This is a genomic window from Roseibium sp., assembly GCF_965232425.1.
Classification (GTDB): Bacteria; Pseudomonadota; Alphaproteobacteria; order Rhizobiales; family Stappiaceae; genus Roseibium.
On sequence record NZ_OZ246971.1, the window covers coordinates 2,066,670 to 2,122,833 of the forward strand.

A 56,164-nucleotide genomic window follows, 5' to 3' on the forward strand; every position below is an offset into this window, starting at 1 on the left:
GTCCCCGCCGTCGAAGAAAACACGGCCCGCACTCGGCCGGATCGCCCCCGCGATGACATTGAATGCCGTCGTCTTGCCCGCACCATTGGGTCCGATCAGACCTGTGATGCGGCCTGCGCCGATTTCGAAGCTTGCATGGTCAACCGCCCGCAAACCGCCGAAATCGACGCAGATCTCGTCCAGCCGGATCACGTCTGACGCGGCTTATTCGACGATTGCAATCTGCTTGTACCCGTCGCCATCGACGACGAACTTGCCGATGAATCCGCCGACATCGCCGTTCTCGTCGAATTCGGCGGAGCCACTGGCGCCATCATAGTCGATGTCCTTGCCTTCCTTGATCAGCGCAACGGCTTTTGCCCACTCGCCCGGTCCGACCTTTTCACCCGGTGCCATGGCGACTTCGCGCAGGGCTTCCGCCATCTTGGCGCGGTCCGTGGATCCGGCCTTCTCGACGGCAAGCAGGGCCAGGAAGGTCGCATCGTAGGTCTGGTCAACGAAGGCCTTGTCAGCGCCTTCGCCATATTCAGCGTTGAACGCATCATGCAGGGTTTTCTGCGCCGGGTTTTCCGCAGGCGATGTCGGCGATGAGAAGAAGGAGGTCTTGAGCGCATCGGCGCCGACATTCTGGATCAGGAGTTCGTCCCGCAAACCGTCGGTGCCGACGAACTTGTCGAAGAGACCGCCTTCGATCGACTGACGCACGATCTTGCCGCCGCTGTCCCCTGCATAGGCGATGACGACGAGCGCGTCCGCATCACCCTTGGCAAGGCTTGCCAGTTCGGAGCGGTAGGAATCCTTTTTTTCCTCGTGCTTGTTTTCCGCGACGATCTCGCCGCCGGCTGCCTTGTAGGCGTCCATGAAAGTCTGGCCGATGCCGACGCCGTAGTCGTTGTTCACGTAGGTGACCGCGACCTTGTTGAGGCCTTCGTCGAGAACCATCTTGGCCAGGATTTCGCCCTGGTAGTTGTCGGAAGGCACGATCCGGAAGACGAGACCGTCATCCTGAAGGTCCGTCATGGCCGGCGAGGTTGCCGTCGGCGAGATCTGTGCGACCCCTGCCGGAATGATGGCAGCTTCGGCTGCCGCGATGGTGGTCCCGGACATCAGGGAGCCCATCACGATCGGAACGTTCTCGATGTTGACCAGCTTCTGGGCGGCATCGACGGCACCCTGCGCGGTTCCGGTCGTGTCACCATAGACCGCGACCACTTCACCGCCGAGCAGACCGCCCTGGTCGTTGACATGCTTGACGGCCAGGTTCGCCGCGTTCTGCAGCGGTGGAATGAAGTTCGCGATCGGACCGGTGATATCCATCAGAATGCCGATCTTGGTTTCGGCATAAGCCAGCGAACTGGTGCCCAGCATCAACGCGGCGGCTGCAAGTGTCGTCAGTTTTTTCATGCTACTTCCCCTCATCGCTTTTTCATTGTGTCCGATACGCCCGTCCCTACCTCCCGGGCGCTTCCAGAACTTCGGTTTTGAACCGTCCCGGCAGGCTGACTTCGAGCAGCTCCAGGTCGGTTGTCGCGCCCGTGTATCGTGTCGCCATCTGAGGCGGGATCACAAAGGCGTCTCCGGCGGACAGGCGGTAAGGGTCTTTTCCTTCGCCCTCGAGTGTCATTTCACCTGCCAGCACAAAGTTGAACAGAATGTCGCAATCGTGCCGCGTCCAGGGAGAGGTCTCTCCGGTCGCACGAGCCACCATAACAGATGCCACTCCCTTGGTGTTGTCGGAGATGGTGGTGTCGCGGGCCTCGAAGCCCGGGATCCTGAACGGGTCGAAAACTCCGTCCTTCGCAAGATTGTGCACGAATTTCTGGCCCTGCCATTCCCGGTCCGGGCGCTCGGTTTCCGTCGGGAGCGTCATTGCGTGATCGATCTCGGTGACATGTTCGGCGGGAACGCCAATCTCGATCACCTCTATGCCATCGGCAGCGTGCATGACCCTGTGCCGGATCTCGGGCGGCTGGATGAAACAGTCGCCTGCAGTCAGCCGGCGCATGCCGCCCTGGTCCTCATAGAGAACGTCGACCCAGCCCCTGACGCAATAGATCAGCTGGAAACCTACCTTGTGGAAATGAACCATGTCGGGCACCGGGCCGTCCGGTACGCGGATGTGGGACGCGATCATGGCCCCGCCAAGGCGTGTCGGCACCAGATCGCGGTACTCCATCCCGGCACGGCCGATCACCCAGGGAGCCTGGTCGGCAAGCCTGCGGACAACAAAGGCATGTTCCGTCTGCGGCAGGACCAGGGGCGGGTTCAGTTCATCGATCTCCACCCGCGTTCCGTTGGGTGCAAGAAGAACACGTTCGCCGTCGGCAAAATCGTCGGGCGCATCCGTCAGGATGCGCAGCGTTCCCGGACCCTCCGGCGCGCCCTTCTCGATCCGCACCCGCATGCCATGGCCCGAAAAGACCGCGATTTCCGGATTGTCCGCTGGATAGATCATGTCCAGACGCATCTTCAGCGTTCCGGTGAAGAACGGCAGATCCTTCGCAAGATCGTCCGTGGGCAATCGCATTTCAGCGCGCGTTTCCATTATCGCGGTCCCGTCAGCGTGGAGTCGTGCCGGGCACCGGCGGTGACCCGTGTTTCGGATTGGTCGTTCTTTTCCGCTGCCTCATGCGCGGCGAGATAGGCGCTTTCGCCGTCAAAGACGAAGCGCAATATGCGGTCAGCAGCCGCCACGGCATCCCGGCGGCGAAAGGCTTCCAAGAGACCCTTGTTGCCGTCCACGATGACCGGATGGTTCGCGGGATCGGCGAATGTCATCATGCGCACGGCCTGGACCTGGGTCATGTAGCGCTGCACCGCCTTGCGGAGCGACACGTTCGGGACGGCGTTAATCCAGCCATTTCGGAAAATCTCGCAGGACCGGAACAGCTTTTCCCGGTCACGCTCTTTCATCGCCCGACGCGCGTTTTGCAGTGCCGTCTCAAGGTGGCGGACCGCGTCTTCGGAAAGGGATTGCGCGGCCAGGGCCGCCGCGCGCGGCTCAAGCAGCCGCCGGAGGTCAAAGATTTCCAGGATTTCCCGATGGTCAATTCGCGGCAGCACAAAGCCCTTGGTGGTCTGCTCCAGATATCCTTCATGGGCGAGCCGCATCAGTGCGTCGCGCGCCGGCATGCGCGACACGCCGAACTCGGTCGCTATTGCCGTATCCACGAGCCGTGTCTGCGGGTCGACTTCGCCATTGTGGATGCGGGCCATGAGAACGTCGTGGATCTGGACGCTGGTGCCCGGCGGTGCGCTGGAGGCCTGGGAGGATTTCAAGATCGCGATGTTTCCCTCCCGTTTCAGCTGCAAAACCGTATACAGAAAAAGGAGCATGATGCTCCCATCCTTGCTTCAAGCCGTCCGATCTGGTGATTTTCAGGTCTTTTAAGCTTGAACTAACTTCAAAACTGTATACGAATATTCCGTGCCCGGTCAATAAGGGCAGACGTTCCAAGAACCGGTTTTCGGGAGACAGGCATGACAGAGAGGAAGGCGGGTTACTTCCTGTACCACTCCATTGGCCAGTATCCCGGAAAAGAGGCGGATCTCAGCGATGCGATGGCGGAGCTCGCGTCCGTCTGGAGCGCTCCCGACGACCAGCAATGGTCTTACATGCTGGGCAAGCGCGCGGAGTTCATCGATCTGTGGCGTCAGCTGATCGAGGCATCGGAAGGCTCGGTCACCACCTGCGAGAATGTCACGCAGGGCGTTCACATGCTGACCACCTCGCTGCCTGCCGATCTTCTGCGTGGCCGGAAGGTTCTGGTCGCCGCCGATTGCTTTCCCTCGAACCACTTTCTGCTTTCAAGGCTGCAGGAACGCTTCGGTTTCGAGCTGAAAACCGTTCATCCGCGACAGGGCGCCGACTGGGTTGCCGACGAGGATATGATCGCGGAATGGGACCGAGATATTGCCCTTGCCCTGATTACCTGGGTGAGTTCGACCACCTCGCACAAGACCGACCTTGAGGCGCTGGTATCGCATGGCCGCACCATGGGCAGCCTCATTGGCGTGGACATCACACAGGCGGCCGGGCTTCTGCCGTTTTCCGTTCTTGAGCCCCAGATCGACTTCGCCGTTTCAACAAGCCTGAAATGGATGTGCGGCGCGCCGGGCGCAGGCATGCTCTATGTCCGGCCCGACCTGATCGGAGATTGCCGGCCCGAATTGCGCGGCTGGTTCAGCCAGGACAACCCGTTCAACTGGGACATCGGTGCGTTCGAGTACGCACCCGACATCCGTCGGTTCGACAATGGCACCCCGGCGATCCTGCCAGCCGCGGCCACCGTACCGGCGCTGAAGTGGCACGCGCAAACGGATCGTGTTGCGCTTCTCCACCACAACAGACTGCTGTGCGACATCCTGATCGACGGCTTGGATGATCTCGGTGTCGGGCTGTTGTCGCCGCGCGACCGCGCCAAGCGCGGCGGCAGCCTGATGCTGGACCTGACAACGACGGAGGCCGCCGCGAAGATGCTCGCCGATCTGAACCGGGCCGGGTACTCCGCAGACACGCGCGGCGCCACCCTCCGTCTTTCCCCCGGCGTTCAGACCACCGAAGAGGCAACGCGCGCGCTTCTTGACGTGTTTGCAGGGGCACACGCCCTGAGCTGACGCTCAGCCGGCGAAACTCTCGACCGTTTTCAACGCGCCGTCGAGATCCGTGCCCTTCTCATCCTTGAGTGCCGCCTCGCGCAACCGGGCGACCCACGCGGCGCCATCCTCGCGGTTTTCCACGAGGCGGGCGCCGGACAGCACCTTGTCGAACTTGGACAGGCCGCGCGCATGGGTGTCGGAATAGCCCTTGATCAGCCGCCGGCAACGCAGGACCTCCACGGCCATGTCGTAGCGGTCAGGGAGATAGCCGGAAACCATTTTTAGCCACGCATCAAGGTGATCCTGTTCCATCCTGTGCCGCAGCGTCTTCAGCCGCCATCTACGCAGGCCTCCGAGGACATAGAGCATTGCAAAGCCGCGCAGGCTATCGGTCCGTATCCGGCGCCCGCGATTGAACCAGCGGTCGATGCGTTTCATCCAGGCCGGATCGTTTTCCAGTTTCCGGCCGAGTTTTTCCGGCATGAGGCCGACGATCTCCTCCGCGCGCGGATGCAGATAGTCGGTCAGGTGCATCAGGTTCTCCGGCTTGACGCGCATCTCATCCTCGATGCGGCGCAAGCGCTGTGCGCGGGTCTTGAGGTCCGCGACCCGGATGACATCGTCATAGGTCATCGCATTGGCGATGTACTTGGCCGCCTCCAGCGAAAGCTCGTATTTCGTCCCGGCGCTGTCCGCATTCACAAGTGTCTGCAGCCGGTCGAGATATTCGGAGCCGTAGTCGCAGTCCTGGAAGTCGACCACCTTCGCGAGGCCGGCCCTTGTCATGTTCTGAATGTCTTCCGGCAGCGCGGCAACGCGCGCCTGAAGCGCGGCCCAGGCCGTCTGGCTGGCCGCCGGCCCCCGGGGTTCGACGATCTTCTGTACGACAGGTTCCGGCTCGGGCGCTTTCGGCGCTTCGCCGTTCTGCGCCAGATCATAGCCTGCAGCAAAGGCCCTGAGGCTCGCCTCTACCCCCTTGCCGCCCGTGCGGATGGCCTCCTCGAAGGCTTCGCGTTTGAAGGGTAGCGCTTCGGAGCCCGCCAGGGCCCCGAACAGGGACGCCGAGATCACCGAACCGACAGCAACGGCGGCCGTATCCATATCCGCGAGGATCAGCTTCTGTGCGGCGACTTCCGCCGCGGCCTTGACCTCTTCGGAAGACGCCATGCCGTCGCCGGGCACGGTCTTCTCCGAAACCGCCAGCATCCGATGGGTCGACGCGATCAGCGTGGTCCGGTCGGGGGTCACGAACCCGCGCATGATGGCGCGCCCGGCTTCCATCATCTCGGCTGCAATGGTGATGTCGACGTCACCGGCGGAAGGAGCAAGCGAGAAGACCGGCGAGGCGACGTCGCCCGGTGCCATCTCGATATAGTAGATGGTCGCGCCGGTTCTCTGGGCGACACCGGCGACGCTGGTCGCCTGGCAGTGATAGCCCTCGGACCGTGCGAGCGTCTCTATCCAGTTGGTCAGGACACCGCCGCCCTGGCCACCAACGGCCATGACCGCGAGCTTGATAATGCCTTCCAGGGCCGGATCCGTCGGCTGGGCGTCGAGAGGCAGGGCGAGCGACATCAGGCATTCTCCCCCGAAAAGACCAGCCGTTTGGCAGACCGCCGGTTCTGCAGCCACGTGATGACCTTCCTGCGGACGCCCGCGTACCAGGTCTCGAAGCCGGACGGATTGTGCACCACCTTGGCTTCATAGAAGGACGGGCAGAGGATCGCTGCGTCGGCAACCTCACCGCAATTGCCGCAGCCGACACACGACTGGTCGATATGGGCGACCGGATCGTCCCGGAGCGGATCGTCGAGTTTCTTCAGGGAGAGCGACGGACAGCCGGACAGGCGAATGCAGGCGTGGTCGCCGGTGCAGACATCCTGGTCAACACCGAAACGTGGCAGTTCGACACGTTTGCCGTCGGCGATCGCCTTGTTGCGCAGCGGCTTTTCGCGCCGCTGCCGGTTCAGCATGCATTCCGAAGAGGCAACGATCACCTTCGGCCCCTTGTAATCCGTCGTCAGCGCTTCGCGGATCGTGTCCCGCATTTTGGTGACGTCATAGGTGCGGTCGATCTGACGGATCCATTCCACGCCGACACCGGCGAGGGCCTTGGAGATCGGATTGTTGGTCGATTTCGTGTCGTTGTCAGCGCGGCTGGACAAGACATCCTGTCCGCCGGTTGCCGCCGAATAATAGTTGTCGACAATGATTGCGACGCTGTCGGACTTGTTGAAGACCATGTTGCCGATGGAGGAACTGAGCCCGTTGTGCCAGAAACCGCCGTCACCGAGAATGGAAATCGCGCGTTTTTCACCGCCGCCATCGAATGCGGCGTTCGATGCCGGTCCGAGGCCGTAGCCCATTGTCGAGCCACCGATCTCGAACGGTGGCAGGCACGCAAAAAGATGGCAGCCGATATCGCCCGTGATCTGCCGGGATCCCAGTTCCTGTTCCGCCAGTTTCAGGGATGCAAAGATCGGCCGCTCTGGACAGCCGGTACAAAAACCCGGGGGCCGGATCGGCACGGTTTTGCTGAGATCGGGAAGTTCCGTCTTGGGCGTGTTCGGCGCCAGCACCTTGCCCGGCAGCAGTTCGGGTGCGTATTGACGGACAAAGGCCTCCAGACCGTCGAACATGATCTGTCCGGTATATTCCCCGGCCTTTGGAAAGACGCCCTTGCCTTCAAGCTTCGTGGTCGCGCCTTCCTTGTAGAGCATTGCGCCAAGCTGCTGCTCTATGAACTCGGGCTGCCCTTCTTCCACCAGCAGAACGGCGTCCTTGCCATTGCAGAATTCCAGAACGTCCGATTTGACGATCGGATAGGTGACGTTCAGGACGTAGAGCGGCACGGAGGTGTTGCCGCTGATATCAGCCAGACCGAGGCGCTGGAGGGAGCGGATGACGCTGTTGTACATGCCGCCGAGACACATGATCCCGATCTTGCCGTCCTCGGGACCGAACCGTTCGTTGAGCCTGTTTTCCAGGATGTATTTTTCGGCTGCCGGCCAGCGATTGTCGATCTTGTCATGCTCGTGGGCATAGGACATGGGCGGCAGCACCACCCTCTTGAAATCGCGCTGCGGGTTGGACAGCGCGTCCCGGACCGAAAGCGGCGGCGGCACGTTGTCGGACGTATCGAAACTGCCGGTGACATGGCATGAGCGAATGCGGACCATCAGCATCACGGGCGTGTTGCTGGCCTCGGACAACGCGAAGCCGTCGCCGACGGCCTTGACGATGGAGGGCAGGTTCGGGCGCGGGTCGAGCAGCCAGAACTGCGATTTCATGGCGAAACCGTAGGAGCGCTCCTGCATGATCGAGGAGCCTTCTCCGTAGTCTTCGCCGACGATGACAAGCGCGCCGCCATTCACGCCGGAGGAGGACAAGTTGGCAAGGGCGTCGGAGGCCACGTTGACGCCGACCGAACCCTTGAAGGTGACGGCACCGCGGATCGGATAATGCACCGAGGCGGCCAGCATGGCCGCGGCGGCAGCCTCCGATGCATTGGCTTCGAAGCGAATGCCGAGCTCGCTCATGAGGTCCTCGGCATCGGCAAGCACATCCATCAGGTGGGAGATGGGTGCACCCTGATAGCCGCCGACATACCCGACGCCGTTTTCCAGAAGCGCCTTTGTAATCGCAAGGATACCCTCGCCCGTGAAGACGTCTCCCGTTCCCTTGCGAAGATGCTCTACCTCAGCCTTGAACGACCTTTCGGCCATCGGCCCCTCCCTGCACAGTTTCCAAGTGCTAAATCGGATGTTTGCGGATGTTTTTCAAAATGGCCTGCAGCGTTGCCGTAAAGGCCCGCTGCTCGGCGTCGCTGATGCCGCGGAACATCTGCTGATACGCGGTCGCCAGGTGCGGCCAGAGCATGTCGTGCGTCTGGCGGCCCTTAGTCGTCAGGTGGATGCGCACCGCCCGGCTGTCTTCACTGTCGGTAACCCGCTTGACCAGCCCGTCGCGTTCCAGCGCATCCAGCGCACGGCTGAGCGTGGACGTTTCGACGACGGCGTAGACCGACAGGTCGCGGATCAGCAGACCGTCGAGGACAGACAAAACGGCGAGCGTCCGCATCTTGGGCGTCGTCAGGCCGAGCTTTGCCATCTCGTCCCGCAAGGCGCCGTTGTAACGTCCCATAATGCGGTTCATCAGGTAGGGCGGAAAGTTCTCGAGGCCGATTTCACCCAGGCGCGGCACCGGGGTCTTCTGTTCCGCCAGCTCCAGCCCGTTTTCGTTCTTCATGCCCCCATCCCTTTCGCCAGATTGTAGCCGGACCCGCCCCCCAGACCCGGACCCGGATGGGTCGACGCACCGATCATGTGGAGGTTGCCGATCGTGGTGGCGCTGTTAACGGAACGGGTGAACGGACGCCAGACGAAAAACTGATCGATGTTGCAGGACCCGCCATAGGGGTCTCCGCCGACGAGATTGATGTTGAGCTGGTTCAGGTCCGCCGGAGAATAGGCGCGCCTTGCCAGCTTGATCCGGTCGAAGTTGCCGATGTGCCTTTGAAGAATGGCTTCGATGCGATCGGCAAAGGCCTCCCGGATGGTCTCCGTCCAGTCAGGACCGGTTTCAAGCTGCCCTGCCGCGTCTCCCTTGATCACGCGCGGCGCATCCGGGATCTGGATCCACAAGATGGCCTTGCCGTCCGGCGCGCGCGAAGGGTCAAGCCTGTGCGGCTGGCCGACGCAAAGGGTCGGTGTTTCCGGCAGCAGACCGCGCTCGGCCTCGTTCGAGGATTTGGAAACGGCGTCGATCCCGTCCGTGAGGTGGATCAGGGCAACGTCTTCCAGCCCGCCGGCAATCCACTCCGGCTCGGCGTCAAGAGCATAGTGAAGCTGGAAATTTCCGCGGCCATACCTGTAGCGTTCGGCGTGGGCCGGTGGCGGTTCGTCGCCCAGAAGGCGCTGGTGAAGCTGTGTCGGCGTGACCGACGCGATGACCGAGCGCGCGTCTATCTTGTCTCCGGCCGCTGTCTCGACGCCAACTGCCTTGCCGCCTTGCACGAGAATGCGCGTGACGTCGACGCCGGTGCGGATCTCCCCGCCCTTTTCCTCGATCAGTTTGCGGAAGGCATCCGGCACGGCCCCTGCGCCGCCCTTGGCCACCGGCGCGCCGGCAGCCTCAAGGGCAAAGGCGATCACACGGCCCATCTGGCCGGAATAGGTGCTTTCCGGCGTCAGGCCCGTGTGCAGCACCCAGGGTGCCCAGAGCGCCTGTACCGTTTCGCTGCCATAGCCGTGTTCCAGCCAGGCCCGCGCCGGCTGCAGCGCATCTCCAAACCAGGTCTTCAGGCCGTTAAGACCGCGCTTCCAGGCCTGCTTCGCCATCAGGCGCGCCATCTTGCCCGACCACAACGGACTGCCCAGCAGGGCGAAGAGAAACTCGGCGTCCGCCTCGACACCGCCGACATCGGAGCCGTGCTGCTTGCCGTCACCGGCTGAAAGCGCGTCAAAGGCCGCGATGTTCGCAGCCCGGTCCATATTGAGCACCGCAGACTGGCCATCAGGACGCAGCACGGCGGTCGGACTTTGCGTATGGCAGAAGTCCAGCCCGTGCCGGCCGAGTTCCTCGGCGAGTTCCGCGTAGGCGGGAGAGGTCAGGAACAGAACGAAGGTCGCGGCCAGGACATCATGCCGGAAGCCGGGCAAGGTGATTTCCTCGGTGCGCATGCATCCGCCAAGATGCTCCGAACGCTCGAGCATGAGCACCTTCTCACCCTTGCGCGACAGCAGCGCCGCCGCGACAAGGGCGTTGATCCCGGACCCGATAATGACATGCGGCACGGTCACGGGATCGGCCTCAGCTCCTGGGCACCAGCGCCAGGGCGCGGATCGGGCTGCCTGTTCCGCGCTCGATCTTCAGCGGTGCGGCGATCAGGATGGCACCCTTGGCCGGCAGTTTGCTCAGATTGGCGAGCGAGGCCAGTCCGAAGCAGTTGTCCCGGTGAAGGAGATTGTGCGCAGGATAGGGCGGCTCCATGCCACCGGCCTGGCCGGCATCGGTCCCGATGCACTGCGTACCCCAACCGACAATCTTTTTCGACAGCAGATACTCGATCGCATCCGGTGTCGGACCGGGGCTGTGCGGACCGGTTTCATCCGTGTTCAGGAACAGATCCTCGTCGTGGGCGCGGTTGTCCCAATCGGTGCGCATGAGCACCCATTCCCCGGCGCCGATCTCGCCATGCTCTGCTTCCCAAGCCTTGATCAGGTCGGCGGTCAAGAGGAAATCGGCGTTTTCCGCGCTTTCCTTCGAGCAGTCGATCACGTTGACCGGTGCGACCAGGCGCTGGACATCGAGCGTGTCGGTGAAGCCGTCCTCGTAATCCTTGCCGGTGATCCAGTGATGCGGCGCATCGAAATGGGTTCCGGAGTGCTCGCCCAGCACCATCCAGTTCCAGGCGAAAAACGGCCCGTCCGAATCGTATTCGCTGATCTTGTGAATTTCGACCTTCGGCGTGTTCTTGGCGAAGTCCGGCGGCAACTGAATAATCGGCGTGTTGGGGCCCAGGACGCCGGTGCAGTCCACCACCTCGACTTCGCCGGACAAAATCTTTGATCCCAGTCCGCTGAGTGCATTCTCTGCTGACATCTGATGCTCCCTCTCTACGTCTTGGCCGCTTGGCTCCTTATCGCAACTTTGATGCTAGACAGATTTATTTGTATTTGCAATTATCTATTTCGAGGGAGGCAAGGCTTGAACCATGGATGACACTCTGGACGGCGTGATAATCGGCAGCGGACACAACAGTCTCGCCTGCGCCGTTCATCTGGCAGCGCAGGGCTGGAACGTCGGTGTGTTCGAACGCGCACCGGTTGCAGGCGGTGCGGTCAAGACCGGTGAATACACGCTCCCCGGATACAGTCACGACTGGGCCGCCATGAACCTGTCGCTCTTCGCCGGCTCCGCCTTTTTCAAGGAATACGGCGATGAGCTGAGCCGGAACGGACTGGAATTTGCACCTGCATCCGATTGTTTTTCTTCCGTTTTTCCAGACGGCTCCTGGCTTGGCGTCAGCAATGATCTTGAAAAAACGGCAAAGCGGATCGAAGCCATCGACGCTGATGACGGCAAGACCTGGCGGCAACTCACCGCCGATTTTCCGGCCATGGCCGAACCGCTTGTCGGCCTGCTTGGCAGCCCGGCCAAGAAACGTGCATTTGCATATATTCTCTACAAACACTGGCGAAAGACCGGCACGGACGGCGTGCTCGACCTCAGCCGCTTCCTGCTGTCGTCGCCGCGTGACTGGCTGAACGAGACATTCCGTTCCGCCAAGGTGCGCGCCCTGCTCGGCGCCTGGGGCATGCATCTGGATTTCGCGCCGGACATCTCCGGCGGAGCGCTGTTTCCGTATCTGGAAGGCATGGCCAACCAGGCATTCGGCATGGTTCTCGGCAAAGGCGGGGCGGGCGCCGCGATCGATGCAATGGTGTCCGCGCTCGAAGCACGCGGCGGAAGCGTCACGCTGAACGCCGAAGTCACGCGCATTCTTGTCGAGAACGGCGAAGCGAAAGGCATCGAACTTGCCGACGGGCGCAAGGTCATGGCGCGCAATGCTGTGATCGCCAATGTCGCGCCGCAAGCCCTTTTGAAGCTCGCCGGGCAGACCGGGGATCAACGCTACGATAAAGGGCTAAAAACCTTCTCCCACGCGCCCGGCACCATGATGATCCACCTGGCGGTCGATGCATTGCCGGACTGGAGTGCCGGCGAGGAGCTGAAGAAATTCGCCTATGTTCATCTGGCGCCGAGCGTCGACCAGATGGCACGCACCTATGCCCAGGCCCAGGCGGGCCTGCTGCCCGACGAGCCGGTGATCGTCTGCGGACAACCCACCGTGATCGATCCGAGCCGCGCACCGGCCGGCAAGCACGTGCTCTGGCTTCAGGTGCGCATGGTTCCGGCCGAGATCAAGGGAGATGCGGCGGGACAGATCGAGGAGACCGACTGGGAGACGGTTGCGGACACATATGCCGAACGGGTGCTCGACATCCTGGAACGCTATGCGCCGGGCACGCGCTCGAAGATCCTCGGACGGCACGTCGTCACACCGCTGATGCTGGAGGCGGACAATCACAATCTGGTCGGCGGCGACCAGATCTGTGGCAGCCATCACCTCACGCAGCATTTCACGTTCAGGCCCGTACGCGGCTTTGCCGACGGCAGCACACCGGTGGGGAACCTGTTCCACACCGGGGCGGCCGTCTGGCCGGGTGCGGGCACCGGAGCCGGGCCCGGATATCTGCTCGCGCAGAAGCTCGCCGGATAGCGATAACGAAAACACATCCGGCCAACGTAAACATGGGGAACAGGACAATGAAGGTATCAAGACGCACGCTTTTGAAAAGTGCCGCTGCCAGCGGAGTGCTGACAGCCGTTGGAACGCCCGCTTTTGCAAACGAGATCGATGAACTGGTGATTGCCTACAACGTTAATCTGCCCAGTTGGGACCCGACGGTCGGCCCCTCCGCGGTCAACCCGACCATCCAGGGCATCTACCAGTCTGTCTTCGACATGTTCATCCCCCAGAACCCCGACCTCAGCTTCGGCTCGGGCATCGTCAGCGAGTGGGGATGGACCGAGGACAAATCCAAGATCTGGCTGGAAATCCGGGAAGGGGTCACCTGGCACAACGGCGATCCGCTCACGCCGGAGGACGTTGTCTGGTCGCTGGAAAGGGCGGGCAATCCCGATACGGGCAACCCCATCCAGTTCATCTGGGGCAAGATCGGCAATTTCCAGATCGACGGCAACCGGGTTACGGCGGACGTCAAGGAATACGAACCGACAATCTTCAAGTGGATGAGTTTCCTGACCGGCTATGTCCTGCCGAAGAAATACTACGAGGAAGTCGGCGCGGAGGGCTTCGAGGCCAAACCGATCGGAACCGGTCCCTACATGGTCGACAATTTCGAACGCAATGCGTTCGTGCGCCTGAAAGCCAACGAGAACTACTGGGGCGGTGCGCCCGATTCAAGACCGTGACCATCAAGTTCGTTACCGACGCCTCCAGCCGTACCTTCGAGGTCAGCTCGGGCAATTCGCATGTGACACTGGAAATGCCTTACGAGGAATTCGACCGCCTCAAGGAACAGGACGGCATCGTCGGTACGGCGGCGCCGATTTCCGATATCGGCATGATCTTCATCAACGATGTCGAGCCGATGAACGATCCGAACGTGCGCATGGCCATGGCACATGCCATCGACAAGGAAACCATCATCGAGCGGCTGCTGTCCGGATACGGGGTCGCCATCGACACGCTCCAGACACCGGACTACACCGCCTATGATCCGTCCATCACCGTTCCCTACGATCCGGAGAAGGCCAAGGAACTGCTGGCCGCGTCCGGCTACGGTCCGGAAAATCCGGTCACATTCAAGATCCAGACCACCCGCGGCTTCAAACCGAAGGACTACGAGATCATCCAGGTGATCGTCGGCCTGTGGCGCAAGGTCGGTATCGAGGCCGAGATCGAGGTCTACGAAATCGCCAAGCATTTCGAGTTGCGGGCAGCGGATCAACTGGCCCCGGCGGCGTTCTACAACTGGGGCAACGCGATCGGTGACCCGACCACGTCCACCGGTTTCGCCATGTTCGGCCCATCCCCGCACTCCGTCTGGGACGGTGAAGACCTGATGCAGATGATCCTGCCACTCTGGGGCGAGGCGGACGAGGAAAAACGCATCGCAGGCTGGAAAGCCGTCGACAAGCACATCGCCGAAAACGCGCTCGTGCTGCCGCTGATCCAGTACGTGCAGCCAATCCTGCACAGTGACCAGGTCAAGGTTACACCGCATGCATCGGGTGCTCTGCTGCCGCATCTGATGACACGTTCTTAAGTCAGGAAAACGTTACCTCACCTTCGCCGCAGTGCCCTTCCTGCTTGCTCCTTAGGGCGCTGCGGCGGCTCTTTTTCCTGAATAAAGGGCTACGAAGCTTTTCATGCAAATCGTGCGTACCCTGCTGACGCGCCTGGCGACGACACTCATCACCCTGCTGGGGGCCGCCATCATCGTTTTCGTCGTGATCCGGGTCGTGCCCGGAAATCCGATCGCGATGATGCTGCCGCCTGGCGCAACCGATGCCGACATTGCGCGGCTGGAGGCGCTGTACGGGCTGGACAAGAGCATCCTCGAACAGTTCCTGATCTGGATCGGAAACGTCCTGCAGGGTGATTTCGGAACATCGATCACGAGCCGGCAGCCCGTTTTCGATCTTGTGATCGGACGCCTTCCGGCAACGCTGGAGCTGTCCGTGATGGCGCTGCTGATCGCGATTGTCGTCGGTGGCTCGGCCGCGCTGACCGCCACGCTCTACCGCGGCACGAAGGTCGAGGGCGGTATTGACGTCGCCGGAGGCGTTGCCCTTTCGCTGCCGGATTTTCTCTGGGGTCTCGCGCTCATCCTCGTGCTTGGTGTCGTTTGGCCGCTGTTTCACATTTCCGGACGCGTATCGCCTTCCCTCGGTTTCGATTTCAACACCAACTTCTACCTGATCGAGGCGCTGCTGCGGCTTCGCTTCGACGTGGTGCTCGATCTGCTCGGTCACATGTTCCTGCCCGCTCTTGCGCTGGCAATTCCGCTTGCGGCCATCATTCTTCAGCTGCTGAAACAATCACTCAAGGAATGCATGCACGACGACTACATTACGCTGGCACGGACCAAGGGCTATTCGGAAACATCGATCATTGCGCGGGACGCGCTGCCGAACGCCATCCTGCCGACGCTGACACTCGTCGGCGTCCAGTTCACCTTCCTCATCGGCGGGACCGTCATCATCGAGCGCCTGTTTTCCTATGAAGGTCTCGGGAACATGGCGATCGATGCCGTGATCAACCGCGACCTGCCGCTCATCCAGGGCATCGTTCTGGTGTTCGCGCTTCTGTTCACGCTCGTCAATCTGCTCGTCGACATGACCTACGCGGCGCTCAACCCGAGGCTGCGCCATGCGTGACGCCCGTGGACAGATCCGCCGCCTGCCCGGCCTTCGTCTCTGGCTCAGCGGTGGCTGGCTGCTCATTCTCATTCTCGCCGCCATCTTGGCGCCGATGATCAGTCCGCACGATCCACTGGAACAGGATCTCTTCGCAGCGCGGCTGCCACCCTTCTGGCAGCAGGGTGCCGATCCCGCCTATCTGCTCGGAACCGATTCCCTTGGCCGCGATCTCCTGAGCCGGATGCTCTACGGGGCGAGGCTGGCGCTGACCGTTGCGCTGGTTGCCGGGACACTCACCTGCCTTGTCGGCGCGACGCTCGGCCTGATCGCAGGTTACTACCGGGGCTGGGCCGATCTGGTGATTTCCCGGCTTGTCGACATCTGGATGGCATTTCCGCCCGTGCTCTTTGCAATCCTGCTGATCGCCGTTCTGGGAACCGGGCTCACCTCGATCATCATTGCCATCGTCGTGATCGACTGGACGCGGTTTTCGCGCGTCGTGCGCGCCGAGGCGATGAGCCAGGGCGCGATGGACTACGTCGCCTCCGCGCAGGTCGCCGGACGCAGCAGGCTCGGCATTGCGCTCGCCGAAATCCTGCCCAACGTGCTGCCGACGATCGTTGCACTCTTGACGCTTGAAATGGGCATCGCCGTGATCGTCGAGGCGATCCTGAGTTTCGTCAACCTGTCCATCTCGACCGACCAGCCGACCTGGGGCGGCATGATCGCCGAGGGACGTACATCGATCTATCAGGCCTGGTGGGTTCTGGTGTTCCCGCTTGCCGCGCTGTTCCTGACGGTGCTCAGCTTCTCGCAGCTGGGTGAAGGCCTGAAGGACTACTTCGACCCGGTGCTGCGATGAGTTACCTGACAATCAAGGACCTGACGGTCCGGCTGAAGAACGGCGCGCCGCTGCTGCGCAAGGTTTCGCTGAACGTCAATTCGGGTGAAGTCCGCGCCCTGGTCGGTGAGAGCGGTGCCGGCAAAAGCATGATCGGCAAGGCCGTGCTCGGCATCCTGCCGCGTGCCGCGAAGCTCACCGGCGGCGAAATCCTGCTCGACGGTGAAGACCTTCTGAAGCTGCCGCCACGGGTGCGGCGGACAAAGATCGGAGCAAAGGTCGCGCTGATCCCGCAGGACCCGCTCACGGCACTCAATCCGTCGCGCAGGGTCGGCCCGCAGATCACGGACCGTCTCGTCGACATTCTCGGATGGCAGCGCAAAAGAGCAGAGGACCGAGCGGTCGAACTCCTCAATGAAGTGCATATCCAGGCGCCGGAGCGGGTGATGAGATCCTATCCGCACGAGCTGTCCGGCGGCATGCGCCAACGCATCCTGATCGCCTCGGCCTTTGCGGCCGAACCCAAACTGATCATCGCCGACGAACCGACGACAGCGCTCGATGTCACGGTCCAGAAACAGATCCTCAAGCTGATCCGCGAGATGCAGGAACGGCATGACACGGCGCTTCTGTTCGTGACACACGATCTCGGTGTCGTCTCGAAGATCAGTCAGTCCCTGACGGCCCTCTACGCCGGCAAGGTCATTGAAGATACGGATGTCAGGTCGTTCTTCGCCGCGCCGAAACATGCCTACTCGAAGGCCCTCCTTGCAGCGACGCCGAAATACACCGACCCCGACGGCTCGCTCATGCCGGTTCCGGACAGCATCATTTCCGCGGTGGAGCAGGAAGTCGCCGCCTTCGACGCACATTTGATGGAGTGAGCGGCACCATGAGCGATCCCGTCTATCAAGTCCGCGACCTGAAGGTGTCCTTCCCCGACCTGGCGCACAAACCGCTGTTCGGTTCCGCACCGCGCACGCAGGTGCTCAAGGGCCTGAGCTTCGATGTCGCCAAGGGCGATGTGCTCGGCATTGTCGGCGGCTCCGGGTCAGGCAAATCGACCCTCGGACGCGCCATGATCCGTTTGCTCCGGCCCGATTCCGGCTCGATCCTGTTCGAAGGAACCGAAATCGCGCACCTGGACGAGGACGCCCTGCGGCCACTGCGCAAGCGGTTCCAGATGATCTTTCAGGACCCGATGTCGTCGCTCAATCCGCGCCGGCGTGTCGGCGGCATCATCGCCGGGCCGCTGCGTCTGCAGGGCTTCGACACCATTCCGGCGCGGGTCGATGAGGCCCTCGACATGGTCGGCCTGCCGAAGAGCTTTTCCGAACGGTACCCGCATGAGCTGTCGGGCGGCCAGCGGCAGAGGGTCGGCATTGCACGCGCCATCGCCCTCAAGCCGGATTTCATTCTGGCCGATGAAATCGTGTCGGGCCTTGACGTCTCCTCGCAGGCTCAGGTTCTGAATCTGCTGGAGCAACTGGTGCGCGACCTCGGCCTGACGCTCGCCTTCGTCAGTCACGATCTGTCGGTGATCCGCAGACTGTGCTCGCGCATTCTTGTGATGCACCACGGCGAGATCGTCGAGAATTCGGCAACCGCCGACCTTTTCGCAAATCCGCAGGCGGACTATACGCGCACGCTGCTGGATGCGATACCGCTGCCGGACCCGGACCAGGTCTGGGCCTGACCCGTTCAGAGATCCAGTTCGAAGCGCCGGATGAAATCCATGTCCGGGGTCGCGCCGTGCCCGGGACCCGGGGGAATGGAGACATATCCGCCGGATGATTTCACCTGCCCCTGGATATCCAGCGGTTCCTGCAGAAGTTCGTCCCGGAACCTGTTGTCCGTCGTGTCGAATTCCAGCATCGGCTCCCAGGGATGTAGACCGCCCGGAAGGGCGGGCATCGCCGCCAGGAGCTGGATATTTGTGGCAACCGCGATGGCCGATCCCCAGACGTGATTGATCACCGGGGTGAAATGGGCATGGCACAGGGCGAGCACGCGCAGATACTCGCTGACACCACCAAGCGCGCAGACCTCGGGCTGGGCGATATCGAGGCCGCGGTTCTCCAGGATCTGGCGCCAGCCCCAGCGATTGAACTCCGCTTCGCCGCCGGAAATGTTGACGCGCAGACCGCTGCGCAGCTCCCGGTATCCGTCAAGATCTTCCGGCGCGACGGGTTCTTCGAACCAGTAGGCACCCAGTTCCTCCAGTGCCCGGCCGACATAAAAGGCGTCGGACGTGGTGTAGCAATGGTTGGCGTCGACCATGAACTTGCCGCGGCCTTCCACGCCTTCGGCAACTGCCTGGCAGAGCCTGATATCGCTTTCGGGACCAAGCCCGGTTTTCATCTTGGCCGCGGCAAATCCCATGTCCATGATCCCGGCCGCTTCGTCGCGGAAGCGCGCGACGTGGTCGTCGACGCTTTCACGCTTGAGCATCATGCCGTAGCCATAGGCCTGAATACGATCGCGGTGCGCCCCGCCGATCAGCTTGTGGAGCGGCAGTCCGGCGACCTTGCCGGCGATGTCCCAGAGCGCGATATCCACCCCGGAGAGTGCCTGCAAAGGCATGCCCTTCTGGCCGTGATCGCGCATCAGATTGTAGACCCGGTGCCAGAGCACGTCGCGATCCATCGGGTCGCTGCCGCGTATGATCGGCTGGATGACCTTCTCGACGATCCCCTTGTTTGCGACCGCAACATTGCCCGGACCGAAACACTCCCCCCAGCCGGTGATGCCCTCGTCGGTCTGAACCTCGACCAGGTGGGCCGTGCGCTTTTCGTAATATTGCTGGGAGTAGCCCAGTTCACCGGGCAGGTCGTATTGCAGCACGTGGCTTTTGACGCCTGTTATCTTCATGCGTTCAACCCTTCGAAGTCCGTGTCGTCGCGTGCACGGGTTATTCTCTTTTCGATCAGGTAGTCCCGGAGCGCCAGCGCCGAACAGTCATGACCAATCCCGGATTGGCCGATTCCGCCATGCGGCAGGTCTATGTCGTACTTCACGCCGTTGATCTGGATTTCCCCGTAACGCAGCTTTGCCGCATAGGCCTCCGCCCTGGCAAGATCGCGCGTGAAGATGTATGCCGTCAGCCCGCCTTCTTCACAATCATTTGCCATGGTTGCCAGGTTCGTCTCGCCGTCAAACGGGATCAGGCTGACAATCGGTCCGAATGTCTCCTGGCGATAGACCGCCATCGTTTCGGTGACCCGGTCCAGGACGGTTGGTGCCAGATAGTGCCCCTTGTTCAGATCTGCAGGACGGTCCCCGCCGGCAAGCAGCTCCGCACCTTCGGCAACGGCGGTGTCGATCAGCCCCTTGATGCGTGTCCAGGCACGGCCGTCGATCACCGGCCCGGTGGTGATGTCGGCCGTCTTGTCGAAACCGGTTTTCGCGGCCCTAGCACGGGCCGTCACCTTTTCGGCGAAGGCCGCGTGAACCGCGCTTGCGACAAAGACCCGGTTCGGGGACACGCAGATCTGCCCGGCGTTGGAAAACTTGACGCCGCAGACGATGTCGGCGGCGAGATCAAGATCCGCATCCTCGAACACCAGCACCGGTGCGTTTCCGCCCAGTTCCATGGAATAGCGTTTGATCGACGTTGCGCCGGTCCGCATGATGTGCTGTCCGGTCCCAGTGGAACCGATCAGCGTGATCACCTGCGGGATCGTCGATGCGGTCATCGCATCGGCAACGTCATAGCCGTCGGTACACAGGATCTGAACGACACCGCGCGGAAGGCCGATCCTTTCGCACAGCGCGCCCACCGCATAGGCGGATACCGGTGTCTGCTCGGAAGGCCTTATGATGATCGGACAGCCAGCCGCCATTGCGGGTCCTATCTTGAAGGCCAGGTTCAGGAGCGGAAAGTTCCAGGCCAGATAGGCCAGTGCAACACCTGCTGCCTCGTGCACCATCCTGTGCGTGTGGGTTCCGGCGCGGTCCGCAAGTCCGACATCGTGGATGCGCGCGATCTCCTCGGCGTAGAAGTCGAGCGATACGACCAGCCGGTCCCAGTCCTCCAGGGTCTGCGCCCAGGGCTTTCCCATTTCGTGGTGAATGCAATCCCGCAGAAAGTCCTCATGCGCGACCACCTCCTCGCGCAGTCTGCGCATCCAGGACTGACGCTCGGCGATCGGCGTTGCCGACCAGCGCGGAAAGGCGTTGCGGGCCGCTTCCAGCGCGCGCTGCGCGTCCTCAAATCCTGCGGTGTGCACCGTTGCGATCCGTTCTTCGGTCGCCGGGTTGAAGACGTCCTGCCGGGCGCTTCCCTCGGACAAGGCACCATCGATATACATTCTCGTCGGGAAATCCATGACACGCCTCAGTCAAACAGGTTGGCAATGTTGGTCTTGATGCTGTCACCCACGTAGAGCGCCAGCGCCTGGATCGTCGATGTCGGATTGACCGCCCCGGATGTCACGAAAATCGATCCGTCGACGATGAACAGGTTCTTCACATCGTGGCAGCGGCCCCAGGCATTCACAACGGATTTTTCCGGGTCGTCGCCCATGCGGCATGTGCCCATCTGATGCCAGCCGGCGCGCCACCAGACCTCATCGCTGCCTTTGGCGATGATCTTTTCTGCGCCTGCCGCCAGAAGGAGCTCCGTTGCCTTTTCCTGACCGTGACGAAGCATTTTGCGGGTGTTGTCACCGAGCCTGTAGGTGATGCTGGGCGCGGGAATGCCATCGCTGTCGGTCAGGACCGGGTCAAGCGTGACCCGGTTGGTCTCCTCCGGCAGATCTTCCGTCACGACCGTCAGGCCGGCAAGATAGGGATAGACATTGTCCATGATTTCCCTGTGCTCTGCGCCCCAGGGAATGGGGCTGTCGATGCCGTAGCCGCCAAGTGCAAATGTCATCGGCGTGGTCGAGCGGCCGGAATGCAGACCGTACCCGCGCACGAAGTCCCGTTCCGGATCGGTCTCGTAGAATTCCTGCGACAGGATCGAACAGGCCATCGGCCCCTCGTGACCGAGCATGGGTTCCTTGAAGACACCGGCAACCCCGGTCAGGGGATGGAACATCAGGTTCTTCCCGACCAGACCGGACCGGTTTGCTAATCCGTCGGGAAAGAGACTTGACGTCGAGTTCAGCAGCAGGCGCGGTGTGCCGATGCCGTTGCACGCCACGATGACCAGTTCCGCCCTTTGCTCGTGAAGCCGGCCCTCAGCATCATGATAGAGCACTCCCGTGGCGAACCCGGTTTCAGGATCGATCGTGATTTCACGAACCCTGGACCGCGTTCTCAGTTCAACGCCGGCATTTTGCAGGATCGGCCAGTAGGTGAAATTGGTGCCGCCTTTTGCGCCCGCTGCGCATCCGAGATCGCAGGTGCCCGCGTTGACGCATTTCTGACGCCCGTCCCTGTCCTGGCTCAGGATCGCGACATCGGACGGCCACCAGTGCCAGCCGAGTTCGTTGAACCCCTTCGCCAGCGTCCGGCCCAGCCTGCCGATCGGGATGGGTGGAAGGGGCGGCGAATAGTCCGGATATCCCGGATTTCCGGCCAGACCGGAAACGCCGGTGTTCTCGTCGTTCAGATCGTAAAAGGGCGCCAGGGTTTCATATTCGACCGGCCAGTCCTCGGCCACCCCGTCCAGCGACCTGGTTCTGAAATCGGAAGGTTTCATGCGCGGCCAGTGGCCGAGAAAGTTGACCGTGGAACCACCGACACCGTTCCAGTTCACCGGCGTGATGCAACTGTCTTCCGAGTTGACCGGATAGTCCTGCTCCAGCTTCCTGACATTCGGGTCGCAGGAAAACTCGCCGTAACGGGAGAGTTCGTAGTCGCGCTGGCGGCTCGGATAGTCCTTGTCATGCAGATGGTCACCCTGTTCGAGGCACAGGATGCGCATTCTCGTTTCAAGAAGAGACCAGGCAATGGCGGCACCGGACGCGCCGGCACCGATGATGAGAACGTCGACGGGATCGTGTGACATGTGCATCTTCCTGTTTCTCAAACCCGCCTGTAGGCCGTGCCGCGTGCGCGCACGGGTGCCGTCAGTTCTTCCATCAACGCATCGCTTTCGCGCTCCACACCGTATCCGTCCGGATGGACGGGATGGGCGCCGACGCCCAGCATCGGGCGGATCTCGGGACGGCTGTAGTAGGCCATGTAGGTGAGGCGGACGAGTTCGTTGAATTCAGCCGGATGCCGCGCCTCGACCGCCTTCAGCGCGGCGACGCGGTCTTGCGGGGACAGCGTGTCGAAACCGGTGACGCCTGCCCTGAGCGTTTCAAGCAGAAGCGTCACCGTTTTCATCGGGTGTTCGGAGTAGGCAGTTGCCGAGAGGACACCTTCGGCAACTGCCTTCACACCGGCAGATGGCATGCGCCGTACACCGCCCGCCGGGATGATTTCATCGAGGACCGCCAAAAACAGCGTGTTGTCTTCCTGGGTGAGCATGGCAGCCTCCTATCGCGCCGTGTTGCCCGGCGGCCGCGACAAGGCATCGATCGCGACGGCAAGGAGCAGAATGGCGCCTGAGAACATGAGCTTGTCGGCAGCGCTTGCGCCGGTGAGATCTAGGCCGTTGCCCAGGGATCCAATAACGAGCGCGCCCAGGATCGCATTCCAGACCGAACCGCGCCCCCCGAAGAGAGACGTGCCGCCGATGACCGCAGCGCCGATGCTTTCAAGCAGAAGCGATCCGCCGGCAAATGCGGTGTAGGACACCGAGCCGTATCGCGATGCACCGAAAATGCCGCCGATCGCGGCCAGCAGACCGACGATACCGAAGGCCACCATGCGGATGCGTTTGACGTCCATGCCGACGCGCCTGGCACTTTCCGCGTTGCCGCCGACGGCGAAGATGGACCGGCCGAACGGCGTCGATGTCGTCACCCAGCCGACGATCGCCGTGACACCGGTCAGGAGAATGATCAAGAGCGGCACGGACCGGTACGCATTCATCGTGAGAACGGCCGCAAAGACGACAACCGCGAAGAAGGCGACCTGACCCCAGAGCACCGCGCCGGCCTCCAGTTCGAGACCCCGGGCCCTGCGTGCCGCCTGCTTGCGCAACGACAGCGCCGTCACAGCCACGACCAGCAGCCCGGCCAGAACGAGACCCCAGACATCGGGTATCAGCACGCGCGAGATCGCTCGCACGAACGGATCGCCGATATTCAGGTTTCCAGTCGGCAGGATCTTCTGCATCAGGCCCTGGTAGCCAAGCAGCCCGGCCAGGGTCACGACGAAGGAGGGAATGCCGACATAGGCAATGAGCAATCCCTGCGCCGCGCCCATGACGACCCCGACCACCATCACGATGAGGCAGGCCGCCCAGCCCGGCACGCCGGCAAGCACCAGCACACCGAGCAAGGCGGCACAGACACCGGCGGTGGCCGCGGCCGACAGGTCGATTTCGCCGAGCAGAAGAACAACCGTGATGCCGACGGCAAGCGTCGCGATCACCGCGGACTGCATGAACAGATTGTAGATGTTGCGCGGCGACAGGAAAATGAAGCGCGGCGCGGCCGCATCCGGATCCGACCAGTAGTCCCATACGGGCAGCGCAAGCCCGAAATAGATCCAGATCGCGGCCAGCGCGAGCAGGACCGGCACGAATGACCCGAGGCTGGTTTCCCGGAGTTGCCGCAACCGCTCGATCGGTGACAATGAAATATCAGGCTGCATTGTTCGCCCCGTTGTCCAGACCGGCCGTCATGGCGACGACGATCTCGTCCGGCGTTGTCCGTGATGTGTTCCAGGTCGCGACATTCGCGCCGTGGCGCAGTACGCAGATCCTGTCGGACACCTCGAAGATGTCGCGCATGTTGTGCGAGATGTAGACGACCGCGTGATCGGTATCGCGCAGGCGCTTGACGACATCGAGAACCTGCCGGGTCTGCGCAACGCCAAGCGCGGCGGTCGGTTCGTCGAGCATCACGACGCTGCAATCCGCGCCGACGGCTCTGGCAATGGCGATCGCCTGCCGCTGCCCTCCGGACAGGCCGCCGACCTTGGCACGTACGGATTTCAGGGTCCGCACGCGGAGCCGGTCGATGGCGGCCTTGGCCCTGACCTCCATTTCCAGGTCGTCAAGCGGCCGCAACTGGCGCGGCAGGAAACCCCAGCCGGACTTGACCGGCTCTGCGCCCAGAGACAGGTTGGCGGAAACGTCAAGATTTTCGCAAAGCGCAAGGTCCTGATAGACGATCTGGATACCAAGAGCGCCGGCATCGTGCGGGCTGGCGATCACGACGGGTTCCTCGTCAATGAAAAAATCACCACTGTCGGAGAGGAGTGCCCCGGCGAGGATTTTCATGAGTGTCGACTTGCCGGCACCATTGTCGCCGACAAGTGCCATGACCTCGCCGCGCGCGACTTCGAAATCCACACCCTTGAGCGCATGAACACCGCCAAAGCTCTTGTGAATGCCGGAGACGCGCAAGCGAGGGGGCGGGGCCGGCGGCCCCACCTGCTGATCATCGGAGAAAGACATGACTTGCCCGGTTACTTGCAGAAATCGGTTGCCGCGGCTTCGCCCTGGCAGACCATATCCCTGGTTATCGACGGATCGTTTTCGATGACATAGGCCACCCCTTCCGCACCGACGGCGGAATAGCTGTCCACGGGGACGAAGGCGACATCGGCCCCAACACCGTTCTGAACCGTTTCGGTTGCAAGATCCGCGTAGTCTTCGCCCTTCAACAGACGAACGGTCACTTCGGCGGCAGCCGCCGCCATTTCATGCAGCGGGCGCCAGCCGCATTGGGTCTGTTTGCCGAGCAGCATCAGTTGCTGCGCCTGCACCGTGCAGTCGAGGCCCGACACGGGAACGGTCCCGGCCATGCCCTGTTCTTCCATCGCCGCGATGGCGGCGCCTGCATTGCCGTCGTTGGACGACACGACGCCCTGGACATTGTTGCTCAACTGGGTCAGCGCCTGATCCATCGAGCGGCGCGCGATGGCCGGATCCCAGCCGGGCGTCCAGTTCGCGTAGCCCATGACCCTTTCACCTGAATCGAACAACGGCTGGAGAACCGACATCTGTCCGTCGGCAATGACGCCGGCATTCGGGTCGGTCGGCGATCCGCGAAGCAGGACGAGCGTGTCGCCTGCGCCGGTGTTGTCGACGACGTGCTGAGCCTGTGCAGCGCCCGTTGCAAACATGTCCGCCTGAATCCAGAACGAGGTGTTGGCGGAGTTGATCATGCGGTCATAGGCAAGCGTCGGGACGCCCTCCTCGGCCGCGGTATCCGCGATGATCGCGGAGCTTTCCCCATCGATCGGGATCACCACAAGCACCTTGGCGCCCTGGGTCAACGCCTGTTCCGCCTGCCGCTGCTGCGCGGACGTGTCGTTGTTGGCGTTGAAAACCTCCACCTTCACGCCGGGGGCGATCTCCTTCATCGTGGAGACGAACGCCGCCGCGTCCTGTTGTTCCCAACGCGGGTTCACGTTTTCCGGCAGCAGAAGCGCCACCATTTCTTCCGAATTTGCCGCACCTGCACCACAAAGTGTGGCCAGTGCCGTCCCTGCTATCAATAAGCCTTTCTTATTGCTGGGAAACATCCTATCCTCCTGTCCGATGTTAAGGCGCTTTCCGACGCCTGACTTCAACCGGTTTCCTGCAGGTTGCAGAAAGCCAGGCGTTGCGAGTCTGCTTGAACCCAACTCGCAACGCCGTCATCGACCCGACACCATGCCGGAGCCGTTTCGTGCAACGGCCGGGATCCTCCATCCGGCCGTCAAATCCATGATCTTTCCGCTTCAGGCGGACACGGCAAAGCCCTTGATGGCGCCCGACAAGCGGTCGGTCGTGTCGCTCAGCAAGCGGCGCATCCGGTCCTCCGCGAGATCCGCATCGCGCTCCAGAATCGCCTCCATGACTTCCCGGTGAAACGGGATGGATTCCTCGTTTTCGCGCGGATCGGCGTTGGTGAGCCGGATGGAGCTCAGGAGCGCAGAGAAGATGACGCCCTCCATCGCTCTCAGGAATTCGTTGTTGGCCGCGCGCAGTATGGAGCGGTGAAACAGGGCATCGGCGACGACGAATTCCTGAACGGAGCTCGTCTCGTCCTCCATCCTGAGCTGTGCCGACATGATTTCGGCGTGCTCCGCTTCGGTTCCGAAGATTGCCGCCCATGCTGCCGCTTTCGGCTCCATCAGCTGGCGAATGTCCATCAGCTGACGCAGGAAACCCGGCTTGGGTTCGACCGAGAGATGCCAGGCAAGAACATCGTCGTCCAGAAGGGCCCAGCTGGCGCGCCGGCGAACCCGCGTGCCGCTGCCGCGGCGCACTTCCAGAAGGCCCTTTCCGACGAGGAGTTTCACCGCTTCGCGTATGACCGACTTGCTCACGCCGAACCGGCTGGAGAGTTTGGTCTCGTCTTCGATCAGTTCGTCTTCGCGATAGTGACCGCCAACGATCCTGCGCCCCAGTTCGCGCGATACCTGAGTCGCAAGACCGGGCGTGATGCCGCTTGCGTCCTTGAGGTCGTAGTAGAGTAGCTCATTCATATGAAAATACTAAACATCAGATGTTTAGATTGTCCATATCAATGATCATCTGGCGTAGAACGCCCTTAACTTGATGATATATATGAGATTACCAGGGCTGAAGGCTTTAAGCACCCGGACCACTATGTGAAAAATGGAACGTCTATTAGTTGTATTTCTTTGAAGACTCTATCTAAAGTATACTATCGGAAGGCCTGCCGATGCCGTGGTACTTGTGCCCGGAAGGAGACAGGAAACGCAGATCCGGCGACACACCCCTCCACCGCCGCTCAGGACAGTGAACGCTGCCGCGATTGCAGGTGGGGCCGGTCCAGGCATGTCATGGCGAGAGGGTCAGCCAGACTGGAGTATGAACTCCGCACAGCGCGAGCCCAGCATCATGGCTGGCGCATTGGTGTTGCCCGCGTTGATGTCCGGTACGGCGGACATGTCACAGACCCGCAAGTTGTCGACACCCCGGACCCGAAGCCTGCCGTCAAGCACGGCCATTTCATCGCCATCTGCCCCCATGCGCGCCGTTCCGGCCGGATGATAGTTGGTCTTGACGAACCGCTTGCAGTGGCTCCTGAGATCTTCGTCGGTACACTTGCCGGGGTCGGGGATCGCGACTTTCTTCAGCTTCGAGGCGATCGGGTTCGACTGGAGCGCTTCAAGGAAGAAGCGCTGGCCCGCCATCATCTCCTGCATGTCGTCTTCCTCCTTCAGAAGGTTCGGACACACGATCGGCATGTCGGCCGGCGATCCGGAGGCCAACCTGACTTCACCGCGCGATTTGGGTTTGACGACGACCGTCGTGACCGTGACCCCGTAGCCGTCTTTCAGCTCCGACTGCGCATCCCGGTCCAGGTAGACGATGGGAACGCAGAAGGCCTGGATCGTCGGTTCGCCGTCGCGGTTGCGCGGGTTGACGAAAGCCCCGGCCTCGACGCCGGCGGAGGTGATGCGGCCGCTTCCGAAAAGCTTGAACTGAAGACCGTTCAGGAGCATGCGCCAGCCTTCGCCCTGACGGTAATAGCCGTGCGGCCCGCTGGCATAGGCCGTGATCGGGACTTCGGGATGATCGATCAGGTTCTGGCCGACGCCGGGCATGTCGGCGTGAACCTGGATACCGAACGCGCCGAGATGATCCGCCGGACCGATCCCCGAGAGCATGAGGATCTTCGGCGACACCAGCGCCCCCGCTGCCAGGATGATTTCCGCCGACGCATTGACGGTGTGTGTCCCCGAGGGATCGGTGTAGGACACGCCGACCGCCCGTCCGTTCTCCACGATGATCCTGTCCACCGCCGCCTGCAGCTTGATGGTCAGCTTCGAATTGCCGCGCAGCGGTTCGAGAAACGCGTAGGCCGTTGAACTCCTGCGGCCATTCCTGTTGGTGAACTGGTAGAAACCGACACCGCGTTGCGACGGGCCGTTGAAGTCCGTGTTGTAGGGCTCGCCAAGGGTCTGAACCGACTGCACGAACCAGCGGGACATGGTGTCGACATAACCCGGGTCGGACACCATGACGTCGCCGTCCGTGCCGTGAAGATCGCCGGCAAGCCGGTTGTTCGCTTCCATTCCCTTAAAGTGGGGGAGGACGTCCGCCCAGCCCCAGCCGGGGTTGTCGTTGTTGGCGCGGAGCACATCGTTCCAGGCATCGTAGTCGCCGGGGCGGCCGCGCATGTAGACCTGTGCGTTGACGGAAGATCCGCCGCCCAGGACATTGCCCTGCGGGATGTCGTGGACCCTGCCATCCAGATGCGCTTGCGGCGTCGTCTTGTGATACCGCATGTACTTGGAACCGTTGATCATCTTGAAAATGCCGGGGGGCATATCAAGCAGCGGGTGCCGATGGGAATAGCCCGCTTCCAGCAGGAGCACACGCGCGCCGCCCTCGCTCACGAGCCGCGCTGCCGCGACAGCACCACCGGAACCGCCGCCAATGACGATGTAGTCGTAGTCCGAGGTCATTCGTCCCCCCAGTCAAATGTGACGCGAACGAATTCCCAGGCCGCCTTCAGGTGGTTGTTCAGCGCTTCTTCGGCCGCGACCGGATCGCGCTCCACAATGGCATCGAGGATGGATTTGTGCGCCAGGTAGTTGACCTCGTTGCGTTCAGGAGAGCGCAGCATGCGGTCCCACTGGGGCGCCAGCCAGGACGTATAGCCTTCGTGCATAGCGGGGAAAATCGGGTTCCTGGGAATGCGGTAGAGAACACCGTGGAAGGCGACATCCGTTCGGTAGAATTCCTTCGAGTCCGGGATGGCTTTCCGGTTTTCCTCGAGCGCTTCCCGCAGGCCGGCGATGTCCTCCTTGCGTGCCGATAACGCAGCTTCGCGCACCAGGGCGCGTTCGATGAAGACCCGGCTGTCGTAAAGGTTCTTGATGCCCGTCTTGTCCGTCAGGAGATGCTGGACGACATTGCCGCAGGCGTGGAGGACGGTCGCGTAATCCGGCTTGCGCACGATCGGGCGAAAACGGGGCCGCGTTTCGATCAGACCGCGGCTGGACAGCTGGGAAATCGCCTCGCGGATCACGGTCCTGCTTGCGCCGAACTGTTCCATCAACTCCCGCTCGGCGGGCAAGGGCGTCCTGTCTTCCAGCTCACCGGAAACGATTTTCGCTTCCAGCATTGCGACTACATTGTCCGCTGCCCGACCCGTTTCGTTGCCGATGTCCATTGGGCGTCAACTCTCCCTTGTCATCAATTTCACGCATTTTTGGTACGACATAAACTTGATGCTCGTAAAGCAATTTTTTCTGAGCTTCAGAAATTTTTGCCAGTTTTCTGTTATTTTTCATGTGTTTATTATTTTTACGTACTAAATTTCTCAATTTAGGATTGACTTTGGTCTCTTTTCTTAACTTACTTTGATTAGTTTGGTCATACCAAAGGGCAATTTGTTCGTGTTTGATTTTACCCTCTCCTCGGAAAGTCCGATCGCTGGCGGGATGTACATCAACGGCCAGTGGCTTACGCGCACGCCGGCATCGGCGGCTCTGGAAGTGGAGAACCCGGCAAACGAGGACATCATCGCGACGATCGCAGACGGGTCGGAGACAGACGCGCTCGAAGCGCTTGACGCCGCGCGCCGTGCCTTTAGTGCCTGGGCGGGCCGTCCCGCGATCGAGCGCGGAAGACTGATCGCAGCCCTTGCGGACGAAGTCCAGGCGCACAAGGCAGAGCTGGCACGCCTTGTCACCCTCGAACAGGGCAAGCCGCTCGCTCATGCGAACCAGGAGATCGACGCCGGCATAACCTTCCTGAGATACGCGGCGGAGAATGCGCGCCGGATCGAAGGCGATATCGTTGCGTCCGACAACCGGGACGAGGAAATTCACATCCGGCGGCATCCTTACGGCGTCGTGGTCGGGCTGACCGCCTGGAACTACCCGTTCGCGCTGGCGGCAAGAAAGCTCGGGCCGGCGCTGGTGGCCGGGAACACTTTCGTGCTGCTGTCCCACGAGGCGACGCCGCTTTCCGGGCTCGCCCTTGCACGTCTGAGTGAGAGGGCCGGTCTTCCCGCCGGGATCTTCAACGTGGTGACCGGCCGCGGGCCCGTCGTCGGTGCCGCCCTCGTGCAAAGCCCGATGTCCGATCTCGTCACCATGACCGGCAGCACCCGCGCGGGGCGCGAGATTTACCGGGCCGGCGCCGACAACATCAAGGTCGTGCGCCTGGAACTGGGCGGCAAGGCCCCGTTCCTGGTCATGGAAGACGCCGACATCGACAGCGCCGTCCAGGCGGCGGTGGCCGCGCGCTACACGAATTGCGGCCAGATCTGCACCTGCAACGAACGCATGTATCTGCACCGTGCCGTTGCGGACGAGTTCCTGGAAAAATTCGTTGCCGCCTCGAAAGCGCTGACCCTCGGAGACCCGCTCGGCAGCGTCGACATGGGTCCCAAGGTGAGCCGTATCGAGCGGGACAAGGTTGCCGATATCGTTGCGCAGGCCGTGCGTGCGGGCGCGGACATCCATCTTGAAGGCGGCATCCGCGAGGATGGCCCGTTCAGAAAGGGCCACTGGTTCGCACCGACGGTCCTGGAAGCGTCGAAGAACGACAATCCGGCCGTCCAGAACGAGGTATTCGGCCCGGTTGCAACGGCCGTCAGGGTCGATGATTTCGACACGGCGGTCCGGTTTGCCAACGACACGTCTTTCGGGCTGTCCGCCTATCTCTTCACCCGGGACCACAAGCGTCTCGCACAAGCTCCTTATCGCCTGAAGTTCGGAGAACTCTACCTGAACCGCTCCAACGGAGAGGCCGTGCAAGGCTTCCACACCGGGTGGGGATTGTCCGGGCTGGGGGGAGAAGACGGCCGTTACGGCTTCGATGGCTATCTGCGCAAGCAGACGGCCTACCTGAATTGGGGTTAGCGCCTCAAGCTCTTGCGGCCGGGGGGATTCTGGTCGCACCATAGTGGAGGAAATGATGAAACGTACTCTCTTGCTGGCTACTGCGATTGCTTTTGGCGCAGTGACTTCAATCGCTTCGGCTGCCGGGCTGCCGCCGCTTGAGCAGAAGGACCGCTACAAGGTCGGTTTTGCGCAGATGGAGTCCAACAACCCCTGGCGGATCGCCGAAACCAAGTCCTTCCATGACACGGCCGAAAGCTGCGGCTGGGATCTGATCGCGACCGATGCTGCCGGCTCCGCGGCAAAGCAGGTCGCCGATGTCGACAGCATGATTGCCCAGGGCATCGACGTGCTGTTCCTGCCGCCGCGCGAAGAAAAGCCGCTCATTCCTGCCGTGAAGAAGGCCAAGGCCGCTGGCATTCCGACCTTCCTTGTCGACCGCTCCGTTGACCCGAATGCAGCGAAGCCGGGTGAGGACTTCGTTGCCTTCCTCGGCTCCGACTTCATCGACCAGGGCAAGCGCGTTGCGGAATGGACCATCGAGAATTTCAAGGGCGACAAGGGCATCATCGTCCAGCTGGAAGGCACCACGGGTTCCTCGCCGGCCAATGACCGCAAGAAGGGTTTCGACGACCGCATCGTCCAGGACGAGCGTTTTGAAATCGTCGCATCCCAGTCCGGCGACTTCGCCCGCGATCTCGGCCGTCAGGTCATGGAGACGCTGTTGCAGGCCCACCCGGACGTCAACATCGTCTACGCCCACAATGACGAAATGGCGATCGGTGCCATCCAGGCCCTCGAGCTTGCCGGACGCAAGCCGGGCGAAGACGTTCTGGTCGTCTCCATCGACGGAACGCGCGATGCACTTCAGGCCATCATCGACGGCAAGATGGGTGTCACGGTGGAGAGTTCCCCGTTCTTCGGACCGCTCGCCTGTGAAACCATGAAACGCTATGCCGCCGGCGAAACCATCGAGCCCTGGGTGCAGGTAAAAGACCGGATCTTCACGGCTGCCAATGCCCCGGAGCACATCGACGAAGCCTACTGAGGCCATCTGCCGGGAGGGGAAACCCTTCCGGCTTCTTTCTCCCAGATCAGCGGATGTTCAGGCGGACCTGCCTGAACATCCCGCGGCTGATCGGTTCTGATGTGATCGGGCATCCAGGCGCGCTTCCGCGATCACGCGATGCTCTCATGCTGACAGGAGCCACCATGGCACCTCTGCTCACCATGGCCGGGATCAAGAAACACTTCGGCGGCGTTCCGGCTCTTCGAAGTGCGTCTCTTGAGGTCGAACCCGGCGAAGTCCATGCACTCATCGGTCAAAACGGTGCAGGAAAATCAACGCTCATCAAGATTCTGACGGGCCTTTACCGCCGCGACGAAGGCACGGTCGATTTCGCCGGCGAACCAAGCCACGTCGCCTCGCCGCGCGAAGCCCAGAATGCCGGGATCGCCACCATCTACCAGGAACTGAACCTGGTCCCGCTCCGGTCCGTCAGCGAAAATGTCGTGATGGGACAGGAGCCGCGGTCCTTCGGCTTCATGATCAACTGGCCCGAGGCACACCGGCGCACACGCGAAATCCTTGCCAGGTTCGGCATCGAGATTGACGTGACGGCCCCGCTCGGAAGCTATTCAACGGCGATCCAGCAACTCGTCGCGATTGCCCGTGCCGTCTCCATGGACGCGAAGCTCGTCATCATGGACGAACCGACCTCGTCGCTGGACAGCTCCGAAGTGGAAATCCTGTTCGGTGTCGTCCGGGAGCTGAAGTCCTCCGGCGTCTCGGTCCTGTACGTTTCCCACTTTCTGGACGAACTTTTCCAGATCTGCGACCGGGTCACCATCATGCGTGACGGCCAGACGGTCGGCTGCCAGCCCATCCCGGAGACGACCAAGCTCGATCTGATCGCCGGCATGCTCGGACGCAACGCGGAAGAGATCGCCGCCGAAGGACTGACGGAACTGGCCGGCGGCCGCGCCGCCTTTGACGAGGTTGTTCTCGAAGTCGACAAGGTCGCGACGGGACCGCGCCTCAGCGATTTCTCCATGACGCTTCACCGCGGCGAGATCGTCGGCCTCGGCGGCTTGCTCGGGTCCGGACGCACCGAGGCGGCCAGAAGCATTTTCGGGCTGGATCACCTGACCGCCGGGTCCATACATCTGCAGGGCCGGGAATTCGAACCGTCGGAACCCTCCGAAGCCATCCGGTCGCGGATCGGGTTCCTGACCGAAGACCGCAAGGCGGAGGGGATCGTGCCGGACATGTCGGTCCGTGAAAACCTCACGCTCGCCCTGTTGCCGAACCTGCGCAAGAACGGTCAGATCGACCGGGACCGCGAAAAGGAACTGGTCGGCGAGTTCATCCAGAAGCTCGGGATCAAGACATCGCACATGGATCAGCCGATCCGCGAGCTCTCGGGCGGCAACCAGCAGAAGGTTCTCCTGGCGCGCTGGCTGGCGACAAGGCCGGATATCCTGATCCTCGACGAGCCCACACGCGGGGTCGATGTCGGCGCGAAGCGCGAGATCCAGTCCATCATCCGGAAATTCGTCGACGACGGGCATGCCGTCATCCTGATCAGCTCCGAATTCGAGGAACTGGTGGAAGGTGCCAACCGCATCGTCGTCATGCATGAAGGCAAGGCGGTGTCCGAACTGACCAATCCCGGGATCACCGAAAACGCCCTGGTCAAGGCGCTTGCCCACCATGAGGAGGGCACCGCATGACCAGCCTGACATCAGAAGACACGATGCGAACCGACGTCACCGCCAGGCTGAAGAACCACGGGGGTCTGATCGCGCTCGGCCTGATCCTCATCTTCAACATCATCGTCACGCCCAATTTCCTGCAAACGCAGACGCTGGCCGTCAACATTTCGCAGGTCGCGACGATTGCCATCGTCGCCATGGGCATGACCCTGGTGATTGCAACGGGCGGGATCGATCTTTCGGTCGGCGCGGTCATGGCGCTTTCCGGAGCGCTGGCTCCACTGATCTTCCTGTCGGATTTCGGCCAGGCCTACCCTGTGCTGGGGCTGATCGGTGCGCTCTTCCTGCCACTGGTCGCAGCCCTCGTCTGCGGGCTCTTCAACGGGGTGATCGTCGCCGTGCTGCGGGTTCAGCCGATCATCGCGACGTTGATCCTGTTCATCTCGGGACGCGGCATCGCGCAGGTGCTGACGAACGGCAACCTGCAGACCTTCTCCTATCCCGAGTTCAGCTATCTCGGCACCGGAAAGATTCTCGGCTTCCCGTTTCAGGGATGGCTGGCGCTTGCCATTGCCTGCCTTCTCTTCTGGGTCGTGAACCGCACCGTCTTCGGACGCTACCTGCTCGCAATCGGCGGCAACGAGCGCGCCGCGAAACTTGCCGGCGGTCCGGTGCGCCAGGTCAAGATCGGCGCCTATGTGATCTGCTCGATCCTGTCAGGCCTTGCCGGGCTCATCGTCGTCGCGATCAATTCGGCCTCCGACGCGGCCCGTAACGGCAACCTGATGGAACTCGACGCCATCGCGGCGGCCGTTGTCGGCGGGGCGCTGCTCCAGGGCGGCAAGGCTCCGATCTTCGGCGCCATCCTCGGAGCCGTCATCATCCAGCTGGTGAAATACACGCTTCTGGCCAACGGCGTTGAAGACGAAGTCGCGCTGATTGCCAAGGCCGCGATCATCCTGGCTGCGGTCTACATTCAGCAAGCGCGAAAGGAATAGAAGCCGTGCTTGATCAAAATGCCTTCGACATGCGGAAATACATCTCCCGCAACCCGCAATCGGTCGCGGTCTGGATCGCCCTGTTCGTGCTGATCGTGTTCGGATTGCTGCGCTACGACAATTTCGGCAGCGCCTACAACATCACCTCGTTCCTGAACTACAACGCGATGTTCATCGCGATTTCGGTCGGCATGTGTTTCGTCATCCTGACCGGCGGGATCGATCTCTCGGTCGGGTCCGTGGCGGCCTTCACCTCCGTCATTGCGGCCTATCTCAGCCCCTACGGGATCGAAGTGGCGCTTCCGCTCGCGGTGCTTTCGGGTGTCGGCTTCGGCCTCTTCAATGCGGTCTGCATCGTCTTCGGGCGCATCCCGCCCTTCATCGCGACGCTTGCCACGATGCTTGGCGCCAAGGGCGGCTCGCTGGTGATCTCGGGCGCCCAGACGATCGCCGTCGACTGGGGCTCGAACTTCACCCAACTCGGCATGGAAAAGGCCATGGGCATCGTTCCCTGGACGATCGTTCTCGTCGGCATTCTCGTGGTCTGTCTCTGGGTGGTCCTGGAAATGACCAGCCTCGGCCGGACAATCCTTGCCGTCGGCGGCGGCGAGGACGCCTCCGTGATGATGGGACTTAAGGTCAACCGGGCGAAGATCTTCGCCTACGGGCTGTCCGGCGGTTGCGCCGGGCTGGCGGGTGTCTTCCTTGCCTCCGGTTTTGGGGCCGGTCAGCCGCTTGAAGGTGTCGGCTGGGAGCTTTCGGCGATTGCCTCGGTGGTCGTCGGCGGAACCCTCCTGACCGGAGGTCTCGGGTCGATCCCGGCGACGGTCGCAGGCGCGCTTCTGCTCGGCCTGGTCTTCAACATCCTGAATTTTGAAAACGGCAAGGGCTGGATCAGCTTCAGCGCCTACTGGCAGATGGTCATCCGCGGGGCATTCCTGTTCGCGGTCATCCTGTTCCAGACGCGGGTCATGAACCGGCAGTCGGGCGTGGAGTTCGCCAAATGACCGCGATCAAGCAGATCCGCACGCAGCTGTTCCATGTGCCGCTGGCCGAGGTCCTGGTGGACGCCAAACATGGCGACCACACCCTGTTCGAGCTGGTGACGGCGACTGTCGTCCTGGCCGACGGTACGGAAGGGACCGGCTACACCTATACGGGCGGAAAGGGCGGGTCGGCGATCGCGGCCATGATCCATCACGATCTGGCGCCCTTCCTGATCGGTCAGGATGCCGCCGCGGTGGAAAATCTCTACGAAGGCATGCAATGGCACATCCACTATGTGGGACGCGGCGGGATCGCCTCGTTCGCCATCTCGGCCGTCGACATCGCCCTATGGGACATTCGCGGCAAGACACGTGGCTGGCCGCTGTGGAAGCTGGCAGGCGGTGCCGACAACAGGTGCAAGGCCTATTGCGGCGGCATCGATCTGAATTTCCCGCTGCCGAAACTGCTTGAGAGTGTGCGGGGCTATCTTGAACGGGGCTTCAACGGGGTCAAGATCAAGATCGGCCAGCCAACACTCGAAGAAGACGTTGCGCGGATCGCGGCCGTCAGGGAACTCATCGGTCCCGATGTCGCGTTCATGGTCGATGCCAACTACTCCATGTCCGTGGACGAAGCGATCGCCGCGGCGCGGGCCTTCGCCCCCTACGACATTCTCTGGTTCGAGGAGCCGACGATCCCCGACAATTACAAGGGATACGCCGAGATCACGGATGCAACCGGATGTGCCCTTGCCATGGGCGAAAATCTTCATACTATCCATGAATTCGAATATGCATTCGACCAGTCCAAACTCAGCTTCATCCAGCCGGATGCGTCCAACTGCGGCGGCGTGACCGGCTTCCTTCAGGTTGCTGATCTGTCACGTCAACACAAGATCCCGGTATGCAGTCACGGAATGCAGGAGTTACACGTCAGTCTTGTTTCCGCGCAGGTGAATGCCGGCTGGATCGAAGTTCATTCGTTTCCGATCGACCAATACACGCGGCGCCCGCTGCAGGTGGAAAATCACCTTGCCGTTGCGCCGGAAACCCCGGGGACGGGCGTCGAATTCGACTGGACGCTCCTTGACCCCCACAAAGTCCTGACACTCTAGAGGTCCTCATGCTCAGCCATGCTGCCGTTTATCGCGGCGACAAGACGTTTTCCCTTGAACAGAAGCAGGTGTCCGATCCCGGTCCCGGCGAGGTGCAGATCAAGGTCGCCTATTGCGGCATCTGCGGAACCGACCTGCACATCTTCCTCGGCCACATGGACCAGCGCGTCGGGTTCGAGCGCACGATCGGTCACGAAATGTCCGGAACCATTTCCGCGGTCGGTGCCGGCGTCGATGGCCTGAAGCCGGGCGACCGGATTGTCGTCAGGCCATTGGACCATTGCGGCGAATGTCCCGCGTGCCGCGCCGGTCACGAGCATATCTGTCACAATCTGAAATTCATCGGCATCGATACCGAAGGTGCGTTCCAGGAATACTGGAACGTCCCCGCTCACACCATCCACGTCCTTCCCGAGGGCCTCGATCTTGCGCATGCAGCGCTGATCGAACCCCTGGCGGTCGCGTGTCACGACGTTAACCGCGCACAGGTGAAACCCGGGGAAGACGTTCTCGTGATCGGCGGCGGCCCGATCGGTCTCCTGGTCGCGCTGGTCGCGCGGCACGCAGGCGGCAATGTCACGATCAGCGAGATCAGCGAGAGCCGTCTTGCCTACGCGGAAAAGCTCGGCTTCACCACGATCAACCCGAAACTGTCAGACGCGGCCGAGCAGGTGAACGCGCTGACCGGCAACAAGGGGGCAGATGTCGTCTTCGAAGTCTCCGGCAGCCAGCCCGGTGTCGACCTGATGACCGATGCTGCCGCCGCGCGTGGCCGTATCGTCATGGTGGCCATTCACGCCAAGAAGCCGGACGTCGACATGTTCCGGTTCTTCTGGCGGGAACTGGAACTCTTCGGCGCCCGTGTCTACCGGCCCGAGGACTACGACCAGGCCATGCAGCTTCTGGCAGAAGGTGTCGTGGACTGTTCCTCCTTCATCACGGATATCCAGCCGCTCAAGGACATTCAGGGCGCGTTCGAAGCGCTGACCCAGAACCCGAGCGCCATAAAATCCATGATCCAGATCAGCGGGAATGCAGAATGAGTGTGTTGGACAGTTTCAGCCTTGCGGGAAAAACGGCGCTTGTCACGGGTGCCAAGCGCGGGATCGGCAAGGCGATGGCCGTCGCCCTCGCCGATGCCGGCGCGGATATCATCGGCGTCAGCGCCAGTCTCGAAAGCACGGGCAGCGATGTCGAGAAAGAGGTCCGTGCCCTCGGACGGAACTTCACCGGCTACAGCTGCGATTTCGGCGACCGCGAGGCCCTGAAAACCTTCGCGGCCACGGTCAACGAAGCGCACCCGGTGATCGATATCCTCATCAACAATGCCGGCACGATCAAACGCGCGCCGCTTACCGAACATGGTGACGACATCTGGGACGAGGTGATCGAGGTCAATCTGTCCTCCCAGTTCGTGCTGACGCGCGAAATCGGCGCGCGCATGGTGGAACGGGGCTCGGGCAAGATCATCTTCACGGCGTCGCTCCTGACCTTTCAGGGCGGCATCACGGTGCCGGGCTACGCGGCCTCCAAGGGCGCAATCGGCCAGCTGACCAAGGCCTTCGCGAACGAATGGGCCGCCAGGGGGATCAATGTCAACGCGATTGCGCCGGGTTACATCGCGACGGACAACACCGAAGCACTGCGCAACGATCCCGTGCGGTCGAAGTCCATCCTGGAACGTATCCCGGCGGGGCGATGGGGCAATGCGGAGGACTTTGCCGGTCCGGCCGTCTTCCTGGCTTCCGCCGCCTCGGACTACATGCACGGCACTGTCATGACCGTCGACGGTGGCTGGATGGGACGGTAGCGACGCGCGGTGGTTGCAAGACCCGTCTCAGAGCCTGTTTCAGGGCGAGAAGACGATCCGGAACTCCGCCGGAAGACTGCCGCCGGCGACCTTGCGGGCGTTGGGAAGATCGTTTTCTTCCAGCTTCGCCTTGCGGTCTGCTTCGGGCAGATCCTGCCAGCGTTCGGCCAATCGCCGCTCCAGCTCGGCAAGCGGCACGCTCAGAAAGACGGTGGTGTCGAAAAGCGGACCCAGGTCTCGCCAGGGCGCTTCGTCTAGAAGCAGATAGTTGCCCTCGACGATCAGGTGGCGGACCGTCTTCGGAATGACGCGAGCACTGTTGCGCGCGATCTCGATGCTGCGGTCAAAGACGGGGACGGCGATTTCGTCTTCCTCGTTTTGCTTGAGCCGCATCAGCATGTGCCTGAAGCCGCCGACATCGAATGTGTGCGGCGCGCCTTTCCGGGGGCGCCATCCACGGGCGTTGAGGATCAGATCGTCATAGTGATAGCCGTCCATCGGGAAAACGGCGGCACTGCCCGGATCTTTCTCGTTCAACCATGCAGCCAGTTCGTCGGAGAGGGTCGACTTGCCTGCTCCGGGCGGGCCGCAGACGGCGGTTATGCTGCGGTTCGTTTGCCCGCGGTCCACGATCCGGGCTGCGAGATCCTCGACCGAAATGTCCTGCGAAGCGGTCACGACAGGCTCAACCCCGCGGCTTCGGCCTGTTCGGTGAGGAAGGGCAGGCCGACTTCCACAATATCCTCCGCGCGGTCAGCCACCGGACGCCAGACCGCAAGTCCGGATGCGATCTCCGGCGCCAGATAGACAAAGCTTTCCAATGTCATCGTTCCCTGAAAATCGACGTCGGTCAGTCCCTTGAACGTCGCCGCCCAGTCGAGCGTGCCCCTGCCCGGAACACCGCGATTGGATTCCGACAGATGAACATAGCCCAGATGCTCGCCCGCATCGGCAAACCCCTCGGCCATGCCGGCTTCCTCGATATTCATATGATAGGTGTCGAGATGGATAAAGACGTTGGGCGCGCCGACACGCTCGATGATCTCGGCCGTTTGCCGGGCCGTGTTCAACAAGTGGGTTTCGTAGCGATTGCAGGGTTCAAGCCCGAGACGCATGTTGAGATCCCGTGCCTTCTGGGCGACGCGGTCGACCAGCCGGCAGATGGCATCGCTTTCCGCTGCGGTGACCGGCGCACCGCTGGTCTTGCCGATGGTCCCGTAGGTCACGCCGGAAAGCGCCGCAGCGCCGGCGTCCCGGGCCACCTGAAGGGCAAAGCCCAGATAGTCCACCGCATCGCCCGGATTGCGCAGGATATCGATCTCGGCCGGAAGACCGAGCGAACAGACGATTTCCACGCCATTGCGCTCGGCCGCGCGCCGGGTGCCGACGCTGTCGTAGTTTTTCGGGTCGAGCAGAGGCGTCTCGATGACCGTCACGCCATGCGCCGTGATCGGCGGAAGCAGGCGGTCCGCCTCTGCGGGGTTCCAGAGCGGTGTGAAGGCGAGGCCATGCAGTCCTAACCGGGGCATATCGCAATCCTATCCGTGTGCGCCGACAATGTATGAAACGACTTCCGCCATGTCGGTTTCGTCCCGTTTCAGATCGGCAATGACATTTCCGCGTCGAAGTACCACGATACGGCCGCAGGCTTCAAAGACATCGTTGAGACGGTGGCTGATCAGGATTGTCGCGATGCCTTCATCGCGCATCTGCCGGATCAGGTTCAGCACGCTTTCCACCTCGCGCACGGCCAGGGCCGCCGTCGGTTCGTCCATGATCACCAGCTTGGGCTTGAAGGTGAGCGCACGTGCGATCGCGATGGTCTGCTGCTGACCGCCAGACAGCATGCCGACCGGCAGGTGGATCGAGGGAACGTGCACACCCAGCCGGTCGATCATGTGCTGGGCCTCGGCATCGATCTTCGACTTGTCGACAAAGCCCGGCAGCAGTCCGAGAAAGCGCTTGGTCGGCTCACGTCCGAGGAAGATGTTGTTGGCAACGTCCTGTTGCGGCGCGAGTGCGAGGTCCTGGTAGATCATCTCGATGCCGCTTTCGCGACGCTCTCCGGGGTTCCGTCCGGTGACATCGGTGCCGTTGAAACTGATACGTCCCTTGTCCGTCGTGTAGACGCCGGTGATCGTCTTCATGAGCGTCGACTTGCCGGCACCGTTGTCGCCGACAAGGCCGATCACCTCGCCCGCATCCACCGTCAGGTTGACGCCGTGCAGCACCTGCACGGGACCGAAACTCTTCTCCACGCCCGAAAGCTCCAGAAGGCTCATTGCAGCGACCTCCCCCGTGTCCGGATCTGGTCGAGCCAGACGGCGGCAATCAGGACGGCGCCGATCGCCATCTGCTGGTAGTAAGCCTGAACGGCCATCAGATTGAGACCGTTCTGCAGCACACCCATGATGAGCGCACCGATCATCGTGCCGAGGATCGAACCCCGGCCGCCGAAGAGGTTGGTCCCGCCGATGATCGCGGCGGTGATCGCAAGGAGCTCGTAGTTGAGACCGGCGGTCGGATCGCCGGTGTTCACGCGCGCGGTGAAGATCAATCCGGCAATACCGGCCATCAGGCCGGAGATCGTGTAGAGCAGCATCCGCTGACGCCGGATGTTGATGCCCGTCGCCCGCGCCGAGTTTTCGTTGTCGCCGAGCGCCAGCGTGTGATGCCCGAACGGGGTATGCGCCAGCAGGTAGTGGGAGGCCAGTGCGACGAACAGAAGAATGAAGACGGGGGTCGGCACCCCGAACGGGCGCGCCTGGCCGAGAAACAGGATCTCTTCCGGCAGACCGTAGATACCGCGTCCGCTGGAGATGATCAGCGCCAGACCCCGGGCGATGCCGAGCATGCCAAGGGTCACGATGAAGGCGGGCACGTGACCTCTTGTGATGATGAAGCCGTTGACCGCACCGGCGGCAGCGCCGGCGCCAAGCGCGCCGATGATGGCGAAGTACCAGGGCAGTTCGAGCGTGACGACAAGCGCAGCGCCGGTGACCGACGCGAGGCCCAGAACGGAGCCGAGCGAGAGATCGATCCCCGCCGCGCTAATGACGAAGGTCGCGCCGATGGCCAGGATGCCGAAGGTGGCACTGGCGAGGATGATATTGAAGAAGTTGTTCGCGGTCAGAAAGACCCGCACCCCGGAGCCGGTTACCGGCGACAGGATCGCCATGACGACGACCAGCACAAGCAGAACGGCCAGCGACTCCGCCCGAACGTGTGTTCTTTCAAGAATTTTCAGCATATGCCCACCCGGAAAATGCGGGCCCGGAGGGTCTTCGGCGTTCTGGCGAACGCTCCAGGCTCCAGGCCCGCATGGCCGCTGTTACTTGACGTATTCGAGCATCGGGTCGGAGCCGCCTTCCAGCACCTCCTTGGTCAGCACCATGGTCGGAACATAGACCCAGTCCGGCTGGTCGCCGCCGGCCTTGACCATTTCAACGGCCTGCTTGCCGACGAGGTAGGGCAACTGCGCGACCGAGGCGTTCAGACGGCCGGACTTGATCGACTTGACCGCATCCGAGTTGCCGTCGACGCCAATGACGGTGACCTGATCGCCCTTGCCGGCCGCGTAAACCGTTTCGACCGCACCAAGCGCCATGCCGTCATTTGCCGCAAAGATGGCAACGAGCTCCGGATTGGAGGTCAGGATATCGTTGGTGATGTTGGCCGCCTTGCCCCGGTCCCAGTCACCCGGCAGAGAGGCAACGATTTCGAGCCCCGGCGCCAGTTCGGCGAGCTTTTCAGAGAACCCGTTGGCCCGCTTTTGACCGGTCACGTTTCCGGACAGGCCCTCGATGACCAGAACCGGTCCCTTGGCATCCGCGCCGACCTGGCTGACGAGCCACTCGGCGCCCTGCGCACCGGCCGCTACGTTGTCGGACCCGATGGAAAAGGCGATGTCGACGCCGGCATCGGTTGCGATCTTGTGATCGAGATTGCCGTCGAGGTCGACGACCGGAATGCCCATCTCCGTTGCCCGTTTCAGGCAGGGCAGCAGAATGGTCGAGTTGATGGCTGCGGTGATCATCGCGTCCGGCTGGCGCTCCAGCATCGTGTTGCAGACATTGAGCTGCGGCTCAGCCGCCTGATCGCTCTCGACAGCCTGCAGATAATATTCCACGCCTGCCTCGCTGGCTCCGTCGCGGACGCCGAGTTCCATGGCACCCCAGAACGGATTGGACAGGGTTTTCATCAGAACACCGTAAGTTTCGGCCTGTGCTGGTACCGCCAGCAGCGCCACGAGGGCAGTTACGGTCAATTGCTTGAACATTTGCTTTCCTCCACTTTTCGTCTCTGCTGTACCGGCGCTTCTTCGTCACCTTCTGTTTTGTGACCGGCGCTCACGCACCGGTGCTGTTGCTTGCGCCCGCTTACCTCTGGAGCAGACCGAGCGACTGCCTTGCCTCGAGCCGGCAATTGATGCGGATCGTCTCCGGGGAAGCGTTGCCGCCCTCGATCCTTGCCAGGAGACGCTCCCACGCGACCCGGGCGATTTCCTCCGTCGGCTGGACAATGGCTGCGACGGGCGGGTGCACATGGGCCATCCAGGCGCTGTCATCGAAACCGGCCAGGGCGGTGTCCGTTCCGATGACATGGCCGCGCTCCTGCAACAGGCCATAGGCGGCCAGTGTTGCCGTGTTGAACAGGCAGAACACGGCATCGGGAGCCGGGTTCCTGTCGAGATAGGCGGCGAGCGCGGTGCGCGCGCCCTCGATGCTGTCCCCGGTCGGAACGTAATCGACAGTGACGTCCTGCGCATGGCTGTCGACGGCGGCACGCACCCCGTCCAGCCGCTCGGCGACATTGGCGATGCCGTCTCCGAGATACGCCACGACAATGCGGCGATGCCCGGCATCGAACAGCTTCTGCATGAGGGCCGCACTGGCGGCGGCGTTGTCGACGCCGACGCCGTCGGTTGCCGCGTTCTGCTGGATGCGGTCCAGAAAGACGAACGGTGTTTCGTTGGCTTGAACAAGCTCCGCGGCGCGGGAATACAGCGAGGGGATCACGAAGACGCCCGCCACGCGCCAGCCCACCAGTTCGTCGATCTCCCGCGCCTCGATGTCCGCGTCTTCGCGGCTGGATGTGGCAACGATGCGGTAGTTGGTGGCCTCGGCGCGATGCTCAAGCTTTGCAACCAGTTCAGCGAAAAACGGGTTTTCGAAATCGGGAATGACGAGGCCGATGATGCGGCTTTGGCTTCTGCGCAGATTGGAGGCCATGGTGTTGCGGCGGTATCCGAGATCGCGCACCGCCTGGAGCACGGCGCGGCCGATGGGATCGTCCAGCTTGCGGCGGCCGTTGATCACATTGGAAACGCAACCGGGTGAAACGCCCGCCCGCCGCGCGACATCGCGGATGGACGGCCTCGACCCCCGCTGCTTTTGCGCAGCCTTGTCGGGCATCGACAAACTCCTCCTTGCGTCAATGCTAGAAAAAACGTTTTATGTTGTAAATCGTTTTTTGGGAGAAACGAAACATGCGCGTTCTCTACGATCCCGCTCCGCGCCAGACTGACGAGATCTTCAGCGCTGCCGACCGCAGCAGGTTCTTTTCCGAATTTGACGTGATCGAGATAGACCCAGCCGAGCGAGACGCGGCGTTCAACCGATATCTGCCGGAGGCCGACATCGTCATCAGCCAGGACGCCATGGAGGCCGACCGGCTTGCGCAGGCGGTGAAGCTCAAGGCCCTGATCAATGTCGAGACGAATTTTCTCCCGAATGTGGACTATGACGCCTGCCTGCGGCGCGGCGTGCATGTTCTGACGCCGGCGTCCGTGTTCGCGCTGCCCGTCGCCGAGATGGGGCTGTGCATGGCGCTGTCACTGGCACGCGGCGTTCACACCAGCCATGGCGACTTTCTGTCGGGAGCCGAACAATACGGTCTTGAGGGCAACACGCAGGCCGAACTGCTGACCGGAAGCAGGATCGGCTTCGTGGGCTTCGGCGACCTCGGGCGCGCCCTTCACAAGCTGCTTGCCCCGTTCCAGGCAAAGGTCTCAGCGTACGACCCCTGGCTGCCCGACAATCACCTGCGCCGTCTGGGTGTCGAACCGGTTTCGCTGGAGGACCTGTTGCGGCAGAACCGGGTGGTTTTCGTGGTGGCTTCGATTACCACCGAGAATGCCCTCCTACTGGACGCCGAAAAGCTGTCAATGATGCAGGATCAGGCGATGCTCGTTCTCCTGAGCCGGGCGGCGATTGCCGATTTCGAGGCGCTCGCGAAAGAAGCCTCCAGCGGCCGCCTGCGCATCGCGACGGACGTGTTTCCGGAAGAACCCGTCGCTGCCGACGACCCGATCCGCAAGGTTCCGGGCATCCTGTTTTCCGCCCATCGCGCGGGTGCCCTGACCTCAGCCCTTCAGCAGATCGGCGCGCTTGTCCTGGAAGACATGACGCAGATCGCAAAAGGCCTGCCCCCCGTTGCCTGTCGGCGTGCGGAGCCGGAAACCGTCGGACGGCTCAGAAGCAAACCGATCGAAACAACCTGACTTGAGTTTGCCGCGAGCCGGGATAAGTTTCCCCGAGCAACCCCTTTCAATTTCGCGAGGCACATCTTGCACATAGGCTTGATCGGCGGCATCGGCCCGGCCGCCACCGACTTCTACTACCGCCGACTGATAAGACTGGCCGCGGAGAAGGGCCGCGACCTGGAGCTGACCATCGTTCACGCTGACGCTCCAACCCTGCTCGCCAATCTGACGGCGGGCGACGGCGCTGCACAATGCGACATCTATTTGCGCCTCGCCAGAAGACTCATGGCCGCCGGCGCCGACAACGTCGTCGTCACCTCGATCGCCGGTCATTTCTGTATCGATGCGTTCGCGGAGATTTCCCCCTTGCCAATCCTCGATCTCACCAAAAGCCTTGCTCGTTGGTTGCGTGCAAAGGACATGGCGCGTGTCGGCATCCTCGGCACGGAACCGGTGATGCGCTCCGGCATGTACGGCAAGCTCGCACCCGTCGATGTCCTGGCACCGGCAGGGAGTGACCTGAAACATGTCCACGAGGCCTATGTGACGCTGGTACAGGCGGGAGTGCCGAGCCAGGAACTGAGATACGAACTGAAAGACGTCTTTCTTCGCGCAGGCCGCGCGCTTGTCGACCGGGGGGCCGAAGCCGTGCTGCTGGGAGGCACGGATCTGAACGCTGTATTCACAGCCGATGAGATGGCGTTTCCGGTTGTCGACTGTGCCGGCATCCATGCCGACGACATCGCGCAACACATTTGAGGGGCGACCGAGCGGGCTGCGACGGCGCTGTCACTTCACGTTCTCCTGTGACGATTTTGATGCCCGATGACGGGTGAAAGACGTTGCATCGATCCATCGGATGCGCGATTCTTAAAAAATATCGTTGGGGCAGGCACCTGTCAGAGGAGACACAGATGATAAGGTCCAATTATCCTGTCGACATGGCGGTCGTTCCGGACGTGAAGGCCTTTTTCGATCCGGCGACGAACACGATCAGCTACGTCGTCAAGGATCCGGCCTCAAAGGCCTGCGCCGTTGTCGACAGTGTCATGGATATCGATATCGCCGCAGGGCGGATCACGTATGACAATGCGGACGAGATCATCGCCTTTATCGAGGAACACGGGCTTGAACTCGAATGGCTGATCGAAACCCACGTCCATGCGGATCACCTGTCGGGTGCCCCCTATATCCAGCAGAAGCTCGGCGGCAAGCTTGGCATCGGCGACCAGATCACGGTCATCCAGGAAACCTTCGGCAAGGTCTTCAACGAAGGCACGGAGTTCCAGCGCGACGGCAGCCAGTTTGATCGCCTGTTTCAGGATGGCGACACCTACCAGATCGGCGAGATGACGGCGTTCGCCATGGCAACTCCAGGCCACACGCCGGCCTGCATGGTGCACGTGATGGGCAATGCGGCCTTTGCCGGAGACACGCTGTTCATGCCGGACGGCGGGTCGGCCCGCGCGGATTTCCCCGGAGGCGACGCGGCGATCCTCTACGATTCGATCCAGAAGGTGCTCTCACTTCCGGAGGACATGCGCCTCTTCATGTGCCACGACTATGGCCCGAACGGGCGGGACATCCAGTGGGAAACGACCGTCGGCGACGAGAAGGAACACAACATCCATGTCGGCGGCGGCAAATCGAAGGAAGAGTTCGTGAAGTTCCGCACCGAACGGGATGCGCAGCTCTCCATGCCCAAGCTCATCATTCCGTCCATCCAGGTCAACATGCGCGCAGGCAAGCTGCCGCCTGCCGATGACAGCGGCAAGACATTCCTGAAGGTGCCCGTGAACGAGCTCTGAGGCCCTGTCCGATACCCGCCGGTAGCAACGGCGGGTATCGAGAGGTTTTTCGCTTACTTCTTCAACGACGCGATGAAGTCATCGACCTGGGTGAGGGAGAGATACTCCACTTCCTCCGTGCCGCTATCGGTGAATTTCCAGACAACCGCCGGCGCGGAAACGTCGCCGTTTGCATCGAAGCGTACGTCGCCGGTTGCGCCCTGATACTTGACCGTGCCACCTCCGGCGAGCGTCTCCTTGGCGGCGGTGAAGCCGGCGACATCCGCCGTGACCGGGGTGCCGTTCGGGTCCGTCACCTTGGCGACCGCGGCGGCGATATCGGCGCCGGATGCGTCCTTGCCGGCCGCTTCCATCGCCAGGAGGGCCAGCATTGCAGCATCGAAGCTGTTGGCAAGACCGGGACCGTTCGGCTCGGAACCGAATTTCTCCACGTAGGCGGCCTTGAACGCATCGGCACTGGCAACACGCGGCGACGCCGTGTCGGTGCCAAGCGCATTGCCGAGATATTGCAGGCCGACATTGTCCCTGAACTCGTCGGACTTGAGCGAGTTCGCCAGGATCATGTCCTGGGTCCCGCCGAGAGACAGCCATTCGCGGACCGCGGATGTGCCTTCATTCGGGTAAAGCGCGAGGTAGAGCGCCTCGGGCTGGCCGCCGATCGCCTCGGTCACTTCTGCGCGGTAGGACGGCTGGGCATCGTTGATGGCGACGGACGATGTGATTTCGATCCCCGCCGCTGCAAAGTCGGCTGCGATCAGGCGGGCCATGTCCTGGCCCCAGTCGTCGTTCTTGTAGAGGACGGCGATCTTCTTGTAGCCCTTGTCGGACGCCACTTTCGCGGCCATCGCGGACTGAACGGCCGTCGTTGCGAATGTGCGGAACCAGAGGCCGTTGGTCTTGCCTTCCTCGGAGAGCTTGGTGAAGGCCGTCGAGGACGAGCAGCAGGACATCTGCATGACGCCGCCGGGGACCGTGACGGAGGTCAGAATGGGCATCGAAACGCCCGACGAGACCGCGCCGAGAAGAACATTGACGCCTTCCAGATCAACCAGTGCCTTGGCCGCATCGACGCCGACCTTGGGATCGACCTGGGTGTCGCGCAGAACCATTTCGATCTGGCATCCCGCGGCACCGCCGGCCTCGTTCACCTGGTCGACGGCAAACTGCGCAACCTCGGCAATCGGCCGGCCCCAGTCGACCGAGGTCGGCAGCGTCGCACCGATCTTCGTGGTGCAGTCCTGTGCGTGCGCTCCCGTTCCAAGAGCCGACACGCCGGCCGCGAAGGCCGCAATCGTAAGTAACGTTCTCATGTGAACCCCTCTGCTTGTGTTTTCTCCCGGCTCCGGCCGGGTTGGGAAACGATCAGCCGCTCGGGGAACAGGCCCTGAGGCCTCCAGAGCAGCATGCCGACAATCACCAGACCGATCAGCACGAACTGGATCGAGCCGGTGTAGAGTTGTGCTTCGACAGGTGCGAAGCGGGACAGGGCCCAGCCGGAAAAGGTCCAGGCGCCCCAGATCAGAAAGGCGCCGGCAAGTGCACCCCTGGCATTTCCGGCGCCGCCCACGATCAGCATGGCCCAGATCTGGAACGTCAGGATGGGCAGAACATCCTGCGGACTGACGAAGGCGTAGAACGTGCCGTAGAGACTACCGGCAAGACCGATGATAACCGAACCGGTCACGAAGGAAATCAGGCGGATCCTGTCCGGTGACTTGCCCAGCGATCTGGCCGCGGTTTCGTCTTCCCGGATCGCGCGCAGCAACCGGCCGAAAGGCGAGACGGTGAGGCGCTCAAGGAAAATGTAGACCGCGAAGAGAATGAGAAGGACGACGATCAGGAACGCCACGTTGTAGGTGAAGCCGTCGCCGAGCATCTGCCTGAACGGACGTTCGAAACCGCGTATGCCCTGCGCGCCGCCGGTTATGCTGGTCGCATTGCGCATGACGTTTTCGAAGGCGACCGCCACACCGAATGTGGCAATCGCCAGATAGTCGTGCCGCAGCCGCAAGGTGAGCCGACCCACCGCCCAGGCCAGAATGCCGGCCGCAACCATGCCCCCCAGAAGCGCGAGCGGATAGAACAGCTCGAACCCGCCCAGCTGACTGTCCTGCGGCGCGCCGCCCAGGATAAGCGTGCCGTAGGCGCCGGCCCCGAACGAAGCGACGACACCGCCATTGAAAAGGCCGGTGTTGCCCCATTGCAGGTTCAGGCCGAGCACCGCGATGCCGAGAATGGCGGCAACCGTGGTGAAGAACACGAGATAGGAGACAACGCCGATCATGCCCGCGCCTCCCCGAAGAGTCCGTTCGGCCGGATGAGGAGCACGAGAAGAATCATCAGGAAGGGAACCGAGGGGCTGTAACCGGACGGCAGAACCACCAGGGCGATGTTGGACGCAACCCCGACGATGAAACCGCCAAGCACCGCGCCGTAGACGCTGCCGATCCCGCCGACGATCGTGGCGGCGAATATCGGCAGTACGAGGTCCCGCCCCATTACGGGCGTGATCTGGTAGCTGAGGCCGTAAAAGACGCCTGCTATCGCGCCCAGCGCTCCACCCATGATCCAGACCAGCGCGATCATCTTCTTCAGATTGACGCCGTGCACCTGGGCAAGGCTCGGGTTCTCGGCGATCGCCCTGAGCGCAAAGCCGATCGTGGTGCGCGAGAAGAGAAGGTAGAGCGCGAACATGATCACCAGTGCGGCGACCAAGACGAACACCTGGTCTGGTTTCACCAGCAGCAGCGGGTCGCGGGACAGGACCATGGCAAACGCGATGTCGCGGGAATAGAGCTCGCTGGACAGACCGAAGACAAGCCCGATGACATTGCGGATGACGAGCGACATGCCAAAAGAGGCGAACACCATCGAAAGTTCGCCGCCTTTCTGCCGGACACGGCGGAACACCAGCTTGTCGATCAGGACTGCGGACAGGCCCGTCACCCCCATCGAGATGAGGATCGAGAGCAGGAGCGCACCCGTCATGGACAAGGGGCCGATCTTGGCCGCCAGCACCGGCAGCAGGCTCTCGAACAGCCTGTCGAAGACCAGCGCGCAATAGGCGCCGATCGACAGAAGTTCGGCATGCGAGAAATTGGCGAACCGCAGGATGTGCATCACCATCGTCAGTCCGATCGCACCGAGCGACAGGAAAGAACCGACCAGGATGCCGTCGACAAGATGCTGGATCATGCCGCCCCCTTCCGTTCGCCGCCGAGATAGATCCGGCCCAGCGCCGGATCCGCCAGCAGGTCCTGCGCCGGGCCGTCGATCTGGTTCCGGCCTTCCGCCAAAACGTAACAATGGTCGGCGCGCTTGAGGGCCTGCTTCACATTCTGTTCGACCAACAGCACGGAAACGCCCTGACGGGTCAGCTGCTTCACGTGATCGAGCACCTCTTCGGCGGCCTTGGGCGACAGACCCGCGGAGGGTTCGTCCATGAGGATCAGCCGCGGTTCGACCGCAAGCGCAAGCGCGACGGCCAGAAACTGACGCTGCCCGCCGGAGAGCGACCCGGCCCTGTCGCGCCTTTTTTCGCCAAGTACGGGGAACCGCTCGAACAGCGCGCGGACCCGGTCCGCCGGATTGCGATGAGACTTCAGGACCAGATCGAGATTCTGCTGGATCGTGAGGGTGCGAAAGACGTTGTCGGTCTGGGGAACGTAGGCGATCCCGGCCTGCGACAGGCGGTCCGGCGCCAGGCCGGTGATCTCCCTGTCTTCCAGCAGGACGCGGCCCTCGGTGATCGACAAGAGACCGGCAACGGCCTTGATCAGGGTGGACTTGCCGGCCCCGTTCGGGCCGATGATCGCCGTCAGTTTCCCGGCTTGCGCTTCCAGCGACACACCGCGCAGGATCGGAAGGTCCGGCCGGTATCCCGCCGTCAGTGTCTCGATCCGCAGCAACGCGTCAGGCATCGACCGGCGCCCCCAGATACGCTTCCAGCAGAACCGGATTGGACTGGGCTTCAGCGGACGTGCCCTGGAACACCACATTGCCCTCGGCCAGCGCGATCACCGGATCGCAATGGCGCATCACGAAATCCATGTCGTGTTCGATGATGAGGAAGGTCTTGCCGCCCCGGTTCAGTTCCTCGATCTTTTCGATGAGCACTTCGGTCAGAGCCGGATTGACGCCGGCTGCGGGTTCGTCCAGCAGGATCAGTCTCGGGTCGCCCATGAGGACGCGCGCGAGCTCCAGGAGCTTCATCTGGCCGCCCGAAATCTTGCCGGCGGGCTGATCCGAGACGGGTCGTAGCGTCAAGAAATCAAGGACTTCAAGAGCGCGGTTGCGGATGGCTTTTTCCTGTTCGCGAATGCGCGCCTTGCCGAACACGGCACCCAGCAGCGTTTCTCCCGTCTGCGCAAGCGGGGCCAGCATGACGTTCTCCAGAACGCTCATGCGGGCGAATGGACGCGGGATCTGGAAGGTCCGGCCAAGTCCGAGCGCAAACCGCTGATCCGGCGGAAGTCTGGACACGTCCGTTCCGGACAGGCTTACCGAACCGGATGACGGTGCCAGTTCGCCTGCAATCACGTTGAAAAGCGTTGATTTGCCTGCACCGTTCGGTCCGATCAGGCCGGTGATCGATCCCTCGCGGATATCCAGCGTGACGTCATCGACCGCCTTGAAGTCTCCGAAAGACCGGCTGACACCGGTCAGCTTGAGGATCGCATCATCCATTGGACGCCCCCAGCACCGTGTCGTCAGGCCTCGTGTTCAGATTGTACTTCATGATGCGCCCGTGGCGGCCGTTTCTGTCACGCTCCAATGCGAACACCGGGCCGGAAGGACCCGGCGCCGCGTCGAGGCAACCGGCTATGCGCGCGAGATCCTGCTCATCAAGGTGGAAGCGGAAAACCTCCAGTGTCTTCGGCAAATGCCGCGCGTATCTTGCACCGACGATCGCAGCCGCGACCTGCGGCTGCTGCAGAACCCAGCGGGTTGCGACAGAACTCAGCGACACGCCGTGCCTGTCGCCGATCTGCTTGAGGCACTGCAGCAAGGCCTGAAACGCGGGCCAGGGCCCGCATTCATCAATGATCAGGCGATACTTCACCAGGGACCTGTTTTCGAAGGCGTATCCGGGATCGGGCTGCCCGAGCCAGGCTTCGGTCAGAAATCCGCCGGCCAGGGTGCCGTAACACAAGAGACCGACATCGTTCCGTGCGCACCAGGGAACGAGTGTGGTTTCCGGCCGCCTGTCGAGCAGCGAATACTGAACCTGGGTCGACACGAGATCGATCCCGCCGTCGAGAAAAGGCGCGGTCTCCGCAACATCCCAGTTGGTCACGCCCAGATTGGCGATCTTGCCCTTTTCCTGGCAACGCTTGAGGACTTCCATCGCGCGAACCGGGCTGCCGAGCGACATGTCCCACCAGTAGAACTGAACCAGATGCAGTCGCTCGATCCGGAGCCTTTTCAGCGACCTGTCGACGATTGCCTCGACGTCCGCATCGGCGAGGTTTTCCAGGCGTTCAAGATCGGGCACGAGTTTCGTGTGCACCTGTACCCTGTCAGCCACTTCCGAGCCGCGGCGCTTGCGCAGATCGGCAATGAAGGTGCCGATCATGTCCTCGACGCCGGTATAGATATCGGCGCAATCAAATGCCGTGATGCCGGCATCCAGGAAGGCCTCCATGTCGGCGATGGCTGCCCGCGGCTCGACCGGCCCGTGGTCGCCCGCAAGCTGCCAACCGCCCTTGATGACGCGCGAGATCTCGTAACCGGGGCGCAGCGCTGCGGTTTCCACGCTCATTCGGCGTCTTCCTTCCGCCAATAGGGCGTGCTGCGCGTCTCCGGCAGGCCCGTCGTTTCAGAGTGGGAGAACCAGCGCCTGGCAGTGCGTGTGATCCGGAACCGTCCGCCGCAATGCGGGTCGGCACAGGCGACTTCGGCATCCGTCGACATCCAGTCATTGGGGTGCGTGTCGCGCTGCTTTGCCGGCAGCAGCGGCAAGACCGCCGCAAGCGCATACATGGAGACGCGCTGGCACTTGTCAAACACGAGCGCCTCCCCCTCGACGGAGAAACTTTCCCCCTCAATGTGCCGGCAGACCGGCGTCCGGCCGTCCAGCACCGTTTCGACCTTCAGGTCATACAGCCAGAAACCGTCGTCTCGCTCGGGCATCATGTCATCCAGGTGTGTGTTCCCTTTACCCGCCACCGCTCCCCACTTTTTTAGGTTTGGCGCCTTGCGTGTGATCTGTGATATTTTATACCATGTCACAAAATGAACTTGTCAAGGAAAGAAACCCGGCACGGGTCCGTGGGGCGGAGATGAGTGCGCCGAAAATCGCAAGGATAGACCAGTCGAAGCTGCGCGAGAGTGCCTATGACGCTCTGCGTGAAGCCTTCACGCGCGGCGCATTTGCCCCAGGGGAGACGGTCAGCCTGCGCACGCTGGCGGACCAGTTGGGCACCTCCATGACGCCGGTCCGCGAGGCGGTCAGACGTCTGGTCGCCGAGGGTGCGCTTGTCGATACGCCGAGCCGGACGCTGGAAGTCCCGCCGTTCGACGCGGAGCGGATGCGCGAACTGAAATCGGCACGTCTTGCCCTCGAGGCGCTGCTGCTTGAAGAGGCCATGGACCATCTGAACGCCGGCGGTATCGATGCACTTGAAGACATCATTTCAGCGCCGCGCACCGACAGCGACATGCCGGATCTCAAACAGAATTACGATTTCCATTTCAGCCTTTACCGCCACGCGCGCTCACGGGTGATCCTGCCGCTCGTCGAGGCGCTCTGGCTTCAATACGGCGCGTTTCTGAATCTCGTGGTACAGGAGCGGGCCGCGAACGAAATCCCCGAACACATTCACCACGAAGAGATCATCGCCGCCCTGAGGAAATCCGACCGCAAGGCCGCGCAACGGGCGCTTGCGCTGGATATCGAACGCAGTTTCAAACTGCTGCTGCCGGAAAGCTGAGGGACCGTGATGACAGCCGTGCCGCCCCGCCAGACACTTGCAGACGGACTGGAGATCAGCCGCATCCTGACCGGCCTCTGGCAGGTGGCGGACATGGAAAAGGACGGGGTCACGCTTGATCCCGAGAAAGCCGCCGACGATCTGGAGGCCTATTTCTCTGCCGGCTTCTCCACCTTCGACATGGCCGATCACTACGGCAGCGCCGAGATCATTTCCGGCCGGCTGCTGGCAAGGTATGGCGCGGGCGTGCGCCCCCAAGTCTTTACCAAGTGGTGCCCCGAACCCGGTCCGATGACGGCGGGCATCGTGCGCCGGGGCGTTCAGGAGCGGCTGGACCGGCTCGGCACGGACTGTATCGATCTTCTGCAGTTTCACTGGTGGAGCTTCGAGCATCCCGCCTGGCTGGACGCCCTCCACGAGATGACGCGGCTGCAGCAGGAAGGCCTCATCAAGGCGCTCGGCGTCACCAATTTCGATGCCGCACATCTTCGGCTGGCGCTGTCGGACGGCATCCCGCTGGTCACCAACCAGGTGTCTTTTTCCATGATCGATCGGCGCGCGCGCGGTGCGCTGTCGCAGCTTTGCGCCGAGCGGGGTGTCCGGCTGCTTGGATACGGCACGCTGTGCGGCGGCTTCCTGTCGGACCGGTGGCTCGGAAAGCCCGAACCCGCGGAGATCAGCGACTGGTCGAAGATGAAATACAAGCGCTTCATCGACGCTGCCGGAGGCTGGTCAGGCTTTCAGGGGATCCTGTCCGCAGCAAGCGAGATTTCCCGAAAGCACGGCGTCTCGATCGCAAATGTGGCAACGCGCTGGGTTCTGGAACAGGACGCGGTCGCCGGGATCATCGTTGGCGCCCGGATTGGTGAAACCGAACATATCGCCGACAACCGCAAGCCCTTTTCCTTCCAGTTGGACCCTGAAGATCACGAGCGGCTTGAACAGGCCTTTCGCGCAACCAGGGAGGTTCCCGGAGACTGCGGCGACGAGTATCGCAAACCGCCATTCCTGACCGCGTCGGGGGACCTGAGCCATCATCTTGCGGAGATGCCGCTCGCCCATGATGCGGTCGCCGCACCCCATCGCCCGGACGCCACAAAAGTGCTCACCGGTTCGGACTGGGAAGAGATTGCCGGTTATTGCCGTGCCCAGAAGATCGGCAACAGGATCCTCGTTTCGGGCACGACGGCCGTTGCCGGCGCTGCCCGGGCGGTCGCGCCCTGCGATGCCGGTGCGCAGACGACCTACATTCTCGACAAGATCCTGGCGGCACTGACCGCATTGGGCGCCAGCGCCAATGACGTGGTGAGGACGCGGATTTACATCGTCGACGAGGCGGATGTACTCGACATTTCGAGGGCCCATGGACGTGTCTTTTCCGGCATCAAACCGGCCAACACGCTTGTTGTCGTTGCCGGGCTGATCGGCGACCACAAGGTCGAAATCGAAGCCGAGGCGCTCCTGCAGGCGACATGAAATTACCGGCGGATCTGACCGGAACTGTTGTGTGCTAGACCGGCGGTGCAGCTCCCGCGAGACGCCCCAGAACAACGGCGCTCAAAAGACCGTTGCCCGACAGGTAACCGCTGTCGGACGTGCCTGAAACACCGCACGCGGCGCCGCCGCAGGCAAAGAGATTGGCAAACGACGATCCGTCCGTCCGCATCACGCGCGCTTCCTCATCGGTGCGCAAACCCCCTTGCGTATGAAACAGGGCTCCCGTGACCCGCACCCCGCAATAGGGCGCTTCCAGGCTCTGGTTTGCGAACCGCCTGCCGAAAACATCGGTACCGCCCTGCGGTAACGAGCCGATTGTTTCCTCAAAAGGCCCATCGGGAAGCCCCAGTTCCAGTGCCAGCCCCTCGAGCGTCGCGCTCGTCTTGATAGCCCCGGCGGCTTCGGCCTGTTTGAAATCCTCGAACTGGCGCGCGATCTCCGCAATGCGGCTGTCGAAAATCGCGAATGCTTCTCCACCGGGCTGGGAAAGGACGGCCCGTGCAGCTTCCGAATAGCCCTGCGCCTCGTTCCAGAACCGCACGCCCTCCCGGTTCACCTGAACACCACCTTCGGTAATCACCGCCCAGGTGATCAGGATCC

At 62.2% G+C, this 56,164-nt stretch carries 52 protein-coding genes and 1 pseudogene (2 of these 53 only partly in view); 20 read left to right on the forward strand and 33 right to left on the reverse strand.

Going from position 1 to position 56,164, the window contains the following annotated elements:
* The 4 genes in view from ACO08A_RS09335 to ACO08A_RS09350 are tightly spaced (at most 46 nt apart) and all read right to left on the reverse strand, a layout consistent with a single transcriptional unit that may run on beyond the window.
* Positions 1–192: the start of an ABC transporter ATP-binding protein gene (locus ACO08A_RS09335; protein ID WP_422040834.1), read on the reverse strand. 582 nt of this gene lie to the left of the window's left edge; 192 of the gene's 774 nt are visible here — the first part of the coding sequence; it begins with the start codon at positions 190–192; the stop codon falls past the left edge of the window.
* A gap of 12 nt (positions 193–204) precedes the next feature.
* Entirely contained in the window at positions 205–1,404 is a 1,200-nt protein-coding gene (locus ACO08A_RS09340; protein ID WP_319385129.1) for an ABC transporter substrate-binding protein, read from the reverse strand.
* A 46-nt stretch (positions 1,405–1,450) separates the two neighbouring features.
* Positions 1,451–2,545 (reverse strand): cupin domain-containing protein, encoded by a 1,095-nt coding sequence (locus ACO08A_RS09345; RefSeq protein ID WP_422040835.1) that lies wholly within the window; start codon positions 2,543–2,545, stop codon positions 1,451–1,453.
* Positions 2,545–3,336, reverse strand: coding sequence for a GntR family transcriptional regulator (locus tag ACO08A_RS09350; RefSeq protein WP_422040836.1), 792 nt, complete (start codon positions 3,334–3,336; stop codon positions 2,545–2,547). Before ACO08A_RS09350 ends, ACO08A_RS09345 begins: the two co-directional genes overlap by 1 nt.
* Positions 3,337–3,480: 144 nt before the next feature.
* On the opposite strand from ACO08A_RS09350, the gene ACO08A_RS09355 reads away from it, so the two are divergent.
* Positions 3,481–4,617 (forward strand): aminotransferase class V-fold PLP-dependent enzyme, encoded by a 1,137-nt coding sequence (locus ACO08A_RS09355; protein WP_422040837.1) that lies wholly within the window; start codon positions 3,481–3,483, stop codon positions 4,615–4,617.
* Between the two features lie 3 nt (positions 4,618–4,620).
* On the opposite strand, the gene ACO08A_RS09360 is transcribed toward ACO08A_RS09355, so the two are convergent.
* From ACO08A_RS09360 to ACO08A_RS09380, 5 genes are read right to left on the reverse strand one after another with little or no spacing between them, the layout of a single operon-like run.
* Positions 4,621–6,174 (reverse strand): indolepyruvate oxidoreductase subunit beta family protein, encoded by a 1,554-nt coding sequence (locus ACO08A_RS09360; protein ID WP_422040838.1) that lies wholly within the window; start codon positions 6,172–6,174, stop codon positions 4,621–4,623.
* Positions 6,174–8,324, reverse strand: coding sequence for a thiamine pyrophosphate-dependent enzyme (locus ACO08A_RS09365; protein ID WP_422040839.1), 2,151 nt, complete (start codon positions 8,322–8,324; stop codon positions 6,174–6,176). The genes ACO08A_RS09360 and ACO08A_RS09365 overlap by 1 nt, the downstream gene beginning before the upstream one ends.
* Before the next feature lie 28 nt (positions 8,325–8,352).
* Positions 8,353–8,847, reverse strand: a complete 495-nt coding sequence (locus ACO08A_RS09370; protein WP_319385123.1) for a MarR family transcriptional regulator — start codon at positions 8,845–8,847, stop codon at positions 8,353–8,355.
* Positions 8,844–10,400: a phytoene desaturase family protein gene (locus tag ACO08A_RS09375; protein WP_422040840.1), complete on the reverse strand. Its 1,557-nt coding sequence runs from the start codon at positions 10,398–10,400 to the stop codon at positions 8,844–8,846. The genes ACO08A_RS09370 and ACO08A_RS09375 overlap by 4 nt, the downstream gene beginning before the upstream one ends.
* A gap of 10 nt (positions 10,401–10,410) precedes the next feature.
* The gene (locus ACO08A_RS09380) at positions 10,411–11,202 is read right to left on the reverse strand and encodes a cyclase family protein (RefSeq protein ID WP_422040841.1); all 792 of its coding nucleotides are present in this window, start codon (positions 11,200–11,202) and stop codon (positions 10,411–10,413) included.
* 112 nt (positions 11,203–11,314) lie between these two features.
* Here ACO08A_RS09380 and ACO08A_RS09385 point away from each other — a divergent pair, with 112 nt between their 5' ends.
* From ACO08A_RS09385 to ACO08A_RS09410, 6 genes and pseudogenes are all read left to right on the forward strand, one after another.
* Positions 11,315–12,883 carry a phytoene desaturase family protein gene (locus ACO08A_RS09385; protein WP_422040842.1) on the forward strand — a complete coding sequence of 523 codons (1,569 nt, stop codon included), beginning with the start codon at positions 11,315–11,317 and terminating at the stop codon, positions 12,881–12,883.
* A 47-nt stretch (positions 12,884–12,930) separates the two neighbouring features.
* A pseudogene (locus tag ACO08A_RS09390) lies at positions 12,931–14,456 on the forward strand (ABC transporter substrate-binding protein).
* 103 nt (positions 14,457–14,559) lie between these two features.
* Positions 14,560–15,570 carry an ABC transporter permease gene (locus ACO08A_RS09395; RefSeq protein ID WP_422040843.1) on the forward strand — a complete coding sequence of 337 codons (1,011 nt, stop codon included), beginning with the start codon at positions 14,560–14,562 and terminating at the stop codon, positions 15,568–15,570.
* Positions 15,563–16,414 carry an ABC transporter permease gene (locus ACO08A_RS09400; RefSeq protein WP_422040844.1) on the forward strand — a complete coding sequence of 284 codons (852 nt, stop codon included), beginning with the start codon at positions 15,563–15,565 and terminating at the stop codon, positions 16,412–16,414. The genes ACO08A_RS09395 and ACO08A_RS09400 overlap by 8 nt, the downstream gene beginning before the upstream one ends.
* The gene (locus tag ACO08A_RS09405; RefSeq protein ID WP_422040845.1) at positions 16,411–17,277 is read left to right on the forward strand and encodes an ABC transporter ATP-binding protein; all 867 of its coding nucleotides are present in this window, start codon (positions 16,411–16,413) and stop codon (positions 17,275–17,277) included. Before ACO08A_RS09400 ends, ACO08A_RS09405 begins: the two co-directional genes overlap by 4 nt.
* Before the next feature lie 8 nt (positions 17,278–17,285).
* Complete coding sequence (locus ACO08A_RS09410) at positions 17,286–18,089, forward strand: ATP-binding cassette domain-containing protein (protein WP_422040846.1); 804 nt, start codon at positions 17,286–17,288, stop codon at positions 18,087–18,089.
* A 5-nt stretch (positions 18,090–18,094) separates the two neighbouring features.
* Here ACO08A_RS09410 and ACO08A_RS09415 read toward each other — a convergent pair whose 3' ends face one another.
* The 10 genes from ACO08A_RS09415 to ACO08A_RS09460 all read right to left on the reverse strand — a co-directional run bounded on the left by ACO08A_RS09415 (position 18,095) and on the right by ACO08A_RS09460 (position 29,541).
* Entirely contained in the window at positions 18,095–19,264 is a 1,170-nt protein-coding gene (locus tag ACO08A_RS09415) for a mandelate racemase/muconate lactonizing enzyme family protein (RefSeq protein WP_422040847.1), read from the reverse strand.
* Positions 19,261–20,721: an NAD-dependent succinate-semialdehyde dehydrogenase gene (locus ACO08A_RS09420; RefSeq protein ID WP_422040848.1), complete on the reverse strand. Its 1,461-nt coding sequence runs from the start codon at positions 20,719–20,721 to the stop codon at positions 19,261–19,263. Before ACO08A_RS09420 ends, ACO08A_RS09415 begins: the two co-directional genes overlap by 4 nt.
* An 8-nt stretch (positions 20,722–20,729) precedes the next feature.
* Positions 20,730–22,349, reverse strand: coding sequence for a GMC family oxidoreductase (locus tag ACO08A_RS09425; protein ID WP_422040849.1), 1,620 nt, complete (start codon positions 22,347–22,349; stop codon positions 20,730–20,732).
* A gap of 17 nt (positions 22,350–22,366) precedes the next feature.
* Positions 22,367–22,816, reverse strand: coding sequence for a hypothetical protein (locus ACO08A_RS09430; RefSeq protein WP_422040850.1), 450 nt, complete (start codon positions 22,814–22,816; stop codon positions 22,367–22,369).
* Positions 22,817–22,825: 9 nt separating this feature from the next.
* Positions 22,826–24,049, reverse strand: a complete 1,224-nt coding sequence (locus tag ACO08A_RS09435; protein WP_422040851.1) for a sugar ABC transporter permease — start codon at positions 24,047–24,049, stop codon at positions 22,826–22,828.
* Positions 24,039–24,857 carry an ATP-binding cassette domain-containing protein gene (locus tag ACO08A_RS09440; protein WP_422040852.1) on the reverse strand — a complete coding sequence of 273 codons (819 nt, stop codon included), beginning with the start codon at positions 24,855–24,857 and terminating at the stop codon, positions 24,039–24,041. The genes ACO08A_RS09435 and ACO08A_RS09440 overlap by 11 nt, the downstream gene beginning before the upstream one ends.
* 11 nt (positions 24,858–24,868) lie before the next feature.
* On the reverse strand, positions 24,869–25,930 hold the full coding sequence (locus ACO08A_RS09445; protein WP_422040853.1) for a sugar ABC transporter substrate-binding protein: 1,062 nt from the start codon (positions 25,928–25,930) through the stop codon (positions 24,869–24,871).
* 198 nt (positions 25,931–26,128) lie between these two features.
* The gene (locus ACO08A_RS09450) at positions 26,129–26,878 is read right to left on the reverse strand and encodes a FadR/GntR family transcriptional regulator (RefSeq protein WP_422040854.1); all 750 of its coding nucleotides are present in this window, start codon (positions 26,876–26,878) and stop codon (positions 26,129–26,131) included.
* A 333-nt stretch (positions 26,879–27,211) separates the two neighbouring features.
* Positions 27,212–28,831, reverse strand: coding sequence for a GMC family oxidoreductase (locus tag ACO08A_RS09455; protein ID WP_422040855.1), 1,620 nt, complete (start codon positions 28,829–28,831; stop codon positions 27,212–27,214).
* On the reverse strand, positions 28,828–29,541 hold the full coding sequence (locus ACO08A_RS09460) for an FCD domain-containing protein (protein ID WP_422040856.1): 714 nt from the start codon (positions 29,539–29,541) through the stop codon (positions 28,828–28,830). The genes ACO08A_RS09455 and ACO08A_RS09460 overlap by 4 nt, the downstream gene beginning before the upstream one ends.
* Before the next feature lie 226 nt (positions 29,542–29,767).
* Between ACO08A_RS09460 and ACO08A_RS09465 the strand changes: the two genes are divergently transcribed.
* The 8 genes from ACO08A_RS09465 to ACO08A_RS09500 all read left to right on the forward strand — a co-directional run bounded on the left by ACO08A_RS09465 (position 29,768) and on the right by ACO08A_RS09500 (position 38,843).
* Positions 29,768–31,240 carry an aldehyde dehydrogenase family protein gene (locus tag ACO08A_RS09465; RefSeq protein ID WP_422040857.1) on the forward strand — a complete coding sequence of 491 codons (1,473 nt, stop codon included), beginning with the start codon at positions 29,768–29,770 and terminating at the stop codon, positions 31,238–31,240.
* A 52-nt stretch (positions 31,241–31,292) separates the two neighbouring features.
* Positions 31,293–32,267 (forward strand): ABC transporter substrate-binding protein, encoded by a 975-nt coding sequence (locus ACO08A_RS09470; protein ID WP_422040858.1) that lies wholly within the window; start codon positions 31,293–31,295, stop codon positions 32,265–32,267.
* Between the two features lie 164 nt (positions 32,268–32,431).
* Positions 32,432–33,952: a sugar ABC transporter ATP-binding protein gene (locus ACO08A_RS09475; RefSeq protein WP_422040859.1), complete on the forward strand. Its 1,521-nt coding sequence runs from the start codon at positions 32,432–32,434 to the stop codon at positions 33,950–33,952.
* On the forward strand, positions 33,949–34,932 hold the full coding sequence (locus ACO08A_RS09480) for an ABC transporter permease (protein ID WP_422040860.1): 984 nt from the start codon (positions 33,949–33,951) through the stop codon (positions 34,930–34,932). Before ACO08A_RS09475 ends, ACO08A_RS09480 begins: the two co-directional genes overlap by 4 nt.
* 29 nt (positions 34,933–34,961) lie before the next feature.
* Entirely contained in the window at positions 34,962–35,939 is a 978-nt protein-coding gene (locus ACO08A_RS09485) for an ABC transporter permease (protein WP_319387569.1), read from the forward strand.
* Positions 35,936–37,033 (forward strand): mandelate racemase/muconate lactonizing enzyme family protein, encoded by a 1,098-nt coding sequence (locus tag ACO08A_RS09490; protein WP_422040861.1) that lies wholly within the window; start codon positions 35,936–35,938, stop codon positions 37,031–37,033. Before ACO08A_RS09485 ends, ACO08A_RS09490 begins: the two co-directional genes overlap by 4 nt.
* 8 nt (positions 37,034–37,041) lie before the next feature.
* The gene (locus ACO08A_RS09495) at positions 37,042–38,076 is read left to right on the forward strand and encodes a zinc-dependent alcohol dehydrogenase (protein WP_422040862.1); all 1,035 of its coding nucleotides are present in this window, start codon (positions 37,042–37,044) and stop codon (positions 38,074–38,076) included.
* A 2-nt stretch (positions 38,077–38,078) separates the two neighbouring features.
* Positions 38,079–38,843, forward strand: a complete 765-nt coding sequence (locus ACO08A_RS09500; RefSeq protein WP_422041735.1) for an SDR family oxidoreductase — start codon at positions 38,079–38,081, stop codon at positions 38,841–38,843.
* A gap of 39 nt (positions 38,844–38,882) precedes the next feature.
* Here ACO08A_RS09500 and ACO08A_RS09505 read toward each other — a convergent pair whose 3' ends face one another.
* The 6 genes from ACO08A_RS09505 to ACO08A_RS09530 all read right to left on the reverse strand — a co-directional run bounded on the left by ACO08A_RS09505 (position 38,883) and on the right by ACO08A_RS09530 (position 44,257).
* Positions 38,883–39,521: a nucleoside/nucleotide kinase family protein gene (locus tag ACO08A_RS09505; RefSeq protein WP_422040863.1), complete on the reverse strand. Its 639-nt coding sequence runs from the start codon at positions 39,519–39,521 to the stop codon at positions 38,883–38,885.
* Complete coding sequence (locus ACO08A_RS09510) at positions 39,518–40,372, reverse strand: sugar phosphate isomerase/epimerase family protein (RefSeq protein ID WP_422040864.1); 855 nt, start codon at positions 40,370–40,372, stop codon at positions 39,518–39,520. Before ACO08A_RS09510 ends, ACO08A_RS09505 begins: the two co-directional genes overlap by 4 nt.
* 9 nt (positions 40,373–40,381) lie before the next feature.
* Positions 40,382–41,125, reverse strand: coding sequence for an ATP-binding cassette domain-containing protein (locus ACO08A_RS09515; RefSeq protein ID WP_319385096.1), 744 nt, complete (start codon positions 41,123–41,125; stop codon positions 40,382–40,384).
* On the reverse strand, positions 41,122–42,093 hold the full coding sequence (locus tag ACO08A_RS09520) for an ABC transporter permease (protein WP_422040865.1): 972 nt from the start codon (positions 42,091–42,093) through the stop codon (positions 41,122–41,124). Before ACO08A_RS09520 ends, ACO08A_RS09515 begins: the two co-directional genes overlap by 4 nt.
* An 81-nt stretch (positions 42,094–42,174) precedes the next feature.
* The gene (locus tag ACO08A_RS09525) at positions 42,175–43,122 is read right to left on the reverse strand and encodes a substrate-binding domain-containing protein (protein ID WP_422040866.1); all 948 of its coding nucleotides are present in this window, start codon (positions 43,120–43,122) and stop codon (positions 42,175–42,177) included.
* A gap of 100 nt (positions 43,123–43,222) precedes the next feature.
* Positions 43,223–44,257 (reverse strand): LacI family DNA-binding transcriptional regulator, encoded by a 1,035-nt coding sequence (locus ACO08A_RS09530; RefSeq protein WP_422040867.1) that lies wholly within the window; start codon positions 44,255–44,257, stop codon positions 43,223–43,225.
* A gap of 74 nt (positions 44,258–44,331) precedes the next feature.
* On the opposite strand from ACO08A_RS09530, the gene ACO08A_RS09535 reads away from it, so the two are divergent.
* From ACO08A_RS09535 to ACO08A_RS09545, 3 genes are all read left to right on the forward strand, one after another.
* A complete protein-coding gene (locus ACO08A_RS09535) occupies positions 44,332–45,345 on the forward strand; it encodes an NAD(P)-dependent oxidoreductase (protein ID WP_422040868.1) in 1,014 nt (337 codons plus the stop codon).
* 66 nt (positions 45,346–45,411) lie between these two features.
* Positions 45,412–46,086, forward strand: coding sequence for an aspartate/glutamate racemase family protein (locus tag ACO08A_RS09540; RefSeq protein WP_422040869.1), 675 nt, complete (start codon positions 45,412–45,414; stop codon positions 46,084–46,086).
* Positions 46,087–46,241: 155 nt separating this feature from the next.
* Positions 46,242–47,135 carry an MBL fold metallo-hydrolase gene (locus ACO08A_RS09545; protein ID WP_422040870.1) on the forward strand — a complete coding sequence of 298 codons (894 nt, stop codon included), beginning with the start codon at positions 46,242–46,244 and terminating at the stop codon, positions 47,133–47,135.
* A 53-nt stretch (positions 47,136–47,188) separates the two neighbouring features.
* On the opposite strand, the gene ACO08A_RS09550 is transcribed toward ACO08A_RS09545, so the two are convergent.
* Genes ACO08A_RS09550 through ACO08A_RS09580 form a run of 7 tightly spaced genes read right to left on the reverse strand, consistent with a single transcriptional unit; the run spans position 47,189 to position 53,270 of the window.
* Positions 47,189–48,445 carry an ABC transporter substrate-binding protein gene (locus tag ACO08A_RS09550; RefSeq protein ID WP_421980699.1) on the reverse strand — a complete coding sequence of 419 codons (1,257 nt, stop codon included), beginning with the start codon at positions 48,443–48,445 and terminating at the stop codon, positions 47,189–47,191.
* Positions 48,442–49,419 (reverse strand): branched-chain amino acid ABC transporter permease, encoded by a 978-nt coding sequence (locus tag ACO08A_RS09555; protein WP_422040871.1) that lies wholly within the window; start codon positions 49,417–49,419, stop codon positions 48,442–48,444. The genes ACO08A_RS09550 and ACO08A_RS09555 overlap by 4 nt, the downstream gene beginning before the upstream one ends.
* Positions 49,416–50,330 carry a branched-chain amino acid ABC transporter permease gene (locus ACO08A_RS09560; RefSeq protein ID WP_319385087.1) on the reverse strand — a complete coding sequence of 305 codons (915 nt, stop codon included), beginning with the start codon at positions 50,328–50,330 and terminating at the stop codon, positions 49,416–49,418. The genes ACO08A_RS09555 and ACO08A_RS09560 overlap by 4 nt, the downstream gene beginning before the upstream one ends.
* Positions 50,327–51,055, reverse strand: coding sequence for an ABC transporter ATP-binding protein (locus ACO08A_RS09565; RefSeq protein WP_422040872.1), 729 nt, complete (start codon positions 51,053–51,055; stop codon positions 50,327–50,329). Before ACO08A_RS09565 ends, ACO08A_RS09560 begins: the two co-directional genes overlap by 4 nt.
* Complete coding sequence (locus ACO08A_RS09570; RefSeq protein WP_422040873.1) at positions 51,048–51,821, reverse strand: ABC transporter ATP-binding protein; 774 nt, start codon at positions 51,819–51,821, stop codon at positions 51,048–51,050. Before ACO08A_RS09570 ends, ACO08A_RS09565 begins: the two co-directional genes overlap by 8 nt.
* The gene (locus ACO08A_RS09575) at positions 51,814–52,896 is read right to left on the reverse strand and encodes an aldo/keto reductase (protein WP_422040874.1); all 1,083 of its coding nucleotides are present in this window, start codon (positions 52,894–52,896) and stop codon (positions 51,814–51,816) included. Before ACO08A_RS09575 ends, ACO08A_RS09570 begins: the two co-directional genes overlap by 8 nt.
* Positions 52,893–53,270, reverse strand: coding sequence for a TIGR04076 family protein (locus tag ACO08A_RS09580; RefSeq protein WP_422041736.1), 378 nt, complete (start codon positions 53,268–53,270; stop codon positions 52,893–52,895). The genes ACO08A_RS09575 and ACO08A_RS09580 overlap by 4 nt, the downstream gene beginning before the upstream one ends.
* Positions 53,271–53,416: 146 nt before the next feature.
* On the opposite strand from ACO08A_RS09580, the gene ACO08A_RS09585 reads away from it, so the two are divergent.
* Positions 53,417–54,067: a GntR family transcriptional regulator gene (locus tag ACO08A_RS09585; protein ID WP_421980692.1), complete on the forward strand. Its 651-nt coding sequence runs from the start codon at positions 53,417–53,419 to the stop codon at positions 54,065–54,067.
* Positions 54,068–54,076: 9 nt separating this feature from the next.
* The gene (locus tag ACO08A_RS09590; RefSeq protein ID WP_422040875.1) at positions 54,077–55,543 is read left to right on the forward strand and encodes an aldo/keto reductase; all 1,467 of its coding nucleotides are present in this window, start codon (positions 54,077–54,079) and stop codon (positions 55,541–55,543) included.
* A gap of 34 nt (positions 55,544–55,577) precedes the next feature.
* Here ACO08A_RS09590 and ACO08A_RS09595 read toward each other — a convergent pair whose 3' ends face one another.
* Positions 55,578–56,164, reverse strand: partial view of an FAD-dependent oxidoreductase gene (locus ACO08A_RS09595; protein ID WP_422040876.1) — the 3' portion only. 793 nt of this gene lie beyond the right edge of the window; the window shows 587 of its 1,380 coding nt (coding positions 794–1,380); its start codon lies off the right edge, out of view; its stop codon occupies positions 55,578–55,580.

What these genes read in the sequence shown, in the direction of transcription:
- ACO08A_RS09340 (WP_319385129.1), bottom strand. Translation starts at nt 1,404, where the DNA reads ATGAAAAAACTGACGACACTTGCAGCCGCCGCGTTGATGCTGGGCACC.
- ACO08A_RS09345 (WP_422040835.1), bottom strand. Translation starts at nt 2,545, where the DNA reads ATGGAAACGCGCGCTGAAATGCGATTGCCCACGGACGATCTTGCGAAG.
- ACO08A_RS09350 (WP_422040836.1), bottom strand. Translation starts at nt 3,336, where the DNA reads ATGCTCCTTTTTCTGTATACGGTTTTGCAGCTGAAACGGGAGGGAAAC.
- ACO08A_RS09355 (WP_422040837.1), top strand. Translation starts at nt 3,481, where the DNA reads ATGACAGAGAGGAAGGCGGGTTACTTCCTGTACCACTCCATTGGCCAG.
- ACO08A_RS09360 (WP_422040838.1), bottom strand. Translation starts at nt 6,174, where the DNA reads ATGTCGCTCGCCCTGCCTCTCGACGCCCAGCCGACGGATCCGGCCCTG.
- ACO08A_RS09365 (WP_422040839.1), bottom strand. Translation starts at nt 8,324, where the DNA reads ATGGCCGAAAGGTCGTTCAAGGCTGAGGTAGAGCATCTTCGCAAGGGA.
- ACO08A_RS09370 (WP_319385123.1), bottom strand. Translation starts at nt 8,847, where the DNA reads ATGAAGAACGAAAACGGGCTGGAGCTGGCGGAACAGAAGACCCCGGTG.
- ACO08A_RS09380 (WP_422040841.1), bottom strand. Translation starts at nt 11,202, where the DNA reads ATGTCAGCAGAGAATGCACTCAGCGGACTGGGATCAAAGATTTTGTCC.
- ACO08A_RS09385 (WP_422040842.1), top strand. Translation starts at nt 11,315, where the DNA reads ATGGATGACACTCTGGACGGCGTGATAATCGGCAGCGGACACAACAGT.
- ACO08A_RS09395 (WP_422040843.1), top strand. Translation starts at nt 14,560, where the DNA reads ATGCAAATCGTGCGTACCCTGCTGACGCGCCTGGCGACGACACTCATC.
- ACO08A_RS09400 (WP_422040844.1), top strand. Translation starts at nt 15,563, where the DNA reads ATGCGTGACGCCCGTGGACAGATCCGCCGCCTGCCCGGCCTTCGTCTC.
- ACO08A_RS09405 (WP_422040845.1), top strand. Translation starts at nt 16,411, where the DNA reads ATGAGTTACCTGACAATCAAGGACCTGACGGTCCGGCTGAAGAACGGC.
- ACO08A_RS09410 (WP_422040846.1), top strand. Translation starts at nt 17,286, where the DNA reads ATGAGCGATCCCGTCTATCAAGTCCGCGACCTGAAGGTGTCCTTCCCC.
- ACO08A_RS09415 (WP_422040847.1), bottom strand. Translation starts at nt 19,264, where the DNA reads ATGAAGATAACAGGCGTCAAAAGCCACGTGCTGCAATACGACCTGCCC.
- ACO08A_RS09420 (WP_422040848.1), bottom strand. Translation starts at nt 20,721, where the DNA reads ATGGATTTCCCGACGAGAATGTATATCGATGGTGCCTTGTCCGAGGGA.
- ACO08A_RS09425 (WP_422040849.1), bottom strand. Translation starts at nt 22,349, where the DNA reads ATGTCACACGATCCCGTCGACGTTCTCATCATCGGTGCCGGCGCGTCC.
- ACO08A_RS09430 (WP_422040850.1), bottom strand. Translation starts at nt 22,816, where the DNA reads ATGCTCACCCAGGAAGACAACACGCTGTTTTTGGCGGTCCTCGATGAA.
- ACO08A_RS09435 (WP_422040851.1), bottom strand. Translation starts at nt 24,049, where the DNA reads ATGCAGCCTGATATTTCATTGTCACCGATCGAGCGGTTGCGGCAACTC.
- ACO08A_RS09440 (WP_422040852.1), bottom strand. Translation starts at nt 24,857, where the DNA reads ATGTCTTTCTCCGATGATCAGCAGGTGGGGCCGCCGGCCCCGCCCCCT.
- ACO08A_RS09445 (WP_422040853.1), bottom strand. Translation starts at nt 25,930, where the DNA reads ATGTTTCCCAGCAATAAGAAAGGCTTATTGATAGCAGGGACGGCACTG.
- ACO08A_RS09450 (WP_422040854.1), bottom strand. Translation starts at nt 26,878, where the DNA reads ATGAATGAGCTACTCTACTACGACCTCAAGGACGCAAGCGGCATCACG.
- ACO08A_RS09455 (WP_422040855.1), bottom strand. Translation starts at nt 28,831, where the DNA reads ATGACCTCGGACTACGACTACATCGTCATTGGCGGCGGTTCCGGTGGT.
- ACO08A_RS09460 (WP_422040856.1), bottom strand. Translation starts at nt 29,541, where the DNA reads ATGGACATCGGCAACGAAACGGGTCGGGCAGCGGACAATGTAGTCGCA.
- ACO08A_RS09470 (WP_422040858.1), top strand. Translation starts at nt 31,293, where the DNA reads ATGATGAAACGTACTCTCTTGCTGGCTACTGCGATTGCTTTTGGCGCA.
- ACO08A_RS09475 (WP_422040859.1), top strand. Translation starts at nt 32,432, where the DNA reads ATGGCACCTCTGCTCACCATGGCCGGGATCAAGAAACACTTCGGCGGC.
- ACO08A_RS09480 (WP_422040860.1), top strand. Translation starts at nt 33,949, where the DNA reads ATGACCAGCCTGACATCAGAAGACACGATGCGAACCGACGTCACCGCC.
- ACO08A_RS09485 (WP_319387569.1), top strand. Translation starts at nt 34,962, where the DNA reads ATGCGGAAATACATCTCCCGCAACCCGCAATCGGTCGCGGTCTGGATC.
- ACO08A_RS09490 (WP_422040861.1), top strand. Translation starts at nt 35,936, where the DNA reads ATGACCGCGATCAAGCAGATCCGCACGCAGCTGTTCCATGTGCCGCTG.
- ACO08A_RS09495 (WP_422040862.1), top strand. Translation starts at nt 37,042, where the DNA reads ATGCTCAGCCATGCTGCCGTTTATCGCGGCGACAAGACGTTTTCCCTT.
- ACO08A_RS09510 (WP_422040864.1), bottom strand. Translation starts at nt 40,372, where the DNA reads ATGCCCCGGTTAGGACTGCATGGCCTCGCCTTCACACCGCTCTGGAAC.
- ACO08A_RS09515 (WP_319385096.1), bottom strand. Translation starts at nt 41,125, where the DNA reads ATGAGCCTTCTGGAGCTTTCGGGCGTGGAGAAGAGTTTCGGTCCCGTG.
- ACO08A_RS09520 (WP_422040865.1), bottom strand. Translation starts at nt 42,093, where the DNA reads ATGCTGAAAATTCTTGAAAGAACACACGTTCGGGCGGAGTCGCTGGCC.
- ACO08A_RS09525 (WP_422040866.1), bottom strand. Translation starts at nt 43,122, where the DNA reads ATGTTCAAGCAATTGACCGTAACTGCCCTCGTGGCGCTGCTGGCGGTA.
- ACO08A_RS09530 (WP_422040867.1), bottom strand. Translation starts at nt 44,257, where the DNA reads ATGCCCGACAAGGCTGCGCAAAAGCAGCGGGGGTCGAGGCCGTCCATC.
- ACO08A_RS09535 (WP_422040868.1), top strand. Translation starts at nt 44,332, where the DNA reads ATGCGCGTTCTCTACGATCCCGCTCCGCGCCAGACTGACGAGATCTTC.
- ACO08A_RS09545 (WP_422040870.1), top strand. Translation starts at nt 46,242, where the DNA reads ATGATAAGGTCCAATTATCCTGTCGACATGGCGGTCGTTCCGGACGTG.
- ACO08A_RS09550 (WP_421980699.1), bottom strand. Translation starts at nt 48,445, where the DNA reads ATGAGAACGTTACTTACGATTGCGGCCTTCGCGGCCGGCGTGTCGGCT.
- ACO08A_RS09555 (WP_422040871.1), bottom strand. Translation starts at nt 49,419, where the DNA reads ATGATCGGCGTTGTCTCCTATCTCGTGTTCTTCACCACGGTTGCCGCC.
- ACO08A_RS09560 (WP_319385087.1), bottom strand. Translation starts at nt 50,330, where the DNA reads ATGATCCAGCATCTTGTCGACGGCATCCTGGTCGGTTCTTTCCTGTCG.
- ACO08A_RS09565 (WP_422040872.1), bottom strand. Translation starts at nt 51,055, where the DNA reads ATGCCTGACGCGTTGCTGCGGATCGAGACACTGACGGCGGGATACCGG.
- ACO08A_RS09570 (WP_422040873.1), bottom strand. Translation starts at nt 51,821, where the DNA reads ATGGATGATGCGATCCTCAAGCTGACCGGTGTCAGCCGGTCTTTCGGA.
- ACO08A_RS09575 (WP_422040874.1), bottom strand. Translation starts at nt 52,896, where the DNA reads ATGAGCGTGGAAACCGCAGCGCTGCGCCCCGGTTACGAGATCTCGCGC.
- ACO08A_RS09580 (WP_422041736.1), bottom strand. Translation starts at nt 53,270, where the DNA reads ATGATGCCCGAGCGAGACGACGGTTTCTGGCTGTATGACCTGAAGGTC.
- ACO08A_RS09585 (WP_421980692.1), top strand. Translation starts at nt 53,417, where the DNA reads ATGAGTGCGCCGAAAATCGCAAGGATAGACCAGTCGAAGCTGCGCGAG.
- ACO08A_RS09590 (WP_422040875.1), top strand. Translation starts at nt 54,077, where the DNA reads ATGACAGCCGTGCCGCCCCGCCAGACACTTGCAGACGGACTGGAGATC.